Annotated in this window: 59 protein-coding genes (1 of these 59 cut by a window edge); 36 read left to right on the top strand and 23 right to left on the bottom strand. The window is 72.3% G+C overall.

Going from position 1 to position 53,932, the window contains the following annotated elements:
* From ACIGW4_RS32725 to ACIGW4_RS32715, 3 genes are all read left to right on the top strand, one after another.
* Window positions 1-1,057, top strand: partial view of an ABC-F family ATP-binding cassette domain-containing protein gene (locus ACIGW4_RS32725; protein ID WP_123451017.1) — the 3' portion only. 542 nt of this gene lie to the left of the window's left edge; only the last 1,057 of its 1,599 coding nucleotides appear in the window; its start codon lies beyond the left edge, outside the window; it ends in the stop codon at window positions 1,055-1,057.
* Between the two features lie 365 nt (window positions 1,058-1,422).
* Complete coding sequence (locus ACIGW4_RS32720; RefSeq protein ID WP_006123601.1) at window positions 1,423-1,644, top strand: helix-turn-helix domain-containing protein; 222 nt, start codon at window positions 1,423-1,425, stop codon at window positions 1,642-1,644.
* Window positions 1,645-1,777: 133 nt separating this feature from the next.
* A complete protein-coding gene (locus ACIGW4_RS32715; RefSeq protein ID WP_123451015.1) occupies window positions 1,778-2,578 on the top strand; it encodes an enoyl-CoA hydratase/isomerase family protein in 801 nt (266 codons plus the stop codon).
* Window positions 2,579-2,669: 91 nt separating this feature from the next.
* Here the strand turns inward: ACIGW4_RS32715 and ACIGW4_RS32710 are convergent, their stop codons facing one another.
* The gene (locus ACIGW4_RS32710) at window positions 2,670-3,356 is read right to left on the bottom strand and encodes a hypothetical protein (RefSeq protein ID WP_123451013.1); all 687 of its coding nucleotides are present in this window, start codon (window positions 3,354-3,356) and stop codon (window positions 2,670-2,672) included.
* 93 nt (window positions 3,357-3,449) lie between these two features.
* On the opposite strand from ACIGW4_RS32710, the gene ACIGW4_RS32705 reads away from it, so the two are divergent.
* Genes ACIGW4_RS32705 through amaP form a run of 5 tightly spaced genes read left to right on the top strand, consistent with a single transcriptional unit; the run spans window position 3,450 to window position 5,774 of the window.
* The gene (locus ACIGW4_RS32705; protein ID WP_123451011.1) at window positions 3,450-3,926 is read left to right on the top strand and encodes an Asp23/Gls24 family envelope stress response protein; all 477 of its coding nucleotides are present in this window, start codon (window positions 3,450-3,452) and stop codon (window positions 3,924-3,926) included.
* Between the two features lie 41 nt (window positions 3,927-3,967).
* Window positions 3,968-4,159, top strand: coding sequence for a hypothetical protein (locus ACIGW4_RS32700; RefSeq protein WP_398711453.1), 192 nt, complete (start codon window positions 3,968-3,970; stop codon window positions 4,157-4,159).
* Window positions 4,160-4,168: 9 nt separating this feature from the next.
* The gene (locus ACIGW4_RS32695; RefSeq protein WP_260174275.1) at window positions 4,169-4,540 is read left to right on the top strand and encodes an Asp23/Gls24 family envelope stress response protein; all 372 of its coding nucleotides are present in this window, start codon (window positions 4,169-4,171) and stop codon (window positions 4,538-4,540) included.
* On the top strand, window positions 4,537-5,190 hold the full coding sequence (locus ACIGW4_RS32690; protein WP_399584744.1) for a DUF6286 domain-containing protein: 654 nt from the start codon (window positions 4,537-4,539) through the stop codon (window positions 5,188-5,190). The genes ACIGW4_RS32695 and ACIGW4_RS32690 overlap by 4 nt, the downstream gene beginning before the upstream one ends.
* The gene (gene amaP, locus ACIGW4_RS32685; RefSeq protein WP_398711451.1) at window positions 5,187-5,774 is read left to right on the top strand and encodes an alkaline shock response membrane anchor protein AmaP; all 588 of its coding nucleotides are present in this window, start codon (window positions 5,187-5,189) and stop codon (window positions 5,772-5,774) included. The genes ACIGW4_RS32690 and amaP overlap by 4 nt, the downstream gene beginning before the upstream one ends.
* 48 nt (window positions 5,775-5,822) lie before the next feature.
* Here the strand turns inward: amaP and ACIGW4_RS32680 are convergent, their stop codons facing one another.
* The 6 genes from ACIGW4_RS32680 to ACIGW4_RS32655 all read right to left on the bottom strand — a co-directional run bounded on the left by ACIGW4_RS32680 (window position 5,823) and on the right by ACIGW4_RS32655 (window position 11,674).
* Complete coding sequence (locus ACIGW4_RS32680) at window positions 5,823-6,578, bottom strand: SDR family oxidoreductase (protein ID WP_123451001.1); 756 nt, start codon at window positions 6,576-6,578, stop codon at window positions 5,823-5,825.
* Window positions 6,579-6,583: 5 nt separating this feature from the next.
* Window positions 6,584-8,368 carry a glycoside hydrolase family 15 protein gene (locus ACIGW4_RS32675; protein ID WP_399584740.1) on the bottom strand — a complete coding sequence of 595 codons (1,785 nt, stop codon included), beginning with the start codon at window positions 8,366-8,368 and terminating at the stop codon, window positions 6,584-6,586.
* A 53-nt stretch (window positions 8,369-8,421) separates the two neighbouring features.
* Entirely contained in the window at window positions 8,422-9,219 is a 798-nt protein-coding gene (locus ACIGW4_RS32670) for an SURF1 family protein (protein WP_398711448.1), read from the bottom strand.
* An 81-nt stretch (window positions 9,220-9,300) separates the two neighbouring features.
* Complete coding sequence (locus ACIGW4_RS32665) at window positions 9,301-9,534, bottom strand: hypothetical protein (protein ID WP_086830155.1); 234 nt, start codon at window positions 9,532-9,534, stop codon at window positions 9,301-9,303.
* 63 nt (window positions 9,535-9,597) lie between these two features.
* Window positions 9,598-10,572 carry a DEDDh family exonuclease gene (locus ACIGW4_RS32660; protein ID WP_399584736.1) on the bottom strand — a complete coding sequence of 325 codons (975 nt, stop codon included), beginning with the start codon at window positions 10,570-10,572 and terminating at the stop codon, window positions 9,598-9,600.
* 478 nt (window positions 10,573-11,050) lie between these two features.
* Window positions 11,051-11,674 (bottom strand): TetR/AcrR family transcriptional regulator, encoded by a 624-nt coding sequence (locus tag ACIGW4_RS32655; protein ID WP_123450994.1) that lies wholly within the window; start codon window positions 11,672-11,674, stop codon window positions 11,051-11,053.
* 96 nt (window positions 11,675-11,770) lie between these two features.
* Between ACIGW4_RS32655 and ACIGW4_RS32650 the strand changes: the two genes are divergently transcribed.
* The 8 genes from ACIGW4_RS32650 (at window position 11,771) to ACIGW4_RS32615 (ending at window position 19,560) form a co-directional block, all read left to right on the top strand.
* The gene (locus ACIGW4_RS32650) at window positions 11,771-12,568 is read left to right on the top strand and encodes an acetoacetate decarboxylase family protein (protein ID WP_123450992.1); all 798 of its coding nucleotides are present in this window, start codon (window positions 11,771-11,773) and stop codon (window positions 12,566-12,568) included.
* Complete coding sequence (locus tag ACIGW4_RS32645) at window positions 12,568-13,452, top strand: SDR family NAD(P)-dependent oxidoreductase (protein WP_399584733.1); 885 nt, start codon at window positions 12,568-12,570, stop codon at window positions 13,450-13,452. The genes ACIGW4_RS32650 and ACIGW4_RS32645 overlap by 1 nt, the downstream gene beginning before the upstream one ends.
* A gap of 29 nt (window positions 13,453-13,481) precedes the next feature.
* Complete coding sequence (locus tag ACIGW4_RS32640; protein ID WP_398711443.1) at window positions 13,482-14,774, top strand: amidohydrolase family protein; 1,293 nt, start codon at window positions 13,482-13,484, stop codon at window positions 14,772-14,774.
* Entirely contained in the window at window positions 14,771-16,033 is a 1,263-nt protein-coding gene (locus ACIGW4_RS32635) for an amidohydrolase family protein (RefSeq protein WP_398711442.1), read from the top strand. The genes ACIGW4_RS32640 and ACIGW4_RS32635 overlap by 4 nt, the downstream gene beginning before the upstream one ends.
* A gap of 24 nt (window positions 16,034-16,057) precedes the next feature.
* On the top strand, window positions 16,058-16,774 hold the full coding sequence (locus ACIGW4_RS32630) for a VIT family protein (RefSeq protein ID WP_123450986.1): 717 nt from the start codon (window positions 16,058-16,060) through the stop codon (window positions 16,772-16,774).
* Window positions 16,775-16,876: 102 nt separating this feature from the next.
* Window positions 16,877-17,836 carry a sterol desaturase family protein gene (locus ACIGW4_RS32625; protein WP_399584729.1) on the top strand — a complete coding sequence of 320 codons (960 nt, stop codon included), beginning with the start codon at window positions 16,877-16,879 and terminating at the stop codon, window positions 17,834-17,836.
* Window positions 17,833-18,498: a lysoplasmalogenase gene (locus ACIGW4_RS32620; protein WP_359591745.1), complete on the top strand. Its 666-nt coding sequence runs from the start codon at window positions 17,833-17,835 to the stop codon at window positions 18,496-18,498. The genes ACIGW4_RS32625 and ACIGW4_RS32620 overlap by 4 nt, the downstream gene beginning before the upstream one ends.
* An 18-nt stretch (window positions 18,499-18,516) precedes the next feature.
* On the top strand, window positions 18,517-19,560 hold the full coding sequence (locus ACIGW4_RS32615) for a zinc-dependent alcohol dehydrogenase family protein (protein ID WP_123450980.1): 1,044 nt from the start codon (window positions 18,517-18,519) through the stop codon (window positions 19,558-19,560).
* A 169-nt stretch (window positions 19,561-19,729) separates the two neighbouring features.
* Here ACIGW4_RS32615 and ACIGW4_RS32610 read toward each other — a convergent pair whose 3' ends face one another.
* Both ACIGW4_RS32610 and ACIGW4_RS32605 read right to left on the bottom strand, forming a co-directional pair.
* On the bottom strand, window positions 19,730-21,061 hold the full coding sequence (locus ACIGW4_RS32610; RefSeq protein ID WP_399584727.1) for a CoA transferase: 1,332 nt from the start codon (window positions 21,059-21,061) through the stop codon (window positions 19,730-19,732).
* 89 nt (window positions 21,062-21,150) lie between these two features.
* Window positions 21,151-22,683 carry a S8 family serine peptidase gene (locus tag ACIGW4_RS32605; RefSeq protein ID WP_123450976.1) on the bottom strand — a complete coding sequence of 511 codons (1,533 nt, stop codon included), beginning with the start codon at window positions 22,681-22,683 and terminating at the stop codon, window positions 21,151-21,153.
* Between the two features lie 273 nt (window positions 22,684-22,956).
* Between ACIGW4_RS32605 and ACIGW4_RS32600 the strand changes: the two genes are divergently transcribed.
* From ACIGW4_RS32600 to moaA, 3 genes are all read left to right on the top strand, one after another.
* A complete protein-coding gene (locus ACIGW4_RS32600) occupies window positions 22,957-23,328 on the top strand; it encodes a DUF485 domain-containing protein (protein WP_123450974.1) in 372 nt (123 codons plus the stop codon).
* Window positions 23,325-24,950, top strand: coding sequence for a cation acetate symporter (locus ACIGW4_RS32595; RefSeq protein WP_123450972.1), 1,626 nt, complete (start codon window positions 23,325-23,327; stop codon window positions 24,948-24,950). Before ACIGW4_RS32600 ends, ACIGW4_RS32595 begins: the two co-directional genes overlap by 4 nt.
* 151 nt (window positions 24,951-25,101) lie before the next feature.
* The gene (gene moaA / locus ACIGW4_RS32590; RefSeq protein ID WP_123450971.1) at window positions 25,102-26,091 is read left to right on the top strand and encodes a GTP 3',8-cyclase MoaA; all 990 of its coding nucleotides are present in this window, start codon (window positions 25,102-25,104) and stop codon (window positions 26,089-26,091) included.
* Here the strand turns inward: moaA and ACIGW4_RS32585 are convergent.
* Window positions 26,074-26,307, bottom strand: coding sequence for a hypothetical protein (locus ACIGW4_RS32585; protein WP_123450969.1), 234 nt, complete (start codon window positions 26,305-26,307; stop codon window positions 26,074-26,076). The two genes, moaA and ACIGW4_RS32585, sit on opposite strands and share 18 nt — an antisense overlap.
* 134 nt (window positions 26,308-26,441) lie before the next feature.
* Window positions 26,442-26,768, bottom strand: coding sequence for a DUF3099 domain-containing protein (locus ACIGW4_RS32580; protein WP_123450967.1), 327 nt, complete (start codon window positions 26,766-26,768; stop codon window positions 26,442-26,444).
* A gap of 169 nt (window positions 26,769-26,937) precedes the next feature.
* Here ACIGW4_RS32580 and ACIGW4_RS32575 point away from each other — a divergent pair, with 169 nt between their 5' ends.
* Window positions 26,938-27,216: a GlsB/YeaQ/YmgE family stress response membrane protein gene (locus tag ACIGW4_RS32575; protein ID WP_123450965.1), complete on the top strand. Its 279-nt coding sequence runs from the start codon at window positions 26,938-26,940 to the stop codon at window positions 27,214-27,216.
* Between the two features lie 59 nt (window positions 27,217-27,275).
* Here the strand turns inward: ACIGW4_RS32575 and tyrS are convergent, their stop codons facing one another.
* The 3 genes from tyrS to ACIGW4_RS32560 are packed head-to-tail and all read right to left on the bottom strand — an operon-like array spanning window position 27,276 to window position 31,508.
* Complete coding sequence (gene tyrS / locus ACIGW4_RS32570; protein WP_123450963.1) at window positions 27,276-28,541, bottom strand: tyrosine--tRNA ligase; 1,266 nt, start codon at window positions 28,539-28,541, stop codon at window positions 27,276-27,278.
* Window positions 28,542-28,596: 55 nt separating this feature from the next.
* The gene (locus ACIGW4_RS32565) at window positions 28,597-29,988 is read right to left on the bottom strand and encodes a metallopeptidase TldD-related protein (protein WP_123450961.1); all 1,392 of its coding nucleotides are present in this window, start codon (window positions 29,986-29,988) and stop codon (window positions 28,597-28,599) included.
* Window positions 29,985-31,508, bottom strand: coding sequence for a TldD/PmbA family protein (locus ACIGW4_RS32560; RefSeq protein ID WP_359591738.1), 1,524 nt, complete (start codon window positions 31,506-31,508; stop codon window positions 29,985-29,987). Before ACIGW4_RS32560 ends, ACIGW4_RS32565 begins: the two co-directional genes overlap by 4 nt.
* 252 nt (window positions 31,509-31,760) lie before the next feature.
* On the opposite strand from ACIGW4_RS32560, the gene fabG reads away from it, so the two are divergent.
* From fabG to ACIGW4_RS32545, 3 genes are all read left to right on the top strand, one after another.
* Window positions 31,761-32,480: a 3-oxoacyl-[acyl-carrier-protein] reductase gene (gene fabG / locus ACIGW4_RS32555; RefSeq protein ID WP_030691676.1), complete on the top strand. Its 720-nt coding sequence runs from the start codon at window positions 31,761-31,763 to the stop codon at window positions 32,478-32,480.
* Window positions 32,481-32,485: 5 nt separating this feature from the next.
* Window positions 32,486-33,262, top strand: coding sequence for an enoyl-ACP reductase FabI (gene fabI / locus ACIGW4_RS32550; protein WP_030691677.1), 777 nt, complete (start codon window positions 32,486-32,488; stop codon window positions 33,260-33,262).
* A gap of 164 nt (window positions 33,263-33,426) precedes the next feature.
* Entirely contained in the window at window positions 33,427-33,846 is a 420-nt protein-coding gene (locus ACIGW4_RS32545; protein ID WP_359591737.1) for a hypothetical protein, read from the top strand.
* Here ACIGW4_RS32545 and ACIGW4_RS32540 read toward each other — a convergent pair.
* Complete coding sequence (locus tag ACIGW4_RS32540) at window positions 33,782-34,504, bottom strand: FadR/GntR family transcriptional regulator (protein WP_123450955.1); 723 nt, start codon at window positions 34,502-34,504, stop codon at window positions 33,782-33,784. The two genes, ACIGW4_RS32545 and ACIGW4_RS32540, sit on opposite strands and share 65 nt — an antisense overlap.
* A gap of 93 nt (window positions 34,505-34,597) precedes the next feature.
* Between ACIGW4_RS32540 and ACIGW4_RS32535 the strand changes: the two genes are divergently transcribed.
* From ACIGW4_RS32535 to ACIGW4_RS32520, 4 genes are all read left to right on the top strand, one after another.
* Window positions 34,598-35,995: a CynX/NimT family MFS transporter gene (locus ACIGW4_RS32535; protein WP_399584717.1), complete on the top strand. Its 1,398-nt coding sequence runs from the start codon at window positions 34,598-34,600 to the stop codon at window positions 35,993-35,995.
* Between the two features lie 17 nt (window positions 35,996-36,012).
* Window positions 36,013-36,129, top strand: coding sequence for an SGM_5486 family transporter-associated protein (locus ACIGW4_RS32530; RefSeq protein WP_260174269.1), 117 nt, complete (start codon window positions 36,013-36,015; stop codon window positions 36,127-36,129).
* Between the two features lie 207 nt (window positions 36,130-36,336).
* Entirely contained in the window at window positions 36,337-36,540 is a 204-nt protein-coding gene (locus ACIGW4_RS32525; protein ID WP_123450951.1) for a hypothetical protein, read from the top strand.
* 35 nt (window positions 36,541-36,575) lie between these two features.
* Complete coding sequence (locus ACIGW4_RS32520) at window positions 36,576-37,094, top strand: SixA phosphatase family protein (protein WP_398711426.1); 519 nt, start codon at window positions 36,576-36,578, stop codon at window positions 37,092-37,094.
* Between the two features lie 71 nt (window positions 37,095-37,165).
* Here ACIGW4_RS32520 and serB read toward each other — a convergent pair whose 3' ends face one another.
* The gene (serB, locus tag ACIGW4_RS32515; protein WP_123450947.1) at window positions 37,166-38,383 is read right to left on the bottom strand and encodes a phosphoserine phosphatase SerB; all 1,218 of its coding nucleotides are present in this window, start codon (window positions 38,381-38,383) and stop codon (window positions 37,166-37,168) included.
* A 196-nt stretch (window positions 38,384-38,579) separates the two neighbouring features.
* Between serB and ACIGW4_RS32510 the strand changes: the two genes are divergently transcribed.
* Window positions 38,580-41,171, top strand: coding sequence for an FHA domain-containing protein (locus tag ACIGW4_RS32510; protein WP_123450945.1), 2,592 nt, complete (start codon window positions 38,580-38,582; stop codon window positions 41,169-41,171).
* A 58-nt stretch (window positions 41,172-41,229) separates the two neighbouring features.
* Here ACIGW4_RS32510 and ACIGW4_RS32505 read toward each other — a convergent pair whose 3' ends face one another.
* The 3 genes from ACIGW4_RS32505 to ACIGW4_RS32495 all read right to left on the bottom strand — a co-directional run bounded on the left by ACIGW4_RS32505 (window position 41,230) and on the right by ACIGW4_RS32495 (window position 44,111).
* Entirely contained in the window at window positions 41,230-42,039 is an 810-nt protein-coding gene (locus tag ACIGW4_RS32505) for a transglycosylase SLT domain-containing protein (protein WP_399584712.1), read from the bottom strand.
* Window positions 42,040-42,330: 291 nt separating this feature from the next.
* Complete coding sequence (locus ACIGW4_RS32500) at window positions 42,331-43,416, bottom strand: S-adenosylmethionine:tRNA ribosyltransferase-isomerase (RefSeq protein ID WP_399584709.1); 1,086 nt, start codon at window positions 43,414-43,416, stop codon at window positions 42,331-42,333.
* Entirely contained in the window at window positions 43,416-44,111 is a 696-nt protein-coding gene (locus ACIGW4_RS32495) for an SDR family oxidoreductase (RefSeq protein WP_359591755.1), read from the bottom strand. Before ACIGW4_RS32495 ends, ACIGW4_RS32500 begins: the two co-directional genes overlap by 1 nt.
* A gap of 173 nt (window positions 44,112-44,284) precedes the next feature.
* Between ACIGW4_RS32495 and ACIGW4_RS32490 the strand changes: the two genes are divergently transcribed.
* The 3 genes from ACIGW4_RS32490 to ACIGW4_RS32480 all read left to right on the top strand — a co-directional run bounded on the left by ACIGW4_RS32490 (window position 44,285) and on the right by ACIGW4_RS32480 (window position 46,463).
* Window positions 44,285-45,430 carry a GAF domain-containing sensor histidine kinase gene (locus ACIGW4_RS32490; protein ID WP_359591728.1) on the top strand — a complete coding sequence of 382 codons (1,146 nt, stop codon included), beginning with the start codon at window positions 44,285-44,287 and terminating at the stop codon, window positions 45,428-45,430.
* On the top strand, window positions 45,423-46,070 hold the full coding sequence (locus tag ACIGW4_RS32485) for a response regulator transcription factor (protein ID WP_123450937.1): 648 nt from the start codon (window positions 45,423-45,425) through the stop codon (window positions 46,068-46,070). The genes ACIGW4_RS32490 and ACIGW4_RS32485 overlap by 8 nt, the downstream gene beginning before the upstream one ends.
* Before the next feature lie 153 nt (window positions 46,071-46,223).
* Window positions 46,224-46,463, top strand: coding sequence for a chaplin (locus tag ACIGW4_RS32480; protein WP_399584705.1), 240 nt, complete (start codon window positions 46,224-46,226; stop codon window positions 46,461-46,463).
* A gap of 158 nt (window positions 46,464-46,621) precedes the next feature.
* Here the strand turns inward: ACIGW4_RS32480 and ACIGW4_RS32475 are convergent, their stop codons facing one another.
* Entirely contained in the window at window positions 46,622-47,407 is a 786-nt protein-coding gene (locus ACIGW4_RS32475) for a hypothetical protein (RefSeq protein WP_399584702.1), read from the bottom strand.
* 135 nt (window positions 47,408-47,542) lie between these two features.
* On the opposite strand from ACIGW4_RS32475, the gene ACIGW4_RS32470 reads away from it, so the two are divergent.
* The 4 genes from ACIGW4_RS32470 to ACIGW4_RS32455 all read left to right on the top strand — a co-directional run bounded on the left by ACIGW4_RS32470 (window position 47,543) and on the right by ACIGW4_RS32455 (window position 50,768).
* Window positions 47,543-48,340 (top strand): ABC transporter ATP-binding protein, encoded by a 798-nt coding sequence (locus ACIGW4_RS32470; protein ID WP_123450931.1) that lies wholly within the window; start codon window positions 47,543-47,545, stop codon window positions 48,338-48,340.
* 76 nt (window positions 48,341-48,416) lie between these two features.
* On the top strand, window positions 48,417-48,845 hold the full coding sequence (locus ACIGW4_RS32465) for an NfeD family protein (protein WP_398711417.1): 429 nt from the start codon (window positions 48,417-48,419) through the stop codon (window positions 48,843-48,845).
* 118 nt (window positions 48,846-48,963) lie between these two features.
* Complete coding sequence (locus ACIGW4_RS32460; RefSeq protein ID WP_123450927.1) at window positions 48,964-49,902, top strand: SPFH domain-containing protein; 939 nt, start codon at window positions 48,964-48,966, stop codon at window positions 49,900-49,902.
* Window positions 49,903-49,994: 92 nt separating this feature from the next.
* Window positions 49,995-50,768 carry a sulfite exporter TauE/SafE family protein gene (locus ACIGW4_RS32455; RefSeq protein ID WP_398711416.1) on the top strand — a complete coding sequence of 258 codons (774 nt, stop codon included), beginning with the start codon at window positions 49,995-49,997 and terminating at the stop codon, window positions 50,766-50,768.
* Between the two features lie 112 nt (window positions 50,769-50,880).
* Here ACIGW4_RS32455 and ACIGW4_RS32450 read toward each other — a convergent pair whose 3' ends face one another.
* From ACIGW4_RS32450 to ACIGW4_RS32440, 3 genes are all read right to left on the bottom strand, one after another.
* Window positions 50,881-51,387 carry an HNH endonuclease gene (locus ACIGW4_RS32450; protein WP_093876792.1) on the bottom strand — a complete coding sequence of 169 codons (507 nt, stop codon included), beginning with the start codon at window positions 51,385-51,387 and terminating at the stop codon, window positions 50,881-50,883.
* A gap of 163 nt (window positions 51,388-51,550) precedes the next feature.
* On the bottom strand, window positions 51,551-52,087 hold the full coding sequence (locus ACIGW4_RS32445) for a YbhB/YbcL family Raf kinase inhibitor-like protein (protein ID WP_359591726.1): 537 nt from the start codon (window positions 52,085-52,087) through the stop codon (window positions 51,551-51,553).
* Between the two features lie 52 nt (window positions 52,088-52,139).
* The gene (locus ACIGW4_RS32440) at window positions 52,140-52,922 is read right to left on the bottom strand and encodes a sporulation protein (RefSeq protein WP_123450921.1); all 783 of its coding nucleotides are present in this window, start codon (window positions 52,920-52,922) and stop codon (window positions 52,140-52,142) included.
* Between the two features lie 87 nt (window positions 52,923-53,009).
* On the opposite strand from ACIGW4_RS32440, the gene ACIGW4_RS32435 reads away from it, so the two are divergent.
* On the top strand, window positions 53,010-53,672 hold the full coding sequence (locus ACIGW4_RS32435; RefSeq protein ID WP_359591724.1) for a DNA-3-methyladenine glycosylase: 663 nt from the start codon (window positions 53,010-53,012) through the stop codon (window positions 53,670-53,672).
* Window positions 53,673-53,932: the final 260 nt, after the last annotated feature.

The following is a 53,932-nucleotide window of genomic DNA, read 5'->3' as shown; positions in this document are numbered from 1 at the left end:
CCTCGACGAGCCCACCAACCACCTCGACGCCGACTCCATCGTCTGGCTGCGCGACTACCTGAAGACCTACCGCGGCGGCTTCATCGTCATCTCCCACGACGTCGACCTCGTCGAGACCGTGGTGAACAAGGTCTTCTACCTGGACGCCAACCGCTCCACGATCGACGTCTACAACATGGGCTGGAAGCTCTACCAGCAGCAGCGCGAGGCCGACGAGAAGCGCCGCAAGCGCGAGCGCCAGAACGCCGAGAAGAAGGCCGCCGCGCTCAACTCGCAGGCGGACAAGATGCGCGCCAAGGCCACCAAGACCGTCGCCGCGCAGAACATGGCCAAGCGCGCCGAGCGGCTGCTCTCCGGCCTGGAGGCGGTGCGGGTCTCCGACAAGGTCGCCAAGCTCCGCTTCCCCGAGCCGGCGCCCTGCGGCAAGACCCCGCTGACGGCCGAGGGGCTCTCCAAGTCCTACGGCTCGCTGGAGATCTTCACCGACGTGAGCCTCGCGATCGACAAGGGTTCGCGCGTCGTCATCCTCGGCCTCAACGGCGCGGGCAAGACGACCCTGCTGCGCCTCCTCGGCGGCGTCGAGAAGCCCGACACCGGCGAGGTCACCCCGGGCCACGGCCTGAAGCTCGGCTACTACGCCCAGGAGCACGAGACGCTCGACCCCGAGCGGACCGTCCTGGAGAACATGCGCTCGGCTGCGCCCGACCTCGACCTCGTCGAGGTGCGCAAGACGCTCGGCTCCTTCCTCTTCTCCGGCGACGACGTCGACAAGCCGGCCGGCGTCCTCTCCGGCGGCGAGAAGACGCGGCTCGCGCTCGCGACCCTCGTCGTCTCCTCGGCGAACGTGCTGCTCCTCGACGAGCCCACCAACAACCTGGACCCGGCCAGCCGCGAGGAGATCCTCGGCGCGCTGCGCACGTACAAGGGCGCCGTCGTCCTCGTCACCCACGACGAGGGCGCCGTGGAGGCGCTCGACCCGGAGCGGATCATCCTGCTCCCGGACGGCGTCGAGGACCTGTGGGGCGCGGACTACGCGGACCTGGTGGCCCTCGCCTGACCCTCCGGAGGCGGTCCCCGGGCCCCGTCCGGCCCTGGATGATCATCCCGGGCTGGATCATTCGGCTCATGGGTGATCCGTCATCTGAGTGAGGATCTCTCGTACATCCCGGCGCGGTGCTCTGCTGAATCCTTCCGGCAGACCCGCGCCGCACGTGTGTTCCCCTTGCCGTGCTGACCTGGTACTTCCCGTACCGACCGGTTCGAAGGCGCGTTTCCGGCCCCGCGGAATCAGAGCTTCCGTTCGTGATGACGGCGTACTCGTCCACAAACCCGGCGGCACGGACCTTGTCGAATGGGTGGCCAGGACGGACGGGAGGGGTGATCATGAGAAGTCCAGAGCGCACTTCCCATGAGGAGGCACGGGTGGCCGAGACTCTGAAGAAGGGCAGCCGGGTGACCGGCGCCGCGCGCGACAAGCTCGCGGCAGACCTGAAGAAGAAGTACGACTCCGGTGCGAGCATCCGGGCGCTGGCCGAGGAAACCGGCCGCTCCTACGGGTTCGTCCACCGGATGCTGAGCGAGTCCGGAGTCACGCTGCGCGGACGCGGCGGAGCGACACGGGGCAAGAAGGCGGCCTCGGCCTGACATCGGGGCGGCTCGACCGGTCCACCGGGACCCCCCGGTGGGCACCCGGTCGGTCCTGCGGCCGACCGGGTGGTTACTGTGCAGTCACTTAGCATGTCGCATGCAGTGCTGCACCGGAACCGGAGGCGCCCCCATGACTACGCTCGACGACTCTGAGCTCGTGTTCGACAAGGACGGTGTACGGCTCACCGTCGAGGACGCCGTTGCCACGGTGACCCTGACCAATCCGGCGAAGCGCAACGCCCAGTCTCCCGCTCTGTGGCGGGCGTTGACGGAAGCCGGCCGGTCGTTGCCCGGCAGCGTGCGGGTCGTCGTCCTGCGCGGCGAGGGCAAGTCCTTCTCCGCCGGACTCGACCGGCAGGCGTTCACGCCCGAGGGCTTCGACGGCGAGCCGTCCTTCCTCGACCTCGCGCGCGGTTCCGACGAGGAACTCGACGCGGTCATCGCCGAGTACCAGGAGGCGTTCACCTGGTGGCGTCGTAGCGACCTCGTGTCGATCGCGGCCGTCCAGGGCCACGCCATCGGCGCGGGCTTCCAGCTCGCCCTCGCCTGCGACCTGAGGGTCGTCGCCGAGGACGTGCAGTTCGCCATGCGCGAGACCAGCCTGGGCCTCGTCCCGGACCTCACCGGGACGCACCCGCTCGTCTCGCTCGTCGGCTACGCCCGCGCCCTGGAGATCTGCGCCACCGGCCGCTTCGTGCACGCGGAGGAGGCCGAGCGCATCGGTCTCGCCAACCTGTCCGTGCCCGCGGAGGAGCTCGACGCGGCGGTACGGGACCTCAGCGCCGCCCTGCTCGCGGCGCCCCGCGACGCGGTCACCGAGACCAAGGCGCTGCTCCAGGGCGTCTCCGGCCGCTCCTACGAGGAGCAGCGCACCGCCGAGCGCGCCGCCCAGGCCCGCCGCCTGCGCGACCTGGCGGGCCTCGGCGACTGACGCGCGTGGCGGGCGGCCGGCCCGCGCGAAGAGCGCCGGACACGCGCGTCCGGCGCGGCACCGCGCGCTTCGAGCGCGCGGCCGCACGCGTTCAGCGCAGTTCCGAGACCAGCACCGTGACCGCGGTCGCCCCGTCGGCGGCCGCGGTCGCGGCGTTCCGGGCGGCGCGGGCCACGTCCAGCGGGCGGTGACCGGCCGTCACGGCCAGCTCCACCCGCATCCCCTCCGGGCCCCGGTGCACCGGCGGCCCCCAGGTGTCCGTCACGCCCGCCACGCCCTCGACCCGCAGGACCGCCAGGGCCACCGGATCGTCCGTCGCCGGAGCCGGCCGCCCCGGCGGGGGAGCGTCCGGGGCCGCGGCGGGCTCCGTGTCGAGCAGCTCCGTCACCCGCAGGTCCACGGCCGTCACGAGCAGCCCGATCCCGTCCCTCGCCGCCCCGAGCAGGGCCGCCCGCAGCTCCTCGGCCAGCTCCGGCAGCGGACGGCCCGCGACCGCCCCGAAGTCCGCGGTGATCCGCAGCACCCCCGGCCCGAGCGCACCCGGCGGCACCGGGAACGGCTCGGCCCCCGCCGCCCCCTCGTTCTCGGCCTCCAGGTCGGGCCCGACCCGGAGCCCGCCCGGCACCACCCCCCGTACCGCCGCGGCGGCCGGGGCGAGGACGCCCCGCACCGCCCGCTCGGTGATCCACGCGCCGTCCCCCGCCGTCCCGAGCGGCAGCAGCCTGCCCGGCGCGAGCCGTTCCCGTACCGCCGCTGTCCATCCTTCAGCCGTCGTCATTCCCCCAGCCTGCCGCATCCCTGGGGCGAATTCGGGCAAGCGCCCTTAATGTGAGCGAGGAACCCCGAAATATGACAGAAGGGGCTAGATCTCATGACGGACACCACTCACTCCGGAGAACTCGCGACGGACGAGTCGCGCCGCACCTCCGTGACGAAGCGCGGGGGCGGCCTGGCGGGCACCCGGGGCCGGACGACCATCGCCGACGGGGTCGTGGAGAAGATCGCGGGTCTCGCCGCACGTGACGTCGACGGCGTCCACGCCATGGGCAGCGGCCTCTCCCGCACCTTCGGCGCCGTCCGTGACCGGGTCCCCGGCACAGGCGGCGGGAAGTCGAGCGTCACCCGGGGCGTCAAGGCCGAGGTCGGCGAGGTGCAGACCGCGCTCGACCTGGAGATCGTCGTCGACTACGGCGTCTCCATCGCCGACGTCGCCGGCGACGTCAGGGAGAACGTCATCGCCGCCGTGGAGCGGATGACGGGCCTCGAAGTCGTCGAGGTCAACATCGCGGTCAGCGACGTGAAGCTGCCCGAGGACGAGGAAGAGGAGCCGGAGCCCCGGCTTCAGTAGTCGTCGGAACCCCGGCGACAGGGGCCAGGAAGGGACTCGGAATGAGCATGGCGGTGGCCGGCCTGTTGGCCGGCATGGCTCTCGGATTCGCCGGATACTTCGGCGGCTTCGGAGCGTTCGTACTGGTCGCGGCCCTCGGCGCGATCGGCTTCGTGGCCGGGCGGTTCCTCGACGGGGACCTCGAACCCGGAGACTTCTTCCGGGGACGCGACCGCGGCGACCGGCGGCGGTGACCCGAGGTGGTGACGGACCTGGCAGACGATCCGGCACGAGTACGGGACGGAGTGCGGGACCGGGGGGCGACCACCATCGCCGACCGCGTCGTCGCGAAGATCGCCGCCCAGGCGGCGAGGGAGGCCCTCGACTCCGTCCCCCGAGGGGGATCGAAGCCGCACGCCTCGGTCGCCGTCCACCGGGACACCGCCCGTGTCTCGGTGAGCCTCGACCTCGACTACCCCTCCGACATCGGCCGCCAGTGCGGCGCCGTGCGGAACCGGGTACGCACGCGCGTGGAGGAGCTCGTCGGCCTGGAGGTCCATGAGGTGGCCGTCCACGTCGAGCACCTCCACTCCGCGCACACCCGCCACACCTCGTCGAGGGGCCGCCTCGCATGACCACGACCCCGGAACAGAACCCCACGACGAGCCCGGCCCCCCCGGGCGGACCCGCAGGCGGGGCGGCGGCCGTCCAGGCCGGCGCCCCGGTGCCCCGCGCCCGCCGCTTCTGGTCCGCCCGCCGCATCCCGGCCGCCCTCCTCGCGGCCGTCGTCCTCGCCGCCGCCGGGCTGCTCCTCTACGACGTCGCGGCCGTACGGGCCGACCGCTCCGCGATGTCCTGGCGGCGCCGGCTGGCCCACGCCCTCGCGACCCGGCCCCTCGACGACGTGGTGATCGTCGCCGGCGCGTCCGTCGCCGTCCTGCTCGGCGTCTGGCTCCTCGTCCTGGCCCTCACCCCCGGGCTGCGCAACGTCCTGCCGATGCGCCGCGAGCACACCGACGTGCGGGCGGGACTCGACCGCGAGGCCGCCGCCCTCACCCTGCGGGACCGCGTCATGGAGGTCTCCGGGGTCCAGTCCGTCAAGGTGCGCGTCGGCCGCGCCAAGGTCGGCGTCCGGGCGGTGTCCCACTTCCGCGCCCTCGACGAGGTCCGAGCCGACGTGGAGACGGTGCTCGCCACCGGGATCGACGAGCTCGGCCTCGCCCGCCCGCTCGCTCCGACGGTACGGGTGGCCCGGCCGTCCCGGAAGGAAGGGAAGGCCAAGTGACCCGCGTCCTCCGGCGCGTCAACCGCGTCCTGCTCGGTCTCGCCGGGCTCATCCTCGTGGTCGTCGGCGGCGCGGTCCTCGCCGCCGCCGTCGACCTCTCCGTACCGTCCTGGTGGCCCTGGTCGGGCCCCTCCGACGTGCTGCTCTCCACCGCCGACCGGCAGCGCTGGCGGGACGAGAGCTGGTGGTGGCCGGCGGTCATCGCCGCCCTCGGGATCGTCGTCCTGCTGGCCCTGTGGTGGCTGCTCGTCCAGTTCCGGCGGGCCCGGCTGTCCGAGGTCCTCGTGGACACGGGAGACGGCGAGGAGGCGGTCCTGCGCGGCCGGGCCCTGGAGGGCGTCCTGGAGGCGGACGCCGCCTCGCAGGACGGCGTCGCCCGGGCCAAGGTCGCCCTCACGGGCCGCCGCGCCGCCCCCCGGACCCGGATCGCGCTCCTCCTGGAGCCGCACGCCTCCCCGGGCGACACCCTGTCCGCCCTCAGCACCCGGGCCCTCGCCCACGCCCGTACGGCGGCGGGACTGCCCGCCCTGCCCACCGAGGCACGCCTGCGCGCGGTGAAGCACCGCGCCCGCCGGGTCGCCTGAGGGACCGGACGCCGTCGCGCGAGGGGCGGGACCGCCGCCCCGGACCGGTCAGAACCCGGCGCGCGCCCCGCCGTCCACCGGCAGCATCAGCCCCGTCAGGTACGAGGCGGCCGGCGAGAGCAGGAAGGCCGCCGTGCGCCCGAACTCCTCCGGGGTGCCGTAGCGCCGCAGCGGGATCGTGAGCTCGTTCGCCGCGCGGGCCGCGTCCGCGTCGCCGGAGAGCGCGTCCAGGGAGCGGACCCGGTCCGTGTCGATGCGGCTCGGCAGCAGGCCGACGACCCGGATGCCGCGCGGGCCCAGGTCGTTGGCGAGGGACTTGGCGAAGCCGGCCAGCCCCGGGCGCAGCCCGTTGGAGATGGTGAGGCCGGGGATCGGCTCGTGGACGGAGCCGGACAGGACGAAGCCGATGACGCCGCCCTCGGTGAGGGTCTCGGCGGCCGCGCGGGCCAGCCGCACCGCCCCCAGGAAGACCGTGTCGAACGCGGCCGCCCACTCCTCGTCGGTGTTGTCCGCCGCGAAGCCGGGCGCCGGGCCGCCGACGCTGATCAGGATGCCGTCGAAGCCGCCGAAGCGGGCCCGCGCCTCGGCGATCAGCCGGGCCGGGGTCCCCGGGTCGGCGTTGTCGGCGGCGATCCCGGCCGCCCCCTCGCCCAGCTCGGCCACCGCCTCGGCGACCGCCTTCTCCTCGCGCCCGGTGACCAGCACCTTCGCGCCCTCGGCGAGCAGCGCCTCGGCCGAGGCCCGGCCGAGCCCCCGCGTCGCACCGGTCACCACGTACACACGGTCCTTCAGTCCAAGATCCATGCCCCCTATCCTGCCGCGTCCTCGGCGGCCAGGGCGAGAGCCGTCCCCACCAGACCGATGTGACTGAAGGCCTGCGGGAAGTTCCCCAGCTGCCGCCCCGCCACCGGGTCGTACTCCTCCGCCAGGAGCCCCACGTCGTTGGTGAGCGTGAGGAGCCGCTCGAAGAGCGCGCGGGCCTCCTCGACGCGCCCGGTCATCCGCAGCGCGTCCGCCAGCCAGAACGAGCAGACCAGGAAGGTCCCCTCCTGCCCCGGGAGCCCGTCCAGGGCCGTCGAGTCGGGGCTGTACCGGCGCAGGAAGCCGCCGTGCATCAGCTCCTCCCGCACCGCGTCCACCGTCCCCACCACCCGGGGGTCGTCCGGCGGCAGGAAGCCGACCTGGGGGATGAGGAGGGTGGCGGCGTCCAGCTCGGACGAGCCGTACGCCTGGGTGAAGGTGTTCCGCACGGGGTCGTACGCCCGCGCGCACACCTGGGCGTGGATCTCGTCCCGCATCGCCCGCCACCGCCCCGCGTCCCCCGGCAGCGTGGGGTCGGCCTCCAGGGTGCGGACCGCCCGGTCGGCGGCGACCCAGGCCATCACCTTCGAGTGGGTGAAGTGGCGGCGCGGCCCGCGGACCTCCCACAGGCCCTCGTCGGGCTCCCGCCAGGTGGACTCCAGGAAGCCGAGCAGGCTCAGCTGGAGGTTCCAGGCGTGCCGCTCCGCCGGGATCCCGGCCTCACGTGCGCGGTAGAGGGAGTCCATGACCTCGCCGTACACGTCCAGCTGGAACTGGTCCACCGCCGCGTTCCCGGTCCGTACCGGCGCCGAGTCGGCGTAGCCGCGCAGCCACGGCAGGCTGGTCTCCGGCAGTCGGCGCTCCCCGGCCGGCCCGTACATGATCTGCAGGTCGGCGGGGTCGCCCGCGACCGAGCGCAGCAGCCAGTCCCGCCAGGCGGCCGCCTCCTCCTCGTACCCGGCGGCGAGCAGCGCGCCGAGGGTGAGGGAGGAGTCGCGCAGCCAGCAGGCGCGGTAGTCCCAGTTCCGCACGCCGCCGATCTCCTCCGGCAGGGAGGTGGTGGGGGCGGCCATGATCCCGCCGGTGGGGGCGTACGTGAGCGCCTTGAGGGTGATCAGGGACCGCAGCACCGACGACCGGTACGGGCCCTCGTAGGTGCAGCGGGCCGCCCACTTCCGCCAGTCCGCGAGGCACTGCTCCAGGGCCTCGAAGGGGTCGACGAGGTCCGGGCGCGGCTCGTGCGAGGGGTGCCAGGTCAGGACGAAGGCGACCTTCTCGCCGACGGCGACGGTGAAGGAGGACTGGGTGGAGAACTGCTGGCCCCAGGTCTTCACGTGCGGCTCGCTGCGCAGCCAGACCGAGTCCGGGCCGGCGATCGCGACCCGGTGGCCGTCGACCCTGCGCACCCACGGCACGATCGAGCCGTAGTCGAAGCGGAGCCGCAGCACGGAGGCCATCTCGACGCTGCCGCTGACGCCCTCCACGATCCGCATCAGGTCGGGGGACGCGTCCCGCTGCGGCATGAAGTCGACGACCTTGACGGTGCCCGTCCGGGTCTCCCAGTAGGTCTCCAGGACGAGGGTGTCCTCGGCGTAGCGGCGGGTGGTGCATCTGGTGGCGCCCTTGGGCGCGACGGTCCAGTGGCCGTTGTTCTCGTCGCCGAGGATGGCGGCGAAGCAGGCGGCGGAGTCGAAGCGGGGCAGACACAGCCAGTCGACCGACCCGTCGCGGCCGACGAGTGCGGCGGTCTGGAGATCCCCGATGAGGGCGTAGTCGTCGATACGTTGCGTCACGCTTCGGCCTGTTCCCGGAAGCGGCGACGGTCAACCAGCCGGACGGAGCCGCCCTACGCCTCCACCGGCTCCCGCTCCGGCGATCCGGGGACGTCGGAGGCTTCCCCGGCCTCCCGGTCGCGCTTCTCCCGGCGCACCAGGATCACCCAGCCGACGGGCACCCCGGCGGCGAAGAGCCACCACTGCACGGCGTACGCCATGTGGGGACCGATCGACTCGTGGTCCGGCTCGGCGATCGTCTCGGGGGTGCCGCCGGCCGGCTCGGGCGCGGTCAGCTCCAGATAGCCGCCGAGCACCTCGCGGCCCATGAGCTCGGCCTGCTGCCGGCTGCTGATGAGCATGACCTGGCGGTCCGGCAGGCCCTTCAGGTCCTTGATGCCGCTGGCACCCGTCGTCTCGTCCGCCTTGAGCCGGCCCGTGACGGTGACCTCGCCCCTGGGGGCGGGCGGCACCGGCGGGTAGGAGTGCTGGTCGGCGGCGGCCGGGACCCAGCCGCGGTTGACCAGGACGACCCGGCCGTCGCGGAGGACCAGCGGGGTCAGCACGTGCACGCCCACCTGGTCGTCGGAGGAGGTGCGGCGGCGGACGACCACCTCGTGGGCGGTGTCGAAGGTGCCGGTGGCGGTGACCGTCCGCCAGTAGTCGGCGCGCGGGACGGTGTGACCGGGGGAGGTGAGCTCCTCGACGGGGACCGGCTTCGCCTTGAGGTTGTCCGCGATCAGGGTGTTCTGGGCGACCCGGTGCTCGTGCCGGTGGAACTGCCAGAATCCCAGCTGGATCATCGTGGGGATGAGGGCGAGGGCGCCGAGGGTGAGGATCACCCACTGCCGGGACAACAGGAAGCGGTACACCCCACGACCGTACAGCGGGGGCCGAGGGGTGGACGCACGGGGGGTTCGGGTCGGGCGGCCCGACCGCCCGGGATCGTTTCCTCACACCCTGTCGACGATGCCCGCCTTTCCCTCCGCGCGGGCGCAGTGGCCGCCGCAGTACCAGCTGCCCTCGACCTCGACGCCCTGTCCGATGATCTGGACCCGGCAGTGCTCACAGATGGGCGCCATGCGGTGGATGGCGCAGGCGAAGCAGTCGAAGACATGAACCGCGCCCTGTGCATGAACCTCGAAGGACATGCCGTAATCGTTTCCGCAGACCTCACAACGTGCCATGCGCCACAGGGTGGAGCGCCCGGCGGGCGCGCGCGGTGCGGCGCGCCCGTGGAGCCGGGGGCGTCACCCGTCTGCCGGGGTCACGTCCCGCAGCAGCTGGGTGTAGGCGGCCTCGTCGACGACCGGGGTGCCGAACGAGCGGGCCTTGAGGGTCTTGGAGGTGGCGGAGTCCGGATCGTTGGTGACCAGGAGGCTGGTCAGCCGGGAGACGCTGGTGGCGACGTGGAGGCCGGCTTCCACGGTGCGGTCCTCCAGGAGCTCGCGGTCGATGGAGGTGTCCCCGGAGAACGCCACCCGCATGCCCTGCTTGAGCGGCTTGTCCGACTCGTACCGTCCGGGGTTGGGGTACGGGCACGCCGGACGCTTCCGCGAGGGTCGCCAGCCGCCCGCCCGGTAGGAGGGCGGATGGCCCGCCCGGGGCTGCGCCGGCGTCGAGGCCCACTCGGTGAGCGGCCGGCACTCCAGCAGCGGCAGCCGTACGTTCCGCTCGGCCGCCGCGTGCAGGCTCGGCCGGAACGCCTCGGCGAGCACCCGCGCGTCGTCGAGCGCGTTGTGCGCGCGCTGCTGCACGACACCGAAGTGCGCCGCGAGCGACTCCAGCTTGTGGTTGGGCAGCGGCAGCGACAGCTCCTTGGCGAGCGCGATCGTGCACAGCCGCTGGCGCACCGGCGCGGCGGACTGCGCGCGCGCGTACTCCCGGGCGATCATCTGCCAGTCGAACATCGCGTTGTGCGCGACGAGCACCCGCCCGTCGAGCCGTGCCGCGAACTCCGCCGCGATCTCCGTGAAGAGCGGCGCGCCCTCCAGGACGTCGCTGGTCAGGCCGTGGATCCAGACGGGGCCGGGGTCCCGCTCGGGGTTGACCAGGGTGTACCAGTGGTCCTCGACGTTCCCCCGGGCGTCCAGCCGGTAGACGGCAGCCGACACTATCCGGTCGTCGCGGGCGAGTCCGGTGGTCTCCACGTCGACCACCGCGTACCCCTGCGGGTAGGCGGCCGGCCACGTCGCTGCTGTCGTACGGTCGTCAAGCACGGTCATTGAGAATACGGGCCTCCACGGACACCCGGGTCCCCGGTTCCGGATTCCATGGCGGTGATCCGCCACCGATCCGGCCGGGATCCGGCACCGCCCCCTCGCGTGCGGGGCCGATCGGCCGAGCGCGGCGACCAGGTCGCCGGCCGCCGCCGAGGGCGCCGCAGGCCCCGCGGGGTCCGCGTGGAAGCGGGGCGCGGTCGTGGGCCGGCGCGGCACCTCCGCCCCCAGGGGCGCGCCCGCCCCGGCGGTGAGTGTGGCAGGCAGGGGCGACCGGGCGCACGCGTGGGCGACCCGGCCGCGCGGGAAGGAGACCCGACGGTCGCCCGGCGGACGGCGGATGCCCGGTCGCCCGGCGCGGCCGGCGGCGGACCGGGGCCCGCGCCGGCCCGTGCCCCGCCGAGCACCTCGGCGGGCCGGGGCGACGCCTGCGCGGCGGACCGGAGCCGGAGCGGGTGGCCCGGTGGCGGAGGCGGCGGTCCCCTCAGCGCAGCAGCCCCGCCACCAGCGCGCGCACCGCCACCAGGAACACGGCCTCCGTGTCGACCGGGGCGGCGAGGGCGCGGGCGAGTTCCGGGTCGGGGGCGGGGAGGCCGGTCGGCTCCGTGACCCAGAGGTCCGTCTCGGCCGGCGGCTGGGCGGGCGCGCGTTCCCGGTTGCGCTCGACGAGGACGTGACCGACGACCTGGAACTGGACCGCGTGGACCAGGGCGGCCGCGCGGGCGCCGCGCAGCCCCGCCGCGTGGGCCTCGTGGACCAGGGCGCGCTGGGCCGGCAGGAACATGCGTTCCGTCAGGCCGCGTTCGTGGACCATCGCCACCAGGTGCGGGCGTTCGCGCAGGGCGCGGCGCAGCGCGCGGGCGACCGAGACGATCCGCTCGGCCGGGGTGGCGCCCCGGGGGCGGATCGTGCCGAGGTCGGCGACTGTACGGGCGACGAGGGCGTCGAGGAGCGACTCGCGGTTGCCGACGTGCCAGTAGATCGAGGTGACGGCGGTGCCGAGCTCGGCGGCCAGCCGACGCATCGTCAGCGCGTCCGGGCCGTGCTCCCTCACCAGGGCGGCCGCCGTGTCCAGGACCTCGTCGCGGGACAGCGCGGAGCGTGCCATCGGATCCCCCAACTCCTCTGCGTGCAGACCTCTTTACCCTTCGTCGCCAGCCGTGTAACTGTGTTACAGGCCGACGATCCCGAAGGGTGGTACGTCATGGCACGAGTACGGTACGGGGCGCGCAGCGACGCGGAGGCGGCGGCGGCCCGCGAGCGGTCCGCCAGGCTCCCCGACATCTGGTCCACCGGCGTGGTCGCCGTCTGGGAGACCGACCCGGACGTCGTGGCGGCGGTCCTGCCGCCCCCGCTGAAACCCACCGCGCGTCCCCTCGTGCGCGTCAACATCAGCAAGGTCGACCTGCCCGGCTATCCGCTGGGCGCCGGCTCGGTGGCCGTCGCCGCCGCCCACGGCGACCGGGAGGGCTGGTACCCGCTGGTCATGCCGATGACCCACGAACGGGCCCTGATCGGCGGGCGCGAGGTGTTCGGCGAGCCGAAGAAGCTGGGCGAGGTGACCGTCGAGCGGGACGGGCTCGTCGTGCGCGCCTCCCTCGCCCGGCACGGCATCGCCTTCGTGGAGGTGCGCGGCGCGGTCTCCGGCCCGCTGCCGCTGCCGGAGCCCGTCGAGAAGACCGACTTCTACTTCAAGTTCCTGCCGGGCGTGGAGGGGACCGGCTTCGACGCCGACCCCGTCCTCGTCCACTGCGTCCGCAACGAGAAGGTGCGGAAGCTGGAGCGGATCACGGGCGACGTGGTCCTGCGCGAGTCCATGTACGACCCGGTCGCCGACCTCCCGGTGCGCCGGCTCGTCGAGATCACGATCGGCGAGAAGACCACCGACCAGAAGGGCACGGTCGCCGAGCGCGTCTCCGCCCGGGACCTGCTGCCCTTCGTCCACCAGCGGTACGACGACCCGCTCCAGATCCTCGACGGACCCCCGGAAGGAAGCGCCTGATGGAACTGCGCGAGGGGCAGGTGGCCGTCGTCACGGGCGCGGCGAGCGGCATCGGGCTCGCGATGGCCCGCCGCTTCGCCGCCGAGGGCCTCGCCGTCGTCCTCGGGGACGTGGAGCGGGGCGCGCTCGCGGAGGCCGCCGACGAGCTGATGGAGAGCGGGGCGCAGGTCCTCGCCCGGACGGTCGACGTCTCGGACCCCGACGAGGTGCGGGCGTTCGCCGACGCCGCGTACGACACCTTCGGCGCCGTCCACGTCCTCTGCAACAACGCGGGCGTCGGCTCCGGCGCCGAGGGCCCCATGTGGGAGCACGAGCCCAACGACTGGAAGTGGGCCTTCTCCGTCAACGTCTGGGGCGTCTTCCACGGCATCCAGGCCTTCGTCCCCCGCATGCTCGCGGGCGGCGAACCCGGTCACGTGGTGAACACCTCCTCGGGCGACGGCGGCATCGCCCCGCTGCCCACCGCCTCCGTGTACGCGGTCACCAAGGCGGCCGTCGTCACCATGACGGAGTCGCTGTACGCGCACCTGAGGGCCGAGCACGCGCGCGTGGGCGCCTCCGTGCTCTTCCCGGGCCCGCACATGCTGCGCACCGGACTGTGGGAGTCGCACCGCAACCGGCCCGAGCGGTACGCCAAGCAGCGGCCCCGGAAGACCCCGTACCGCAGCCTCGACCAGTGGGAGGCGGCGATGAAGGAGGCCGGGCACGAGGTGGCCTTCACGCCGGTGGAGGAGGTCGCCGAGCACGTCGTCGACGGCATCCGCGCCGACCGCTTCTGGATGCTGCCGGCGAGCGAGCACAGCGACCGCCAGATCAGGGCGCGTTCGCAGTCCATGCTCGACCGCGCCAACCCGTCGTACCTGGAGAGTTTCATCCTCGACTGAGGGGCTTCGCCGACCGAGGGGCTTTCGCCATGAGCAACGAGCGCCATGAGGACCCGTACCTGATCATCTCCTCCGACTGTCACGCCGGGCTGCCCACCGAGGAGTACCGGCCCTATCTCGACCCCCGCTTCCACCGGGACTTCGACGACTTCCTGGCGGGGCGCGAGGCCCGCCGCGAGGCCATGACCCGGCTCGGGGTGCGCAACGAGGCCTTCGCCGACAAGTGGTTCCACGACAACGAGGAAGGCCTGCGCGGCGGCTGGGACCCCGCGCAGCGCATCAAGGAGCTCGACGGCGACGGGGTGGCCGCCGAGGTCGTCTTCCCCGACGCGGACGCCGTCGACAGCCGGACCGCCGCGCCCTTCGGCGTCGGCCTCGGCCTCTCCGGCGACCAGGACCCGGAGCTCGGCATGGCGGGCGCGAAGGCGCACAACCGCTGGCTCGCCGAGTTCGTCTCCGCGAATCCGGCCCGGCACTGCGGGGTCGCCCTCCTCCCGGTCACCGCCGACGTCCGCGAGGTCGTCGCCGAGATCCACCGCGCCAAGGAGTCCGGGCTCGGCGCGCTCATGATCCCCTCCATGTGGGTGGACAAGGCCCCGTACCACGACCGGCGTTACGACCCGGTGTGGGCGGCGGCCGCCGAGACCGGCATGCCGGTCGTCACCCACTCCGGGGCGGCACCGCGCGAGGAGTACGGGGACCACCTCGGGATCTACGTCTCCGAGGTCACCTGGTGGCCGGCCAGGCCGCTGTGGTTCCTGCTCTGGTCGGGCGCCTTCGAGCGCCACCCCGGACTGCGGTTCGGGGTCGCCGAGTCCGGCTGCTGGTGGCTGCCGAACCTGCTCTGGTTCATGGACCGGCTCTACCTGGGCGCGCACGGCGGCAAGAAGCTGTCCCCGTTCGCGGAGCTGAAGCGGCCGCCGAGCGAGTACCTGGACCGGCAGGTCTTCGTCTGCGCCACCAACACCAAGCGGCGCGAGCTCGCGCAGCGGTACGAGATCGGCGTCGACAACATCCTGTGGGGCTCGGACTTCCCGCACCCGGAGGGCACCTGGCCGGACACGCGCGCGTGGCTGCGGAGGACCTTCCACGACATCCCGGTCGGGGAGACGCGGCGGATGCTGGGCCTCGCCGCCGCGGAGGTCTTCGGATTCGACGTCCGAGCACTGGATCCGATAGCCCGTCGCATCGGCCCCACCCCCGCCGACCTCGGCCAGCCCGCCGACCAGGCCGCCGTCGAGGCCTCCTGGGCCCGCTCCCGCGAGGTCGGCCGGCACTGGCTCACCGACCACGAGTTCCCGGTCCTGGGGGTGAACCCGTGACCGACCGCCACCCCGTGACCGACCGCTCCACCGCCACCGACCGCTACACCGTGATCTCCGCCGACTGCCACGCCGGCGCCGACCTCCTCGACTACAGGCCGTACCTGGAGAAGAAGCACCACGACGACTTCGACGCCTGGGCGGCGACCTACGTCAACCCGTACGAGGACCTCCTCGCCGACACCGCCGACCGCAACTGGAACTCGCAGCGCCGGCTGCGCGAACTGGAGGCGGACGGCATCGTCGCCGAGGTCGTCTTCCCCAACACCATCCCGCCGTTCTTCCCCAAGGCCTCCCTGATGGCCCAGCCGCCCACCCGCGCCGAGTACGAGCGGCGCTGGGCCGGGCTCCAGGCACACAACCGCTGGCTGGCCGACTTCTGCGCCGACGCCCCGGGGCGCAGGGCGGGCGTGGCGCAGATCCTCCTCAACGACGTGGACGCGGCGGTCGCGGAGATCCGCCGCGCCCGCGAGGCCGGGCTGACCGGCGGCATCCTGCTGCCCGGCGTCCCGCCGGGCTCGCCCGTCCCCGAGCTGTACTCCGAGGCGTACGACCCGATCTGGGCGGTCTGCGCCGAGCTCGACGTCCCGGTCAACCACCACGGCGGCTCCGCCTCACCACCCCTGGGCGACGAACCGGCCGCCCGCGCGGTGTTCATGGTGGAGACCACCTGGTTCTCCCACCGGGCCCTGTGGCACCTGATCTTCGGCGGCGCGTTCCGGCGCCACCCGGGGCTCAAGCTGGTCCTGACCGAGCAGGGCTCGGGCTGGATCCCGGGCGTGCTCGACATGCTGGACTACTACCACCGGCGTCTGGTGTCGGCCGCGACGAAGGCCGCCACCGCCGAGTCCAGGTTCGGCGCCGGCCTCGCCGAGTCCATGGGCAGGGGCCCCAAGGAGGTCTGGCGGGACAACTGCTTCGTCGGCGCGAGCTTCATGCGCCCCCACGAGGTGCCGCTGCGCGACCGGATCGGCCTCGACAAGATCATGTGGGGCAGCGACTACCCGCACGACGAGGGCACCACCCCGTACTCCCGCGAAGGCCTCCGCATCGCCTACGCGGGACTGCCCCGGGAGGAGGTCGCCGCCATGGCCGGCGGGAACGCCGCCCGCGTCTACGGCTTCGACCTCGCCCTCCTCGACCGCCTCGCCGCCGTCCACGGCCCGACCGTGGAGGAGATCGCCCAGCCGCTGAAGGAGGTTCCCGAGGGCGCCACCAGCCCGGCCTTCGCGCCGGGCGGGTCGGTCCGCGTGTGGTGAGGCGGCGGGTGCGACCCTCCTGGAGTGACTGAAGCCCCCGTACACGACGACGAGGCCCACGGCGGCGGTCTCGGCACCCGTCTCAACTGGCTCCGGGCGGCCGTGCTCGGAGCCAACGACGGCGTCGTCTCCACCGCCGGTCTCGTCGTCGGCGTCGCCGGCGCCACCGAGTCCCGGGCCGCCCTGCTCACGGCGGGACTCTCGGGGCTGCTCGCCGGCTCCATGTCGATGGCGGCGGGGGAGTACGTCTCGGTCTCCAGCCAGCGCGACTCCGAGAAGGCCGCGCTCGCCCAGGAGAAGCGCGAACTGCGCGAACAGCCGGAGGCCGAACTCGCCGAACTGACCGGCCTGCTCGCCGCCCGGGGCCTCTCCCCGGAGGTGGCCCGCGAGGCCGCCGAACAGCTCACCGCCCGCGACGCCCTGCGCGCCCACGCGCGCGTGGAGCTCGGCATCGACCCCGACGACCTCACCAACCCCTGGCACGCCGCCGGCGCCAGCTTCCTCGCCTTCACCGTCGGCGCCCTGCTCCCGCTCCTCGCGATCGTCCTCCCGCCGGCCTCCGCCCGCCTCTGGATCACGGTCCTCTCCGTCCTCGCCGCCCTCGTCCTCACCGGCTGGTGGAGCGCCCGCCTCGGCGACGCCCCCACGGGCCCCGCGATCCTGCGCAACACGGCGGGCGGCGCCCTCGCGATGGCGGTCACCTACGGGGCCGGGTCCCTGCTCGGAGCGGCGGGCGTCTGAGCCGCTTGTCGGAAGGTGCCAAAGCTTGCTGACAAGTCGTCTCGCATACTTGTCGGTAACGACGTCTAGCCGCCCCAGGCCGCCGCCCCTACCGTCGACGCCATGCCGAACCTGCCCGACGTCGTGCTCTGGTCCATACCGGCCTTCGTCCTGCTCACCGTCCTGGAGATGGTCAGCCACCGGATCCACCCCGACGAGGACGCCGCCGGGTACGAGGCCAAGGACGCCGCCACCAGCATCGGCATGGGCCTGGGAAGCCTCTTCTTCGACGCGCTGTGGAAGATCCCCGTCGTCGCGGTCTACACCGCCGTGTACGAACTGACCCCGCTCCGCGTCCCCGTCCTCTGGTGGACGATCCCGCTCATGCTGCTCGCGCAGGACTTCCTGTACTACTGGCAGCACCGCGGACACCACGTCGTCCGCATCCTCTGGGCCTGCCACGTCGTCCACCACAGCAGCCGGAAGTTCAACCTCTCCACCGCCCTGCGCCAGCCCTGGACCGGCGTCACCGGCTGGCCCTTCTACCTGCCGATGATCGCCCTCGGCGTCCACCCGGCGGCCGTCGCCTTCTGCTACTCGGTCAACCTCGTCTACCAGTTCTGGATCCACACCGAGCGCATCGACAGGCTGCCCCGCCCCTTCGAGTACGTCCTCAACACCCCCTCGCACCACCGCGTCCACCACGCCTCCCAGGGCGGCTACCTGGACCGGAACTTCGGCGGCGTCCTCATCGTCTGGGACCGGATGTTCGGCTCCTGGGCCGGTGAGACGGAGCGGCCCGTCTACGGCCTCACCAAGAACATCGAGACCTACAACCCGCTGCGCGTCGCCACCCACGAGTACGCCGCCATCGCCCGTGACCTGCGCGCCGCGCACGACTGGCGCGAGCGAGCCGGACGGGTCTTCCGCGGCCCGGGCTGGCAACCGACTCCGGCCACCGGCCCGCATCCGGCCACCGGTCCGCTCCCCACCACCGGTGCGCTCCCCGCCGCCGCGGCGGGGCCCGCACCGGACGCCGTGCCCGTCCCGCAGGCCGGCGCCGCGCCCGAGGCCGTCGCGTGAGCACCGCCCCCGCGGCCGCCCGCGCCGTCCCGACCGCCGCCTCCCGCGCGCTCCTCGTCGCCTTCGGGCTCGCGGCCGCCGTCGACCTGGTCTCCCTCCTCGCCGGCGCCGACCTCGGCCACCGGATCGCCAAACCGCTCCTGATGCCCCTGCTCGCCGCGTACGCCGTCACCCTCGGCGCCCCCAAGCCGCTCACCGCCGCGCTCCTCCTCGGCTGGGGCGGCGACGTCCTCCTGCTCTCCGACGCCGACCCGTCCTTCCTCCTCGGCATGGGCTCCTTCGCCGCCGGACACGTCTGCTACCTGGTCCTCTTCGGACGGAGGCGTACGTCCCCGATCCTCGGCGCCCTGTACGCGGCCGCGCTCGCCGGCACCGTCGTGCTCCTCTGGCCCGACCTCCCCGCCGAGCTGAGGATCCCCGTCGCCGGCTACTCGCTGCTCCTCGCCGCGATGGCGTACCGTGCCAGCGGCCTCGGGCTCCTCGCCGGCCTCGGCGGCGCCCTGTTCCTGCTGTCCGACACCCTCATCGCCACCGGCGTCGCCGACTGGCCCCAGCTGCCGGCGCCCGACTTCTGGGTCATGCTGACCTATGTCGCGGCGCAGTACCTGCTGACGGCGGGAGCGCTCCGCGCGATGTACGGTGAACGTCGTACAACCGTCTGACAGCAAGGACCACCCCCCATGCGCGCCACCACCATCCACGCCCCCTTCGACATGCGCGTGGAGGACGTGCCCGACCCGGTGGTGCAGGAGCCCACGGACGTCGTCCTGCGGGTCCTGCGCGCCTGCATCTGCGGCAGCGACCTGTGGGCCTACCGCGGCGAGGCCGCCCGGCAGCCCGGCCAGCGCATCGGCCACGAGTTCCTCGGCATCGTCGAGGCGGCCGGCTCCGAGGTCACCGGCTTCGCCGCCGGCGACCTCGTCGTCGCCCCCTTCGTCTGGTCCGACGGCAGCTGCGAGTACTGCGCCGAGGGCCTCCAGACCTCCTGCCCGCGCGGCGGCTTCTGGGGCTCGGTCGGTTCCGACGGCGGCCAGGGCGAGGCCGTCCGCGTCCCCTTCGCCGACGGCACCCTCGTCAAGCTCCCCGCCGAAGCCGCCTCCGACGACCGGCTCCTGACCGCGCTGCTCGCGCTCTCCGACGTCCTGGGCACCGGCCACCACGCCGCCCTCGGCGCGGGGGTCACGAAGGGCTCCACGGTCGCCGTCGTCGGTGACGGGGCCGTCGGTCTGTGCGGCGTCCTCGCCGCGAAGCGGCTCGGCGCCGAGCGGATCATCGCGCTCGGCCGGCACACCGCCCGCACCGACATCGCCCGCGCCTTCGGCGCCACCGACGTCGTCGCCGAGCGCGGCGAGGCGGCCGAGGCCGCCGTGCGCGAGCTCACCGGCGGGCAGGGCGCCCACGGCGTCATCGAGGCCGTGGGCACCGAGCAGTCCATGCGCACGGCCGTCGCGATCGCCCGCGACGGCGGCTCCATCGGCTACGTCGGCGTCCCGCACGGCAGCGGCACCGGCCTCGACCTGTCCGTCATGTTCGACCGCAACATCGCGCTGCGCGGCGGCGTCGCCCCGGTCCGCGCGTACATCCCGGAGCTCCTCCCGGACGTCCTGGCCGGCACCATCGACCCGTCCCCGGTCTTCGACCTGACGGTCGGCCTGGACGGCGTCCCGGCCGGCTACAAGGCGATGGACGAGCGCACGGCCCTGAAGGTCCTGATCAAGCCGTAGTCCGCGAGGGCGGCGGCCCGCCGGGCCGACGGCGCGGAGCCGGGCCCGCGGGCGGGGCCGCACCGTGGCGCTGCGCCGCACCGTGGCGCTGCGCCGCACCGTGGCGCTGCGCCGCACCGTGGCGCTGCGCCGGGCCCGGGGCCCACCGGACCCGGGCCCGTTGGGCCCCTCAGACCGTCGGCCACTCCGGCGCGTCCGCCCCCGCGAGCCCCGGCGGCCGGGACCAGTGCGCGGGTCCGCCCTCGTACGCGACCGGGGACAGCGCGTGCCGGAGGCGGCCCAGCGGCCCCTCCGACTCCGCCAGGTACCGCTCCGGCGAGTACCGCGGCAGCGAACCCGTCAGCCAGTGCCCGGTCTGCGCCAGCGCGAGCCGGACGAGCCGGCTCCCGCCCTCCGCCCGCTGCTCGGTCAGCGACCGCAGCACCGCCGCCGCGAGCAGATACCCCGTGCCGTGGTCCAGCGCCTGAGCCGGCAGCGCGCCCGGCTCCTCGGCCGACCCCTCCACGGCGGCGATCCCCGTCGCCACCTGCACCAGGGAGTCGAAGCCGCGCCGCCCGCCCCACGGCCCGTAGTCGCCCCAGGCGGAGAGGCGGGCGGTCACCAGGCCCGGCCGCTCCAGGCCGAACCGGTCGAGCGCGCCGGGCCGGTAGCCGGTGACCAGCACATCGGCGGAGTCGAGGAGTTCGTCGAACGTGCGCCGGTCCGACGGCCGGTCCAGGTCCAGCGCGGTCGTCCGCTTGCCGAAGCCCGTGTCCGCGTGCTGGTCCGGCAGTTCGGGGTTGCCCGGCGGGTCGATCCGCAGCACGTCCGCGCCGAGCAGCGCCAGCGTCCGGGTCGCGACGGGTCCGGCGATCACCCGGGTGAGGTCGAGGACCCGCAGCGGGCGCCCGCTCCCGGCCCGCGGCGCGGCCTCGTCGAGCCGCTCGCGGGTCAGCAGCGGCCGCGCCGCCACCTCCCGGCCCTGCTCGCTCGCCGCCCACTCCCCGGGCGTGCGCAGGGCGACGGCCAGGCCCCCGGCCGCGTACACCGCCGTCTCGACCTCGACGGCCTTCCGCTCGCCGATCGCCGCCGCGACGGCCTCGACCGAACCGGAACCGGCACCGGAGTCGGAGCCGGAGTCCGGCACCCCCAGCGCCGCCAGCAACGCCGCCCTGTGGTGCGGGTAGTTGGCGTGCGTGCGGACCCAGCCGTCGGCCGCCCGCCAGAACCGTGACAGCGGCGCGAAGTTCACCGGCGCCCGTCCGTCGACCCGCAGGTGACGCTCGCTCACGAAGGCGGTGGCGACGGCCCCGTCGTCGACCCGTACCGGCCCCGGCAGCCCGGCGTGCTCCACCGCGGCGAGCGAGCAGGCCGCGACCGCCGCGCGCGCCAGGTCCATCACCGGCAGCCGCGCGGGCAGCAGCCCGGAGACACCGCCGTACTCCACGCGGTCGACGAGGGCGGGATCGCCACCCAGGGCCGACCACAGCAACTCCGTACCCGTACGCACTGTGTTGTCCATGATCGCAGTGTGGCACTCAGTGCCACCCCGCGGACACGGAGAGGGCCCCGGTGTGGCACACCACACCGGGGCCCCCGCACGGGTACCGCTTACTTCACGGCGGCCAGCGCGTCGATCAGACCGGCTCCGTAGAAGCCGTTCTTGTTCTTGCCGCCCTCGCAGACGGCGTCGATCTTGCCGTCGCCCTCGATGTCGTACGGGTTGGTGCACGCGCGCTCGTCGGCCTGCGCGTACAGCAGGGCCTTCAGCGCCGCCGGGCTGGCGTGCGGGTGCGTCGACTTCAGCAGCGCGAGCACACCGGCGGCGTGCGGGGACGCCATCGACGTACCGGCCTTGTAGTTGTAGCCGCCGTCGACCGTGGTCGACAGGATGCGGCCGTTGACCGCCGGGGCGTCCGGCGTCTGGTACTCGGTGCGGTCACCGCCGGGGGCGGCGACGTCGATCACGCCGAGACCGTAGTTGGAGTAGGACGCCTTGAGGTCCTTGGCGCCGGTCGCGGAGACCGTCACGACGCCCGGCAGCATGGCCGGGTAGTCGAAGCACTCCTTCGGGTCGATGTCCCGGGTGACCGCCGTGGTGTCGTTCGGGCTGGACGTGTCGGTGATCTTGTCGGCCGCCAGGTCGAACTTGGAGTTGCCGGCCGCGGCGACGTTGACCGTGCCCTTCTTCTCCGCGTAGCGGGTGGCCCGGGTGACCGCCTCGATGAGGGCCTTCTGGTCCTCGTCGTTCTTGCAGGCGAACATCCACGGGTCGGTGTAGTAGCTGTTGTTCGTGACGTCGACGCCGTGCTCGGCCGCCCACACGAAGCCGCAGACCACGGCCTCGGTGTAGAAGAAGCCGTCCGGGGTGGACACCTTGATGCCGGCGAGCTTGACGCCCGGCGCCACGCCGGTGATGCCGATGCCGTTCTTGGCGGCGCCGATGGTGCCCGCGACGTGCGTGCCGTGGTCGCTCTCGCCCTTGTTCGGACGCCACGAGCCGGGGGTGGTGTCCGGCTTGCCGGACACGCAGTTGGCGGACGCGGCGGCGTCGAAGTTCGGCGCCAGGTCCGGGTGGGTGTCGTCGACGCCCGTGTCGATGACGCCGACGGTGACCCTGCTGCTGCCGAGCGTCTTCTCGTGGGCCTTGTCGGCCTTGATCGCCGGGAGGTCCCACTGCAGGGGCTCGAACGGGTCCTGGCCGTCCGTGGCGGCGGCCGCGGCGGCCTTGGCCTCGGCCGGGGACAGGGCCTGCGCGCCCTCGTCGACGGAGTCGTCGGACTGGACGGAGAGCGGAGCGGTGCGGGTCGCGCCGGCCGACACGACGCCGCGCGCCTGGCGGATCGTCTTCGCGAACTCGGGGTTCTGCGAGTGGACGACGATGACGCCTATCTGGTCGTACGAGACGACCACCTCGCCGCCCGCGGCGGCGATCGCCTTCTTCACCGAGGCGCCGGTCCAGCGACCGCCCTCGATGTTGACGACGTACGAGAGCTTCGGGCCGTTCGTGGCCACGGTGGCCGGAGCGTCGCTCAGTTCCGCGGCGGAGGCGGCGCCGGGGGCGAGGAAGCCGAGCGAGGCCGTGAGCGCGAGACCTACCGGCAGAGCGAGAGCTCGGCCGCGCCTCGATCCCAGATGAGCCATGGGTTCTCCACATCATCCGTATGTACTGTCCACGCGCGGGTTTGCGCATGGGCAGGTGCATGACGAGTGAAGCTATCGCTGATCTTCCCGAACCTTCAATGAGTTGAGAAGACTTCATGAAGATCTGTTCAAGAAAATCCTGCTGGTGAACCGCTTCGCTTCCTGATCCGTGCCGTTGGGCAGGGGAGGGGCTCCGCTCGGAGCCCCGCTTTCCGCACCCCTGGTGAGGCCCCCTTGACCATGCCGCCCGCCCCCGCGTCACGAGGAGATTCCGTGGCTACCGAAGCACCGCCGCCCAGAAACGGCACGGAGACCCACCACGATCCCGCCTCGCCCACGACGGAGCAGTTCGTCGAGGTGCAGGAAGGCGCGGAGTTCGGCGAACTGCGCCGGACGTACCGCTCCTTCGCCTTCCCCCTCACCCTGGCCTTCATCGCCTGGTACCTGCTGTACGTGCTGCTCTCCAACTACGCGGGCGGCTTCATGGGGACCAAGCTGTTCGGCAACGTCAACGTGGCGCTCGTCCTCGGCCTCGGCCAGTTCGCCACCACGTTCCTCATCGCCTGGCTCTACTCCCGGCACGCGGCGAACCGCCTCGACCCCAAGGCCGAGGCCATCAAGCACCGCATGGAGGCCGACGCATGAGCACCCCCGTCCTGCTCGCGGCGGGCAACGCCACCACCGAGCACCGGCCCCTGATCATCGCCCTGTTCGGCGCCTTCGTCGTCGCCACCCTCGTCATCACCGTCTGGGCCGGCCGCCAGACCCGCAGCGCCGCCGACTTCTACGCCGGCGGACGCCAGTTCACCGGCTTCCAGAACGGCCTCGCGATCTCCGGCGACTACATGTCCGCCGCGTCCTTCCTCGGCATCGCCGGAGCCATCGCCCTCTTCGGCTACGACGGCTTCCTCTACTCGATCGGCTTCCTCGTCGCCTGGCTCGTCGCCCTGCTCCTGGTCGCCGAGCCGCTGCGCAACTCCGGCCGGTTCACCATGGGCGACGTCCTCGCCTACCGGATGCGCCAGCGGCCCGTCCGCACCGCCGCCGGCACCTCGACCATCGTCGTCTCGATCTTCTACCTGCTCGCCCAGATGGCGGGCGCGGGCGTCCTCGTCTCGCTCCTGCTCGGCATCACCAGCGACGGCGGCAAGGTCGCGATCGTCGCCCTGGTCGGCCTCCTGATGATCGTGTACGTGACGATCGGCGGCATGAAGGGCACCACCTGGGTGCAGATGGTCAAGGCGGTCCTGCTCATCGCGGGCACCCTCCTGATCACCTTCCTCATCCTCCTCAAGTTCCACTTCAACATCTCGGAGCTGCTCGGCGCGGCCGCCACCAACAGCGGCAAGGGCGACGCCTTCCTGGAGCCCGGCCTCAAGTACGGCGCCACCGCCACCTCCAAGCTGGACTTCCTCTCGCTCGGCATCGCGCTCGTCCTGGGCACGGCCGGCCTGCCCCACATCCTGATCCGCTTCTACACGGTGCCGACCGCCAAGGCCGCCCGTAAGTCCGTCAACTGGGCCATCGGCATCATCGGCGCCTTCTACCTGATGACGATCGTCCTCGGCTTCGGCGCCGCCGCCCTCCTCAAGAACAGCGACATCGTCGCCTCCAACAAGGCCGGCAACACGGCGGCCCCGCTCGCCGCCCTGGAGATCGGCGGCGGCGCCGACTCCACCGGCGGCGCGATCCTCCTCGCCGTCATCTCCGCCGTCGCCTTCGCGACCATCCTCGCCGTCGTCGCCGGACTGACCCTGGCCTCCTCCTCGTCCTTCGCGCACGACATCTACGCCAACGTCATCCGGCGCGGGAAGGCCACCGAGCAGGAGGAGGTGCGGGCCGCCCGCTGGGCGACCGTCCTCATCGGCGTCGTCTCCATCGCGCTCGGCGCCCTCGCCCGCGACCTCAACGTCGCCGGCCTGGTCGCCCTCGCCTTCGCGGTCGCCGCCTCGGCCAACCTGCCGACGATCCTCTACTCGCTCTTCTGGAAGCGGTTCACCACCCGGGGCGCCCTGTGGTCGATCTACGGCGGCCTGGTCTCCGCCGTCGTCCTCGTGATCTTCTCGCCGGTCGTCTCCGGCAAGCCCACGTCGATGTTCAAGACGGTGGACTTCTACTGGTTCCCGCTGGAGAACCCCGGCCTCGTCTCCATCCCGCTCGGCTTCCTGCTCGGCTGGCTCGGCTCGGTCCTCTCCAAGGAGGAGCCGGACAAGGGCAAGTACGCGGAACTGGAGGTCAAGTCCCTCACCGGGATCGGAGCGCACTGAACCGTATACGTTCCGCGACCGTCCGACGGCCGCGTCGTAGAGTTCTACGACGCGGCCGCGCCGGTCCTCGTGACAATCTGCCCTGCTCGTTGTCGGCGCGCTCGCGTAGGCTCGAAGAACACGCATCCGGAATACGGGGAGGGGGCCCACAGTGCTCATCGACACCTACGGCCGTGTGGCCACTGACCTGCGCGTCTCGCTCACGGACCGGTGCAACCTGCGCTGTACGTACTGCATGCCGGAAGAGGGCCTCCAGTGGCTCGCCAAGCCGGACCTCCTCACCGACGACGAGATCGTCCGGCTGATCCGCATCGCGGTCACCGACCTCGGCGTCACCGAGGTCCGCTTCACCGGCGGCGAACCGCTGCTCCGCCCCGGCCTCGTCGGGATCGTCGAGCGCTGCGCCGCCCTGGAGCCCCGCCCCCGGATGTCCCTGACCACCAACGGCATCGGACTCAAGCGCACCGCCGCCGCCCTCAGGTCGGCCGGCCTCGACCGGGTCAACGTCTCCCTCGACACCCTGCGCCCCGACGTCTTCAAGACCCTCACCCGGCGCGACCGCCACCAGGACGTCCTCGACGGCATGGCCGCCGCCCGTGACGCCGGCCTCACCCCGGTCAAGGTCAACGCCGTCCTGATGCCCGGACTCAACGCCGACGAGGCCCCCGACCTGCTGGCCTGGGCGATCGAGGAGGAGTACGAGCTCCGCTTCATCGAGCAGATGCCCCTGGACGCCCAGCACGGCTGGAAGCGCGACGGCATGATCACCGCCGGGGACATCCTGGAGTCGCTGCGCACCCGCTTCGAGCTCACCCCCGAGGGCGCGGACGAGCGCGGCTCGGCCCCCGCCGAGCGCTGGGTGGTCGACGGGGGACCGCACACGGTCGGCGTCATCGCCTCCGTCACCCGCCCGTTCTGCCGGGCCTGCGACCGCACCCGCCTCACCGCCGACGGCCAGGTGCGCACCTGTCTCTTCGCGACCGAGGAGACGGACCTGCGGGCCGCGCTCCGCTCGGACGCCCCGGACGAGACGGTCGCGGAGATCTGGAAGAAGGCCATGTGGGGCAAGAAGGCGGGCTCGGGCCTCGACGACCCGAGCTTCCTCCAGCCCGAGCGCCCGATGTCAGCTATCGGCGGCTGACTCCCACTCGGCGAGGGGCACGACGTCCTTCAGGAAGCCCCGTACCCCCAGGAACCGGGAGAGGTGCTCGCGGTGCTCCTCGCACGCGAGCCAGGTCTTGCGGCGCTCGGGCGCGTGCAGCTTGGGGTTGTTCCACGCGAGGACCCAGACGGCGTCGGCGCGGCACCCCTTGGCGGAACAGATCGGCTTCTCTTCGCTCACTGGACCATTGATCATCCGATCATTGTCCAGCAACAGCGATGCCGGGCAGCCACGGGGGGAGCTGCCCGGCATCGGTCCGTCGCTCCGACGGGGGATGCGGAGCGCGTAGGCAGTATGTCACGGCACCTGGGGTGCGGTGCACCGGATCGTCATGATTGATCTGAGGTTTTCTTGAGGTTCGGGGCGTCGAGCGCGGGACGCACCGGAGGGGGGACGAAGGTGGAGGGAAGGGACGGAGCCCTCTCGCGTCCCGCGTTGGCGATCACCACGGCGATGTAGGGGAGCAGCAGGCCCAGGCCCAGCGCCACGAAGGCCACGTGCCGCTCGACGTTCCACAGCACCGTCGCGGCGATCACGGAGAGCGTCCGCACCGTCATCGAGATGACATAGCGCCGCTGTCGCCCCCGCACGTCGTCGGCGAGCCCCTGCCGGGCCCCCGTGATCCGGAAGACCTCGGTCCCGCCATGCTTCAGCATCGCCGTTCACCGCCCACAGGTCGTGCCGGACCCTCCCCGGTCCGGACCTGATTCCACGGTACGCCCGCCCTCCGCGACCCACGAGACCGGGGCACGTATGGCGCTGTCCGACATGCGCCGTACGGCCGAGGGGCCGAGACTGGGCCCACATGCGTACAAGGAGGCGACGATGAGTTGGTTGTGGGCGATCATCGTGGGATTCGTCCTCGGTCTGATCGCGAAGGCGATCCTTCCCGGGAAGCAGCAGATCCCGCTGTGGCTGACGACCGTGTTCGGCATTCTCGGCAGCGTGCTCGGAAACGCGGTCGCGACCTGGATCGGAGTCAATGACACCAAGGGCATCGACTGGACCCGGCACCTGCTCCAGCTGCTCGGCGCCGTCCTCGTGGTCGGCGTGGGCGACATGCTGTGGGCCTCGATCAAGGGCAACAGACGACAGCGCGCCTGAGAACGAGAAGGGGCCCGGTACGGCGCACGGCGCGCGTACCGGGCCCACTCGTGGTCCCGCTAGCCGGCGAACTCGATCGCCGCCAGGTTCTTCTTGCCGCGCCGCAGCACCAGCCACCGGCCGTGCAGCAGCTCCTCCGCCGACACCTCGGCGTCCTCGGCGGTCACCTTCACGTTGTTCACGTAGGCCCCGCCCTCCTTCACCGTGCGCCGCGCCGCCGACTTGCTCGCCACGAGACCGACCTCGGCGAACAGGTCCACGACCTGGCCGAGCGTGCTCACGCGCGCGTGCGGCAGCTCGGACAGCGCGGCGGCGAGCGTCGGCTCGTCCAGCTCGGCCAGGTCGCCCTGCCCGAACAGCGCCTTGGAGGCGCCGATGACGGCCGCGCACTGCTCGGCGCCGTGCACCAGCGTGGTGAGCTCCTCGGCCAGCGCCCGCTGCGCGGCACGCGCCTGCGGCCGCTCGGCGGTCTGCGCCTCCAGCTCCTCCAGCTCCTCACGGGACTTGAAGGACAGGATCCGCATGTACGTCGAGATGTCCCGGTCGTCCACGTTCAGCCAGAACTGGTAGAACGCGTACGGCGTCGTCATCTCCGGGTCCAGCCAGACGGCCCCGCTCTCGGTCTTGCCGAACTTGGTGCCGTCCGCCTTCACCATCAGCGGGGTCGCGAGCGCGTGCACCTCGGCGCCCGGCTCCAGGCGGTGGATCAGGTCGAGGCCGGCCACCAGGTTGCCCCACTGGTCCGAGCCGCCCTGCTGGAGCGTGCAGCCGTAGCGGCGGTACAGCTCCAGGAAGTCCATGCCCTGCAGCAGCTGGTAGCTGAACTCGGTGTAGCTGATGCCCTGCTCGGACTCCAGGCGCCGGGCGACGGAGTCCTTGGTCAGCATCTTGTTGACCCGGAAGTGCTTGCCGATGTCCCGCAGGAACTCGATCGCCGACATCCCGGCGGTCCAGTCCAGGTTGTTCACCATGACCGCCGCGTTCTCCCCCTCGAAGGAGAGGAAGGGCTCGATCTGCGAACGCAGCCGGTTCACCCAGTTCGCGACCGTCTCCGGGTCGTTCAGGGTGCGCTCGGCCGTCGGACGCGGGTCACCGATCTGCCCGGTGGCCCCGCCGACCAGCGCCAGCGGCCGGTGCCCGGCCTGCTGGAGCCGGCGGACGGTGAGGACCTGGACCAGGTGGCCGACGTGGAGACTGGCCGCGGTCGGGTCGAAACCGCAATAGAACGTGACGGGACCGTCCGCGAGAGCCTTGCGCAGTGCGTCCTCATCGGTGGACTGGGCGAACAGCCCGCGCCACTTCAGCTCGTCGACGATGTCCGTCACGATCGTCCGTCTCCTCAGAAAGTCGTCAGTGCTACGTCGGCCCAGTCTAGGCGGGTCAGACCCCCTTGCTGACCGAGCTCATGTTGAAGTCCGGCACCCGCAGGGCGGGCATCGCGGCCCGGGTGAACCAGTCGCTCCACTCGCGCGGCAGCGTCTTCTCCGTACGACCCGCCTCCGTGGCCCGCGACAGCAGGTCCACCGGCGACTCGTTGAACCGGAAGTTGTTCACCTCGCCGACCACCTCGCCGTTCTCGACGAGGTAGACGCCGTCCCGGGTCAGTCCGGTCAGCAGCAGCGTCGCCGGGTCGACCTCGCGGATGTACCAGAGGCAGGTCAGCAGCAGTCCGCGCTCGGTGGAGGCGACCATCTCCTCCAGGGAGCGCTCGCCGCCGCCGTCCAGGATCAGGTTCCCCGCTCCCGGCGCCACGGGCAAGCGAGTAAGCCCCGCCGTGTGCCGGGTGGTGATCAGATGCGCCAGGGCGCCGGCCTTCACCCAGTCCACCGGCGCGACCGGCAGACCGTTGTCGAAGACGGAGGAGTCGTCGCCGGAGGAGTGCGCGATCACGAACGGCGAGGACTCCAGGCCCGGCTCGTTCGGGTCGCTGCGCAGCGTCAGCGGCAGCGGAGAGAGCGTCTCGCCGAGCCGGGTGCCGCCGCCGGGCTTGGAGAAGACCGTACGGCCCTCCACCGCGTCCCGGGCCGCCGAGGACCACAGCTGGTAGATCATCAGGTCGGCCACGGCCGTCGGCGGCAGCAGCGTCTCGTACCGCCCGGCGGGCAGCTCGATCCGCCGCTCCGCCCAGCCGAGCCGGGTCGCCAGCTCGGCGTCGAGCGCGGCCGGGTCGACGTCCTTGAAGTCCCGGGTCGCGCGCCCGGCCCAGGCGGAGCGCGAGCGGTCGGGGGACTTGGCGTTCAGCTCCAGGGTCCCGTTGGGCTGGTCGTGGCGCAGCCGCAGCCCCGTGGACGTGCCCAGGTAGGTGGAGGTCAGCTCGTGGTTGGCGAAGCCGTACAGCTCACGTCCACCGGCACGCGCGCGTGCGAAGGCCTCGCCGAGCGCCGGGGCGAAGTCGGTGAAGACGGCGGAGGAGGTCTCCGCCGGGGCGTCCGTGAAGTCGGGCGAGGCGGGCACGCCCTCCACCAGCGGCTGGGCGTCCTCGGCGGGCCCGGCGGCGCGCGCGGCGGCCTCGGCGGCCCGGACCAGGGGCTCCAGGTCGTCGACGGTCACGGCGGACCGCGAGACGACGCCGGAGGCGGTGCCCTGGGCGCCGTCGACGGTCGCGATCACGGTGAGCGTCCGGCCCCGGGTCACCCCGTTCGTGGTGAGCGCGTTCCCGGCCCAGCGCAGATTGGCCGAGGACTCCTCGTCGGCGATGACGACACACCCGTCCGCGCGGGACAGCTCCAGGGCCCGCTCGACGATCTCGTACGGCTTGCTGACGCGGCTCATCGACCGGCCTCCTGCGTCGTGTTGAGGATGTTGACACCCCGGAACAGGGCGGACGGGCAGCCGTGCGACACCGCCGCGACCTGGCCCGGCTGGGCCTTGCCGCAGTTGAAGGCACCACCCAGGACGTACGTCTGCGGGCCGCCGACCTGCTCCATCGAGCCCCAGAAGTCGGTGGTCGTCGCCTGGTACGCCACGTCCCGCAGCTGCCCGGCGAGCCGGCCGTTCTCGATGCGGAAGAAGCGCTGGCCGGTGAACTGGAAGTTGTAGCGCTGCATGTCGATCGACCACGACCGGTCGCCGACCACGTAGATGCCGCGCTCCACGCCCCCGATCAGGTCCTCCGTCGACAGACCGCCCGGGTCCGGCTGGAGCGAGACGTTCGCCATCCGCTGCACCGGGACGTGCGCGGGGGAGTCGGCGAAGGCGCAGCCGTTCGACCGGCCGAGGCCCGTGAGCTTCGCGATCCGCCGGTCCAGCTGGTAGCCGACGAGCGTGCCGTCCTTCACCAGGTCCCAGGACTGCGCCTCGACGCCCTCGTCGTCGAAGCCGACCGTGGCGAGACCGTGCTCGGCGGTCCGGTCACCCGTCACGTTCATGACCGAGGAGCCGTACGCCAGCTTGCCCAGCTGGTCGAAGGTGGCGAACGAGGTGCCCGCGTAGGCCGCCTCGTAGCCCAGCGCCCGGTCCAGCTCGGTGGCGTGCCCGATGGACTCGTGGATCGTCAGCCACAGGTTCGACGGGTCGACGACCAGGTCGTACCGGCCCGCCTCCACGCTCGGCGCCCGCATCTTCTCGGCGAGCAGCCCCGGGATCTCGTCGAGCTCCTTGTCCCAGTCCCAGCCGGTCCCCGTCAGGTACTCCCAGCCCCGCCCGACCGGCGGCGCGATCGTCCGCATCGAGTCGAACTCGCCGGTCGTCCCGTCCACGGCGACCGCCGTGAGCTGCGGGTGCAGCCGGACGCGCTGCTGGGTGGTCACGGTGCCGGCCGTGTCCGCGTAGAACTTGTTCTCGTGGACGGTCAGCAGCGAGGCGTCCACGTGCGCCACGCCCTCCGCCCGGAGCAGCCGCGCGCTCCAGTCGGCGAGCAGGGCGCTCTTCTCCTCGGCGGGCACGGAGAAGGGGTCGATCTCGTACGAGGAGACCCACGTCCTCTCGGCGTGCACCGGCTCCTCGGCCAGCTCCACGCGCTCGTCCGAGCCCGCCGCCGCGATCACCTTCGCCGACAGCTTGGCCATGGCGACCGCCTGCGAGGCGACCCGCGCGGCCCCGTCCATCGTCAGGTCGACGCCGGACGCGAAGCCCCAGGCCCCGCCGTGCACCACCCGCACCGCGTACCCCAGGTCCGTGGTGTCCGAGGACCCGGACGGTTTGGCGTCGCGCAGCCGCCACGAGGCGCTGCGCACCCGCTCCAGACGGAAGTCCGCGTGCTCGGCACCCAGCGCGCGCGCTCGGGCGAGCGCCGCGTCTGCGAGCGCCCGCAACGGCAGCGCGACGAACGAAGGGTCGATCTGATGGACCACGAGCGGCCTCGCTCTCGGTGATCGGAAGACGTCGGTTGAACTGTCCGGGAAGTCAATCACGGGACGGGCGGCCGAGTCCGCGCATTGGATCGGAGGGCGCCTCCGGCGCACCCGGGAGCCGGTCCGTACCGGCCCCGAGCTGTAGGGACCCGACAGTGACGCCCGTACGCCACTGTGGGAGGTCGATTCCTCATGTCGGGAGCGATACCGATAGGTTTTCGGCTACCAGACCGCTATCGAAAGGGTGATCCGTTGAGCCGCTCGGTTCTCGTCACCGGAGGAAACCGGGGCATCGGCCTCGCCATCGCCCGCGCGTTCGCCGAGGCCGGCGACAAGGTCGCGATCACGTACCGCTCCGGCGAGCCCCCGGCCGCCCTGGTCGAGCTCGGCTGCCTTCCCGTGAAGTGCGACATCACCGACGCGGAGCAGGTGGAGACGGCCTACAAGGAGATCGAGGAGAAGCACGGTCCGGTGGAGGTCCTCGTGGCCAACGCCGGCGTGACGAAGGACCAGCTCCTCATGCGCATGACCGAGGAGGACTTCACGTCCGTCCTCGACACCAACCTCACCGGCACCTTCCGGGTCGTCAAGCGCGCCAACCGCGGGATGCTGCGGGCCAAGAAGGGCCGCGTCGTCCTGATCTCCTCGGTGGTCGGTCTGCTGGGCTCCGCGGGCCAGGCCAACTACGCCGCCTCCAAGGCCGGCCTGGTCGGCTTCGCCCGCTCCCTCGCGCGTGAGCTCGGCTCGCGCAACATCACCTTCAACGTCGTCGCCCCCGGCTTCGTCGACACCGACATGACCGCGGTGCTCACCGACGAGCAGCGCGCGGGCATCGTGTCCCAGGTGCCGCTGGGCCGTTACGCGCAGCCGGAGGAGATCGCCGCCGCGGTGAAGTTCCTCGCCTCCGACGACGCCTCGTACATCACTGGAGCCGTCATCCCGGTTGACGGCGGATTGGGCATGGGTCACTGATCACCATGAGCGGAATTCTCGAGGGCAAGCGCATCCTCATCACCGGTGTGCTGATGGAGTCCTCCATCGCCTTCCACGCCGCGAAGCTGGCCCAGGAGCAGGGTGCGGAGATCATCCTCACCGCCTGGCCGCGGCCGACGCTGACCGAGCGCATCGCCAAGAAGCTCCCCAAGCCCGAGAACGTCAAGGTCCTGGAGCTCGACGTCTCGAACGACGAGCACCTCGCCCGCCTGGAGGGCCAGGTCCGCGAGCACCTGGGCGACCGGCTCGACGGCATCGTGCACTCCATCGGCTTCGCGCCGCAGGACGCGCTCGGCGGCAACTTCCTGAACACGCCGTTCGAGTCCGTGGCCACCGCCATGCACGTCTCCGCCTTCTCCCTGAAGTCGCTGACCATGGCGCTGCTGCCGCTGATGTCCGAGGGCGGTTCGGTCGTCGGCCTCACCTTCGACGCCAAGTTCGCCTGGCCGCAGTACGACTGGATGGGCCCGGCCAAGGCCGCCCTGGAGGCCACCAGCCGCTACATGGCGCGCGACCTCGGCAAGCAGAACATCCGCTGCAACCTGATCTCGGCGGGCCCGCTCGGCTCCATGGCCGCGAAGTCCATCCCGGGCTTCGGCGAGCTGGCCTCCGTGTGGGACAGCCGTTCCCCGCTGGAGTGGGAGCTCTCGGACCCGGAGCCGGCCGGCCGCGGCATCGTCGCGCTGCTCTCGGACTGGTTCCCGAAGACCACGGGCGAGATCATCCACGTCGACGGCGGTCTGCACGCCATCGGCGCGTAACCGCTCCGTACCCCCGTGCGACGGCGAGGGCCGTGTGTCCGCCGAGTGGCGGACACACGGCCCTCGCCGTTCCGCAACTCCTGCACGGGTCGAAAATCAGCCCGAACCACCCCAGACTGAGGCAGAGCGTGATGTTCTGCTGCTGACGGGGAGGAGGTACGGGCATGCGCGCGATACGTCACGGCTTCGGGGCGTTCGCCTCCGTCGCCGTCCTGATCACCGGTACAGCCGTGGCCACCGAGCTGCGGGACGCTCCCGCCCCCACCGAGGAGCTCTCCGCCACCGCCCCCGCGACCGGGTCGCCGGAGGACTTCGGAGCCTCCTGCCGCACCGTCGTCGAGGGCTCCCGCGTCACCGCCCACTGCAGCAACCCGTACCCCCGCACCGACCGGGTCCGCCTCCACGTCGAGTGCGACCGCTGGTGGGACGTCGACAGCGACAGCGCCCCCGTGGAGGTCGGCCCCGCCGACTACGCCCGGGTCACCGGCCGCTGCTGGAAGGAGGTCCGGTCCGCCTGGGTCACGCACCAGCCCGCGGATCCGGCTCCCGCTCCGGGGCAGCCCCTTCCGGTACGGGGCTCCTGAGGCACATGAAGGGGTAGCCGGCCGCCTCCGTGCCGGCCCGCTCGGCATCGCCCTCGCGGATCGCGTCCACCAGGCGCGCGTGGTCCATGTGGTTCTCCGGCCGCAGCACCTGCCCCACGTCGTCGCGCAGCCAGTCCCGCAGCAGATCGCCCAGGTCCGCGTAGAGCTCCGTCAGCACCTCGTTGCCCGAGGCGGCGACGACCGCGTGGTGGAAGGCCGCGTCGGCCGTCACGAACCGCTCCGCGTCCCCCGACTCCCACGCCTCCTCCCGGCGCCCGAGCAGGGCGTCCAGCTGCTTCAGGTCCCGCTCCGTGCGCCGCCCGGCCGCGAACCGCGCCGCGGCGGACTCCAGCGTGGAGCGCAGCTCGGCGACGTGCCGGGGGTCGGAGCCGGCGAAGCGCCGGTGCATGACGCCCGCCAGCTCGCTGGTGGCGACGACGTACGTCCCCGAGCCCTGGCGGATGTCGAGCAGGCCGTTGTGCGCGAGCGCGCGGACCGCCTCGCGCACCGTGTTGCGGGCCACGCCCAGCTGCTCGACCAGTTCGGGTTCGGTCGGGATGCGTGAACCCACCGGCCACTCGCCCGAGGTGATCTGGTTCCGCAGCTCGGCGATCACCTGGTCGGAGAGACCGGTGCGCCGGGGGTGACCGAGGGCCATGGGGCGCCTTCCCTTTCGATACGGGATTGGTTTGCGATGCGAGATTCGTTCGAGATTGGACAACCAATCATCCCATGATTCTATGATGGCTTCATGCCTGACGAGCCGAAGACCCTCGACCCCGCCGCACCACCGGCCGGAACCACCACCGCGACCGCGTCCTCCGGAGCGCCCGCCACCGTCGGCGGTTCTCCCGCACCGGGCCCGGCGCGCGGCCGGCTCCTCGGCCTCGTCGCCGTCGGACTCGTCCTGGCCGCCCTCAACCTGCGCCCCGCCATCACCAGCCTCGGCGCCCTCCTCGAGGAGGTCAGCGAAGACCTCCACATGAGCGGAAGCGTCGCCGGCGTCCTCACCTCCGTCCCCCCGCTCTGCTTCGCGGTCTTCGGCATCACCGCACCCCGCCTCGCCCGCCGCTTCGGCCCCGCCGCCGTCGTCTGCGCGGGCATGGCCGCGATCTTCACCGGCCTCGTCCTGCGGCCCTTCGCGACCGGCACCGCCGCCTTCCTCGCCACCAGCGCCCTCGCCCTCATGGGCATCGCCGTCAGCAACGTCCTCATGCCCGTCATCGTCAAGCGGTACTTCCCCGACCGCGTCGGCAGCATGACCGGTCTCTACTCCATGGCGCTCGCCCTCGGCACCTCCATCGCCGCGGCCGCGACCGTGCCCATGACCGACGCCCTCGGCGGCGACTGGCGCCTCGGCCTCGGCGTCTGGGCGGCCCTCGCCGCACTCGCCGTCCTGCCCTGGCTCCCGCTCCTGCGCGACCGGGACGCCGACCCGGCGCGCCCGGCGGCCACGACGTCCGCCGCGAACACCGGCCCCGAGGCGTCCCGGCGGACCGGGGGAGCGCCCTCGCAGGCCCGGGGGGCGTCCCCGCGGACCGGGGAAGCGTCCCCGCAGGCCGCCCCCGCGCCGCGCATCACCCGCAGCCGCACCGCCTGGGCGCTCGCCGTCTTCTTCGGCCTCCAGGCCACCGGCGCCTACATCACCATGGGCTGGATGCCGCAGATCTTCCGCGACGCCGGCGTCCCCGCCACCACCGCGGGCGTGCTCCTCGCCGTCACCATGGTCATGGGCGTCCCGCTCGCCTTCGTCATCCCCCGCCTCGCGACCCGGATGAAGAACCAGGGCCCGATCGTCGTCGCGCTCGGCCTGTGCGGACTCACCGGCTACACCGGGCTCTTCCTCGCCCCCTCCGGCGGAGCCTGGATCTGGGCCGTCCTCCTCGGCGTCTCCAACTGCTCCTTCCCGCTCGCCCTCACGATGATCGGCATGCGCTCGCGCACCGGCGCCGGCGTCGTCCGCCTCTCCGCCTTCGCGCAGAGCGTCGGCTACCTCATCTCGATCCCCGGCCCCCTCCTCGTCGGCGTGCTCTACCAGCACAGCGGCGGCTGGGGACTGCCCATCGTCCTCATGGGCGGGCTCATGGTGCCGCAGATGATCGTCGGAACACTGGCGGGCAGGGACCGGACGGTCGAGGACGAATGCTGAGATGCGAGACTGTTCCCATGCCAGTCCTCGAACCCAACCCCCCGAACGGCCAGAAGAAGCTGCTCCTCGTGCTCGGCGCGATGCTCGGCATCACGGTCGTCATCGCCGTCATCGCCTCCTTCGCCTCCCCGTGAGGCGGGGGTTCGCCTCCCCGTGAGGCGGGATCCCTCCCCACGAGCCCATGAGGTGGGCCTCCTCCCCGTGGGGTGGGGATAGCCCCCGCATCCCCTAGGGGGCGGGTCTCAGGGTGAAGTGGGTGGATCACCGGATGGGCCGGAGGACGCGCGATCCGTACGTTGGTGACAACGGCGAAAGCGCGGAACTCACCCACGGAGGCGGCCATGTCGGCCCCCACGCACCCCGGCATCCGGACCACGACCACCGGCGTCGACACCCGGCTGCCCTGGTGGGCCCTCGTCCTCCCGGCAGCGGCCTTCCTCGCCCTCCTGGTCCTCATGACCGGGTCGGACGGGGCCCAGGCGACCCCGGGTGAGCTCGCGGGCGGCCGCGTCCTGGAGCACCTCTGGCAAACACTCGCTCTCTGAGTCGGAGTGGCCTGTTTCATGCGAAGCTGTGGACCATGAGCGTCGATACACCCCGCAGCATCGTGCTCCTCCGGCACGCGAAGGCAGACTGGAACGACGGACCGGACCACGAGCGTCCCCTCGCGGAACGAGGTCGCAAGGACGCCCCGGTGGCCGGCAGGCGGCTCGCCGACAGCGGCATCGCCTTCGACCTGGCCCTCTGCTCGACCGCCGTCCGCACCCGCGAGACCTGGAAGCTGGCCGTCCACGAACTGCCCGCGCGCCCCAGGACGGTGTACGAGGAGCGGATCTACGAGGCATCCCTCGGCGAGCTCATCGCCGTGGTCAACGAGACACCGGACACCGTGGACAACCTCCTGCTCGTCGGCCACAACCCGGGCATGCACGCGCTCGCCGACGCCCTGGCGGGCGAGTCCGAGGGCGACCTGCTGCCCCGGATGAACCGCAGCGGCTTCCCGACCGCCGCCTTCGCCGTCGTCACCTTCGAGGGCTCCTGGAAGTCCGTGGAGCACGGCGTCGGACGGCTCGTCGACTTCTGGGCCCCGCACGCCTGATCACGTACCCCCGTACGAGGGAGGGCCCGGGCGTCGTCCGACACCCGGGCCCTCCTCCGTACCGCCACCGCTCAGTGCGGCAGGTCGTCCTCGCCGAAGTCCGCCGCCTCGACCTCCTCGCGCGTGATGCCGAGCAGGTACAGCACGGTGTCCAGGAACGGCACGTTCACCGCCGTGTGGGCCGCCCGACGCACCACCGGCTTCGCGTTGAACGCCACCCCGAGCCCGGCCGCGTTCAGCATGTCCAGGTCGTTGGCCCCGTCGCCGATCGCCACGGTCTGCGCCAGCGGCACCCCCGCCTCCGAGGCGAACCGGCGCAGCAGCCGCGCCTTGCCCGCCCGGTCGACGATCTCGCCGGTCACCCGGCCGGTGAGCTTCCCGTCCACGATCTCCAGCGTGTTGGCGGAGGCGAAGTCGAGACCGAGCCGCTCCTTCAGGTCGTCGGTGACCTGCGTGAAACCGCCGGAGACGACGCCCACCTGGTAGCCGAGCCGCTTGAGCGTACGGATCAGGGTCCGGGCGCCCGGAGTCAGCCGCACCTCGGCGCGGACCTTGTCGACCACCGAGGCGTCGAGACCGGCGAGCAGCTCCACGCGCGCGTGGAGCGACTGCTCGAAGTCCAGCTCGCCGCGCATCGCCGCCGCCGTCACCTCGGCGACCTTGTCCTCGCAGCCCGCGTGCGCGGCGAAGAGCTCGATCACCTCGTCCTGGATCAGGGTCGAGTCGACGTCCATGACCACGAGCCGCTGGGCCCGCCGGTGCAGACCGGCGGAGACGACGGCCACGTCGACCCCGATGCCGTGCGCCTCGACGGCCAGCGCGGTCCGCAGCGGCTCGGTCCCGCAGCCCGAGACGGCGAACTCGACCGCCGTCACCGGGTACTTCGCGAGGCGGAAGATGCGGTCGATGTTGCCGCCGGTCTCCGCGATCCTGGCCGCTATGGCCGCCGTCTGCTCGGCGGTGAGCGGGTTGCCGAGGACGGTGACGTGCGAGCGGCCCTCGCCACGGGGACGGTTGTCGCCCGTGCCGGAGATGATCTCGGCCTGGAGCTTCAGCGACTCGGCCCAGCTGTGGATGGTGGCCCGGAGCTCGCCCTGCGAGGCGACGGTCGGCTCGGTGACGAGCGCGCACAGGACGAGGCGGCCCCGGGAGACCACCTGTTCGATGTCCACGACGTCGACGGAGTAGGCGGCGAGGGTGTCGAAGAGTCCCGCGGTGATCCCGGGACGGTCCTTCCCGAAGATCTTGACGAGAAGGGTGGGAACGTCTGAGGTCTGCGATGCGCTCATGGTGGTTCCACCGTATCGGGCACCGTGTGTCACCCGACCCCCCGTCCCGCCCTGCGGACACCCGACTGGTCCAGGAGTCGCCCGAAGGTCTTCACGCGGCCCGACTTTCCGAGACGGGACCGGGCCTGAAATAGTTCCCCAGGATGATTCGCCATCCCTGGACTCCCGACGACGGGGGTACATCGGGGGACAAGTAGTGGGGCATGGAGTGCCAGAACTCGTACTGGAATTGAACGGCAGGACCTGGACGCTCGATCCGTCCCGGTCGTACACCCTGGGCAGGGACCCTCAGGGTGACCTGGTGATCGACGACGCCAGGGTCTCGTGGCGCCACGCCACCATCAGCTGGGGCGGCCGGAGCTGGGTCATCGAGGACCACGGCTCCACGAACGGCACCTTCCTCCAGGGCCAGAGGATCCACCAGGTGGAGATCGGCCCCGGGTCGGCCGTCCACCTGGGCAACGCGACCGACGGCCCGCGGCTGAATCTCGCCGCCGCCGGCGCGGCCGCCGCGCCCCAGCAGGCGCCGCAGCAGCAGGTGCCCCAGCAGCAGGCCCCGGCGCACCAGGCTCCCGCGCACCAGGGTGCCGGTGCCGCCGCGGCCCAGGCCGACTGGGCCACGCACCAGGCGCCTCCGCCGCACCAGGCGCCGCAGCAGCAGGGCTGGCAGCAGCCGCCGGTCCACCAGCAGCCGCCGGCCCACCAGCAGGTCCCGCACCAGCAGGGACCCGCCCAGGGGCACCCCGGCGGCGCCGCGGGGGCGCCGTCGCCCTACGGCGACCGCAGCCCGACCACCTTCTACCAGCTGGACCTCGGCCGCGTGATGCGCATCGGCCGTGCCCTCGAGAACGAACTGGTCGTCTCCGACCTCCAGGTCTCGCGGCACCACGCCGAGTTCCACGCGACGCCCGACGGCCGCTTCGAGATCCGCGACCTCGGCTCGCACAACGGCACGTACGTCAACGGTCAGCCGATCCCCAAGGGCGGCACGGCCCTCCTCGGCCCGCAGGACATCGTCGGCGTCGGCCACTCGACCTTCCGCATCGTCGGCGGCCAGCTGGAAGAGTTCGTCGACACCGGCTCGGTCTCCTTCTCGGCCCGCCACCTCACGGTCACGGTCGACGGCGGCAAGCAGATCCTCAAGGACGTCACCTTCGGCGTCCCGGAGAAGTCGCTGATCGGCGTCATCGGCCCCTCCGGCTCCGGCAAGTCCACCCTGCTCAAGGCGCTGACCGGCTACCGCCCGGCCAACGAGGGCGACGTCCTCTACGACAACCGGAGCCTCTACAAGCAGTTCGCCGAGCTGCGCCAGCGCATCGGTCTGGTCCCGCAGGACGACATCCTGCACAAGGAGCTGACCGTCCAGAAGGCGCTGCGCTACGCGGCCAAGCTCCGCTTCCCCGGCGACACCGCCGCGACCGAGCGCGAGGCCCGCATCGACGAGGTGCTGCGCGAGCTCAAGCTCGACATCCACAAGGAGAAGAAGGTCACCTCCCTCTCCGGTGGCCAGCGCAAGCGCGTCTCCGTCGCCCTGGAGCTCCTCACCAAGCCCTCGCTGATCTTCCTGGACGAGCCGACCTCCGGCCTCGACCCGGGCATGGACCGCGACGTCATGCAGCTGCTGCGCGGCCTCGCGGACGACGGCCGCACGGTCCTCGTCGTCACCCACTCGGTGGCCGAGCTGGGCCTCTGCGACAAGCTGCTCGTGATGGCGCCCGGCGGCTCCGTGGCGTACTTCGGCCCGCCGGAGGAGGCGCTGAACTTCTTCGGCTACTCCACCTGGGCCGACGTCTTCTCCGCCTTCGAGAACTACCGCGACTACGACTGGGCGGGCCGCTGGAAGGGCTCGCAGCACTACCAGATGTACGCCGCGGACATCGACGCCGTCGCCGCGCAGCCCGTCCAGATGCCGCCGCAGGCCATGGCCAGGCCGCCGAAGCCGCAGGGCTGGGGCTCCCAGCTGTGGACCCTGATCCGCCGCTACGTGTCGGTGATCGCCTCCGACAAGGGCTTCATGGCCCTGATGGTGATCCTGCCCGCCGTCCTCGGCGCGGTCTCCGTCGTCATCCCGGCCGACTTCGGCCTGGGCCGGCCCAAGCCGCCGTCCCGCTTCAACGGCGACGCCGGCACGATCATGCTGATCCTCGCGGTCGGCATGTGCTTCTCCGGCGCGGCCAACTCCGTACGAGAGCTGATCAAGGAACGGGTCATCTACGAACGGGAGCGCGCCGTCGGCCTCTCCCGCTCCGCGTACCTCATGTCCAAGGTCATCGTCCTCGGCCTGATCACCGCCTTCCAGGGCGTGATCATCTGCGGCATCGGCTTCTCCACCCGTGAGCTGCCCGAAGAGGGCCTGTTCATGCCGCCGGCCGTCGAGCTCTGCGTCCAGGTCATCGCGCTCGGCCTGACCTCGATGATGGTCGGCCTGGTCATCTCCGCGCTGGTGAAGACCGCCGAGAAGACCATGCCGCTGCTCGTCATGTTCGCGATCGTCCAGGTCGTGTTCACCGGCATCCTCTTCCAGGTGTACGGCTCGCCCGGCCTGGAGCAGTTCGCCTGGCTCATGCCCTCCCGCTGGGGCATCGCCGGCGCCGGCACCACCCTCGACCTGGCGCACCTCATGCCGCCGTGGGACCACAAGGACCCCACGAACACCGACCCGCTGTGGGAGCACACGGTCGGCCAGTGGAGCCTCGACCTCGGCATCCAGCTGCTCATGGCCACGGTCTGCTGCGTCCTCGTGGCGCGGCTGCTGCGCCGCCACGAGCCCGAGGTCATGCGCAAGTAACGCTCGCCCCACCACGCCGAAGGGCGGCACCCCGGAGGGGGTGCCGCCCTTTCGCGCGTCAGTACGCGCTGTTGACGTTGTCGATCGAGCCGTAGCGGTCGGCCGCGTAGTTGGCGGCGGCGACGATGTTGGCGACCGGGTCGTACTGGTCGAACTTGGTGCCGGGGATGTGGTACGCCTTGAAGGTCGGGTAGATCACCTGGAGCAGGCCCTTGGACGGGACGCCGTTGATGGCGTTGATGTCCCAGTTGTTGATGGCGTACGGGTTGCCGCTGGACTCGCGCATGATGTTCCGGTGCAGGCCGTTGTAGGTGCCCGGGATGTTGTGCTTGTCCATGATGTAGAGCGCCTCGCGGATCCAGCCGTCGAGGTTGTTCGCGAAGACCGGCTTGCGGGCGACGGAACGGTTGGCGGCCGCCTTCTCCGTGGCGCGCTTCTTCGCGGCGGCCTTCGCCTTGGCCTCGGCCTTCGCCTTCGCGGCGGCCTTCGCCTTGACCTCCGCCTTGGCCTTCGCGGTGGCCTTCGCCAGGGCGTCGGCCTTGGCCTTCGCGGCCTTCGCCTGGGCGTCGAGCTTCGCCTTGGCGGCGGCCTTCGCCTTCGCCTCGGCCTCCTCCTTGGCCTTCAGACCGATGGTGGTCTGCTGCTCGCTGATGCTGGCGGCCAGCGCCTTGGCCTGCGGGCTGTTCGCGTTGTACGACCAGGCCACCTGCTGGGTGCCGGACAGAGCCTGCGGCTCGGTCTCGGTGCCGCCGTGGTGAGGCACGAGGGAGAGGGTGAGCGCTGCGGCGCCCAGAGCGGCGACGCCGGCGATCGTGGCCTTGTGGGTCTTCTTCAGACCACGACTGTGGCCAGGGGTGTTCGCAGACATGCAGGACTACCTCTTCGAATCGCTGGGGGTCGTCGCTCGGCCGGGGCGGCGCTGCGCCTGCTCGGCGGCGACGGGGGCAATTCTTAGCGGCAGCAAAATGCCGTGGCAAAGGTGTGACGTACGATCCCGGGTAGTGGATCAGGGCCCCGCGCAGGGGCCGCGCGATGCCCCCTGTGGCCCGTTTTCTCCGTCCATATCGGACAGGGTGGGTCCACTAGGGGGCTTCGTAAGTGATGTACGTCCTATGCGCGGCCTCACATCGGGCACGTAACGAACTCACCAAGAGTTGCTTCAGCAATGCGCACGGTGAGGCTTCTCCTCCGGGAGGAGGAGATGGAGGTCGCCGAACTCGTGCCAGAGGTAGCGCTCCCTCACCGCGGCGGCGTACGCGCTCCGCAGCGCGGGCCTCCCGGCGACCGCCTCCAGCATCAGCAGATGCGAGGCCTCCGGCTCGTGCAGCCCGGTGAGCAGCCCGTCCACCACCCGTACCCCGCGCGCGGGCGTCACCACCAGATCGGTCCACCCCGCGACGGCCCGCACGGGCCCGCCGCCCCCGGCACCCGCGGCCGACTCCAGCGCCCGCACCACCGTCGTACCGACGGCGACGACCCGGCCGCCCCCGGCGCGGGCCGCGTTCACCAGGGCCGCCGTCGCCGCCGGGACCTCGAAGCGCTCCGGGTAGGGCGGCTCGTGCGCCTCCGCCGACGCCACCCCCGTATGAAGACAGAGCGGGGCGATCCGTACGCCCCGGTCGACCAGCTCCGCCACCAGCCGGGCCGTGAAGGGCCGCCCCGCGCTCGGCATCTCCGCCGAACCCGACCCGTCGGGGGAGGGCCGCGCGAAGACCGTCCGGTACGCCGACAGGGGCTGGTCCCGGTCCGTGTACCCGTACCGGATGGGCCGCCCGTACCGCCCGAGCAGCCCCGGCACCTCCACGCTCACCCGCGCCCACCACAGCCGCCCGCCCCCGGGCACCAGCGGCTCCGCCAGCACGAGCCGCGCCCCTCCCGGCAGCCGTACGACCGCGCCCGCGGGACCGCCCCCACGCGGGCGCGTGCTGCCCGAGGGCTCCGGCGCCCGCAGCTCCACGGCCCAGCGCCCGTCGTCCCCCCGGGTCGAGAAGTGCACCACCACCGGCTCCCCGCCCGGCTCGGGGCCGAGGCGCCCGTCCACGGCCGCCGCCAGCGTCGTCGAGGTGTTGACGACGAGGACGTCCCCGGCCCGCAGCAGCGCGGGCAGCTCCCTGAAGGAGTGGTGCGACACCGCCGTGCCCCGCGACACGAGCAGCCGCACGTCGTCCCGGCCGCGCCCGGACCCCCGCTGCTCGGCCGGCACCCGCGCCGACAGCTCCGCCGGCACCCTCACGGCCAGTGCCATCACGCCTCCAGGAAGGCCGGCGCGGAATACCGGCCGCTCGCCGGCCGTTCGTCCAGCAGCCGCAGGAAGACGGGGGCGACGTCGGCCGGAGCGGGAGTCCCGGACAGGTCCTCGCCCGGCTCCGCGGCGGCCAGCATGTCCGTCCGCATCCCGCCCGGATCCACCCACCAGACCCGCAGCCCCGGCTCCTCCACCGCCAGCACCGCCGACAGCTGGTCGAGCGCCGCCTTCGTCGCCCCGTACGCCCCCCAGGTCCGGTACGCCTCCGCGGCCGCGTCCGAACTCAGATTGACCACCGCGCCGGCGGGCGCCGTGCGCAGCAGCGGCAGCGCCTCCTGCAGCAGCCCCAGCGGGGCCACCACGTTGACCTCCAGGGCGGCCCGGAAACCGTCCAGCGGGTGCCGGTCGAGCGGCACCAGCGGTTCCGCGCCCAGGACCCCCGCGTTGTTCACGAGCAGATCGAGCCCGCCGAGCCCCTCCGCCGCCGCCACGAGCTCCCGCCGATGCGCCGCGTCCGTCACGTCCCCCGCCAGTGCCACCACCCGCGCCCCGCGCGCGCGTGCCGCCGCCGCGCTCTCCTCCAGCACCTCAGCCGTACGGGCGTCCAGCACCAGGTCCCAGCCCCGCCCGGCGAGAGCCTCGGCCAGCGCCCTCCCCAAACCCCTCGACGCCCCCGTGACGATCGCGACAGCCATGACGTCCATCCCCTCTCTCCTTCGGACGGCTCCACCCTCCGGCCGCGGCCCCGCCCACCGCCTCGTCCCCGGGCCCGGACCGCCGAGGGCACTTCGACCTAGGCCTCCGGACCTGCTCCGCCCTCGTCCCCGGACGGATACGGACCGTCACACCCCGCCGGTACGGTGAACACATGAGCCATCGACCGAGCTCCGGCCTGGCCGCCGTGAGCACCGCCCTCCTGGCGATGAGCCGCCATCTGGAGGTCCGCGACGTCCTCAAGACGATCGTGGCCTCCGCGCGCGAGCTGCTCGACGCCGAGTACGCGGCCCTGGGCGTCCCCGACGACCACGGCGGCTTCGCCCAGTTCGTGGTCGACGGCGTCAGCGACGAGCAGTGGAGGGCGATCGGCCCGCTGCCCCGCCAGCACGGCATCCTGGCCTCGATGCTCCACAAGGCCGAGCCCGAGCGGCTCGCCGACGTCCGCACGGACCCCCGCTTCGAGGGCTGGCCGGATGCCCACCCCGAGATGTCCGACTTCCTCGGCCTGCCCGTCCGCGACGGCGACGAGATCCTCGGCGCCCTCTTCCTCGCCAACAAGCGCTGCCCGAAGCCCGGCGGCGGCTGCGGCTTCACCGCCGAGGACGAGGCGCTCCTCTCGATCCTCGCCCAGCACGCGGCCATCGCCCTCACCAACGCCCGGCTGTACGAGCGCAGCCGCGAGCTCACCATCGCCGAGGAGCGCTCCCGCCTCGCCCACGAGCTGCACGACGCCGTCAGCCAGAAGCTCTTCTCGCTCCGCCTGACCGCCCAGGCCGCCGCCGCCCTCGTCGACCGCGACCCGGTCCGCGCCAAGGACGAGCTCCAGCAGGTCGCCGCGCTCGCCGCCGAGGCCGCCGACGAGCTGCGCGCCGCCGTCGTCGAGCTCAGGCCCGCCGCCCTCGACGAGGACGGCCTCGTCCACACGCTCCGCACCCAGATCCAGGTCCTGGACCGCGCCCACTCCGCCCGGGTGACCTTCGAGAGCCCGGGGACCCGGGCCCTGCCCGCCGCCCAGGAGGAGGCCGTCCTCCGGGTCGCGCAGGAGGCCCTGCACAACGCCCTGCGGCACGCGGACGCGGAGCTCGTCTCGGTCTCCCTCACCCGCAGCGGACAGGGCGCGCGGCTCACCGTCACCGACGACGGCAAGGGCTTCGACCCGCGCGCGGTCCGCCGCGCCGGCCGCCACCTCGGCCTGGTCTCCATGCGGGACCGCGCGAGCGGCGTCGGCGGCAGACTCACGGTGACCTCGGCCCCGGGCGAGGGCACCACGATCGAGATGGAGGTCCCCGGTGGCTGACAAGCCGATCCGCGTGCTCCTGGTCGACGACCACCAGGTCGTCCGCCGGGGCCTGCGCACCTTCCTGGAGGTGCAGGACGACATAGAGGTCGTGGGGGAGGCCTCCGACGGGGCGGAGGGCGTCGCCAGGACGGAGGAGCTGCGCCCGGACGTGGTCCTCATGGACGTGAAGATGCCGGGCACGGACGGCATCGAGGCGCTCAAGCGGCTCCGTGAGCTGGCCAACCCCGCCAGGGTCCTGATCGTCACCAGCTTCACCGAGCAGCGGACGGTCGTCCCCGCGCTCCGCGCCGGCGCCCGCGGATACGTCTACAAGGACATCGACCCCGACGCCCTGGCCGGCGCGATCCGCTCCGTCCACGCCGGGCACGTCCTGCTCCAGCCCGAGGTGGCCGGCGCGCTCCTCGCCCAGGACGACTCCCACGGCGGGGGCACGGGGCGGGGCTCCACCCTCACGGAGCGGGAGCGCGAGGTCCTCGGCCTGATCGCGGACGGCCGCTCCAACCGGGAGATCGCCCGCGCCCTCGTCCTCTCCGAGAAGACGGTCAAGACCCACGTCTCGAACATCCTGATGAAGCTCGACCTCGCGGACCGCACCCAGGCGGCGCTGTGGGCGGTACGGCACGGCCTCACCGGCTGACGCGCCCCCTGTACGCGCCGGGCGCACGACCGTTCAGTACTTCATACCGTCGTGTGGATGTCCCCCGTTCGGCGCAACCCGACGGGGGGTGCGGCGTTCTCCATGGCGTGCTGCGGCGGACCGGCCGCAGCGATGACCAGGAGGATGTACCCAGTGAAGAACCTCAAGAAGGCCGCCGCCCTCACCCTGATCGCCGGTGGCATCGTCGCCGCGGGCGCGGGCGTCGCCTCCGCGAACACGGACGCCGACGGGCAGGCCCTCCACTCGCCGGGCGTCGGCTCCGGCAACCTGGTGCAGGTCCCGGTCCACGTCCCCGTGAACGTCTCCGGCAACACGGTCAACGTGATCGGCCTGCTCAACCCGGCCTTCGGCAACGGCGCCGTCAACGGCTGACCCTCATCCGACGTCGGTCCCGTGTGGGCATACGTTCCGCAAGGGCGGAACGGGTGGGCACACGGGACCCACCGGCGCCCAGCCGCCCGACCCACCTCAGGCCCCACGGCCCGCCACATCGGGCCCCGCCGGCCGGCCCCGGAGCCGAAGCGCGAGCTTCAGAACCCCCGCTCCCGCTCCTCCACGTACGCGTTGTACGCCGCGACCTGCGCCCGCCGAGCCACCCGCTCCACCGGCCGCAGCGCATCGCCCCGCGCCGCCATCTCCGACGCGCTCACCGCACCCCCGTGACCGTGGTCGTACGCCAGGTCCACGAGCAGACCGACCCGCTGCGCCAGCTCCAGGACCCGCACCGCACGCGGCGGATAACCCGGGGCCAGCACCTCGCGGCCCACCTCCGCCCGCGCCCGGTACGCCTCGCGCGCCGCGTCCGCCGCGGGCCCCGAGGCCGCCACGTCGAGCCGGGTCAGCACCGCCGTCGCGTCCCGCAGCGCCTCGGCCAGCTCCCGCTCGGCCTCGCCGAGCGAGGGCACGTCGGCGGGCGGGGCCTCCCGCACGGCCATGCAGTGCCAGACCACCGAGACGTGCACGTCACCCGCGGGACCGGCCTCGGTGACCTCCGGCACGAGACCGTACGGCGCGCCGAAACCCACCACTGCCTCCTCCGCCTCCAACGCGCGCGCGTTGAAGTCCGGCGGACCGCTCAGCCCCAGCGGATGCCCCGGCGCCGGCAGCGCCACCCGCCACCCGGTCACCCCGAGCCGCCGCAGCCGGCCCAGCGCGAGCGTCAGCCCCACCGGCCCCGCCTCACCGGGCAGCCCCTCCACGCGGTGCACCGCGTCCTCCCCGACAATCGCCAGCGCCGCCTCGTCCGGCGACACCGCCCCGGCCAGCAGGGCATTGCCCCAGGCGGCCAGACGTCCTGAGCGTGGTTCCGAAAGCATCCCCCCAGACTAAGGACTGAAAGGAAGCCCTACGGACCGGTCCGCTCCGTCGATAACGTAGGTTTTCCCCTGGACGCCGCGCCCATCGGCGCAAGGCGACGACAAGACTCGACCGCAAGGGGAGACAACGCGCTCATGAGCGATGTACTGGAGCTGGTGGACGTATCCGTGGTCCGCGACGGACGGGCTCTGGTGGACGATGTCTCCTGGTCGGTCAAGGAGGGCGAGCGCTGGGTGATCCTCGGACCCAACGGCGCCGGCAAGACCACCCTTCTGAACATCGCCTCCAGCTACCTCTTCCCCACCAAGGGCACCACCCGCATCCTGGGCGAGCAGCTCGGCGGCGTCGGCACCGACGTCTTCGAGCTCCGCCCCCGCATCGGCATGGCCGGCATCGCGATGGCGGAGAAGCTCCCCAAGCGCCAGACCGTCCTGCAGACCGTCCTCACCGCCGCGTACGGCATGACCGCCACCTGGAACGAGGACTACGACCCGGTCGACGAGGAGCGCGCCAAGGCCTTCCTCGACCGGCTCGGGATGAACGACTACCTGGACCGGAAGTTCGGAACCCTCTCCGAGGGCGAGCGCAAGCGCACCCTCATCGCCCGCGCGATGATGACCGACCCGGAGCTCCTCCTCCTCGACGAGCCCGCCGCCGGCCTCGACCTCGGCGGCCGCGAGGACCTGGTCCGCCGCCTGGGCCGCCTCGCCCGCGACCCGTACGCCCCCTCCATGATCATGGTCACCCACCACGTCGAGGAGATCGCCCCCGGCTTCACCCACGTCCTGATGATCCGTCAGGGCAAGGTCCTCGCCGCCGGCCCCGTGGAGATGGAGCTCACCTCCCGCAACCTCTCCCACTGCTTCGGCCTGCCGCTCGTCGTCGAGCGCGTCGGCGACCGATGGACCGCCCACGGCCTGCCCCTGAAGTGACCGGCCGGGGCACCGGCGACCCGCACAGCCGCCCGCGCCCTGTCCCGGAAGGACCCCACCGCCCTACCATGACCACGTGGACATCGACGCGTGGGTCTGGTGGCTGATCGGCGCGGTGGGGCTCGGCATTCCGCTGGTCCTGACCGCGATGCCGGAGTTCGGCATGTTCTCCGTCGGCGCGGTCGCCGGGGCGGTGACCGCGGCCCTCGGCTTCGGCGTCGTCGCCCAGGTGCTCGTCTTCGTCGTCGTCTCCGTGGCGCTCGTCGCGGTGGTGCGTCCGATCGCCACCCGCCACCGCGACGGCAGACCCGAACTCGCCACCGGTGTCGACGCCCTGAAAGGGCGTCAGGCCGTCGTGCTGGAACGGGTCGACGGCAGCGGAGGCCGCATCAAGCTCGCCGGCGAGGTCTGGTCCGCCCGCACCCTCGACACCGGCCAGACCTTCGAGCCCGGCGAACAGGTCGACGTCGTGGACATCGACGGAGCGACCGCCGTGGTCATGTGACGTGAGGTCATGTGACGTCACATGACCGAACCTCGCCCATGACGCTCCGCCATCTGGGAAACTCGATCATCAGAAGAAACCCGGCAGACAACCGGCAGCGAAGGGCACGGGGAACACGATGTCAGCAGTCATCATCGTCCTGATCATTCTGGTGGTGCTCGTCTTCATCGCCCTGATCAAGACGATCCAGGTCATCCCGCAGGCGAGCGCGGCGATCGTGGAGCGCTTCGGCCGCTACACCCGCACGCTCAACGCCGGTCTGAACATCGTCGTCCCGTTCATCGACTCGATCCGCAACCGGATCGACCTCCGCGAACAGGTCGTCCCGTTCCCGCCGCAGCCGGTGATCACCCAGGACAACCTGGTCGTCAACATCGACACCGTCATCTACTACCAGGTGACCGACGCCCGGGCCGCCACCTACGAGGTCGCCAGCTACATCCAGGCGATCGAGCAGCTCACCGTCACCACCCTGCGCAACATCATCGGCGGCATGGACCTGGAGCGGACCCTCACCTCCCGCGAGGAGATCAACGCGGCCCTGCGCGGCGTCCTCGACGAGGCCACCGGCAAGTGGGGCATCCGCGTCAACCGCGTCGAGCTCAAGGCCATCGAGCCGCCGACCTCCATCCAGGACTCGATGGAGAAGCAGATGCGCGCCGAGCGCGACAAGCGCGCCGCGATCCTCACCGCCGAGGGCACCCGCCAGTCCGCCATCCTCACCGCCGAGGGCGAGAAGCAGTCCGCGATCCTGCGCGCCGAGGGCGAGGCCAAGGCCGCCGCCCTCAAGGCCGAGGGCGAGGCGCAGGCCGTCCGCACCGTCTTCGAGGCGATCCACGCGGGAGACCCGGACCAGAAGCTCCTCTCGTACCAGTACCTCCAGATGCTCCCGAAGATCGCCGAGGGCGACGCCAACAAGCTCTGGATCGTGCCCAGCGAGATCGGCGACGCCCTCAAGGGCCTCTCCGGAGCCTTCGGCAACGTGGGCGGCGGCACCCCCGGCTTCAACGTCAAGGACATTCCGTCCGCACGACGAGACGAACCGACAGTTGACTGACACGTACACGTAATCCTCGTGCATGATCGGTGTGAGCCCCTCGACCTCGACGACCTCGGGGCGGGGAGGCGACTCACTGACCCTGTAAGGAGATGGCGTTGTCCATCTGGGAAGCCCTGGCGGTCTTCGCCGCCGGCATCGGCGCCGGCACCATCAACACCATCGTCGGATCGGGAACGCTCATCACGTTCCCGGTCCTCCTCGCGACCGGACTCCCCCCGATCACCGCGAACGTCTCCAACGCCCTCGGCCTCGTCCCCGGCTCCATCAGCGGGGCCATCGGCTACCGCCGCGAACTCAAGGGCCAGAAGGCCCGCGTCCTGCGCCTCGGCGCCGCCGCCCTCCTCGGCGGACTCATCGGCGCCGTCCTGCTCCTGGCCCTGCCGTCCCAGGCCTTCGACGCGATCGTCCCCGTCCTCATCGGCCTCGCGCTCCTCCTGGTCCTCTTCCAGCCCCGTATCGCCGCCGCCGTGAAGCGGCGCCGGGAGCAGACCGGCACCGAGGCGCACCCCGACGGCGGCCCCGCCCTCCTCGTCGGCCTCTTCCTCGCCAGCATGTACGGCGGATACTTCGGCGCCGCCCAAGGAGTCCTCTACCTCTCCCTCATGGGCCTGCTGCTCCACGACGACCTGCAGCGCATCAACGCCGTCAAGAACATCCTCGGCGCCCTGGTCAACGGAGTCGCCGCCGTCTTCTTCCTCTTCGTCGCCGACTTCGACTGGACGGCCGTCCTGCTCATCGCCGTCGGCTCCACCCTCGGCGGCCAGCTCGGCGCCAAGGTCGGCCGCAGACTGCCCCCCACGGTCCTGCGCGGAGTGATCATCGCCGTCGGCATCGTGGCCATCCTCCAACTGACCCTCGGCTAGCCACGACCGGCCACGACGACGGAAGGGCCCGCCTCCCCACCGGGGGAGACGGGCCCTTCCGCACGTCCGCGCCTCATGTACGCAGCCTCATGTACGCCCGCGGATCACGCCCCTACGCCGCCGAGTCGGCCAGCCACGCCGGCAGCGCCGACCGCTCGCTCGCCCGCATCGCGAGCAGCATCGCGTCCGCCGGAGTCGGCTCGAACGGCTGGTGCAGCAGCGGCATCCCCGCCTGCTCCGGCGTCCGGTCCGCCTTGCGGTGGTTGTCCTCGGCACAGGAGGCGACCGTGTTCAGCCAACTGTCCCCACCACCCTGCGCCCGCGGCACGACGTGGTCCACCGTCGTCGCCCGCCGCCCGCAGTACGCGCACCGGTGCTGGTCCCGGACCAGCACCCCCCGCCTCGACCACGGGGCCTGTCTTCGGAACGGCACCCGTACGTACCGGCAGAGCCTGATCACCCGCGGGACCGGCAGGTCGACGGCGGCACCTCGCACCCTCAGCTCGGGATGGGCCTGCTCGACGACGGCCTTGTCCTGCAGGACGAGAACCACCGCACGGTTGAGTGTGACCGTCGAAAGCGGCTCGAAGCTCGCGTTCAGTACCAGCGTGTCCCGCATGTTGCCCACCTCCCGTGTGCCGGCCCCAGCCCCCCACGGGGCTCCGAGCCTGGATCAACGATGGCCGGGCCGGCCGGGTCGGACAACGCAATTTCCTGCGCAACAAAAGATGCCCGCTTCTGATCTCTCCAAGACCAGAAGCGGGCAAACAACAAACGAACGATCAGACCGCCGCAGGAGCCGCGTACTCACCGATCAACTGGGCACGGCCGAGCGTGTGGAACCGCAGGTTGAACCCGACGGCCGCCGGCGAGGTGTCGGCGTCCGTACCGAGCTTCTCCTTGTCCACCGCGTACACCGTGAAGACGTACCGGTGCGACTCGCCCGCCGGGGGAGCGGCACCGCCGAAGTCCTTCGAGCCGTAGTCGTTCCGCGCGTGCACGGCACCGGCCGGCAGCCCCTCGAACGACCCCGACCCGGCACCGGCCGGCAGCTCCGTCACCGACACCGGGATGTCGAACAGCACCCAGTGCCAGAACCCGCTGCCCGTCGGGGCGTCCGGGTCGAAGCAGGTGACCGCGAAGCTCTTCGTCTCCGCCGGGAACCCCTCCCACCTCAGGTGCGGCGAGGTGTTCCCCTCCGCGTACACCTGAGCGTCCTTCAGCACCCCGCCCGGCGCGACGTCGTCGCTCACCACGGTGAACGACGCCACCGGCGGATGGAAGTCATGGGGGAGCGGCGCCCTCTTGCCCTCGGACACGTCGAGTACCTCCGAATCGTCCGTCAACGCTGACGGTCCCGAGCCTAGAGCCCTAGAGCCAGTTGCGACGGCCGCCGACCTCGGCGAGCCACTGGTTGAGGTAAGCCGCCCAGTCGGTCGTGTGGAAGTCGTGCAGCCCCACCTTGAACGCACGGAAGGAGTCGCTGCCCTCGGTGAAGAGACCCGGCTTCTTGTCCATCTCCAGGACGACGTCCATCTCGCGCTCGTCCGCGACGAAGCTGACCTCGACCTGGTTCAGCCCCCGGTACTGCTGCGGCGCGAAGAACTCGATCTCCTGGTAGAAGGGCAGCCTCTGGCGCGTCCCCCGGATGTGCCCGCGCTCCATGTCCGCGCTCTTGAAACGGAAGCCCAGCTGGATGAAGGCGTCCAGGATCGCCTGCTGCGCCGGCAGCGGGTGCACGTTGATCGGGTCCAGGTCGCCGGAGTCCACGGCCCGCGCGATCTCCAGCTCCGTCGTCACCCCGATGTTCATCCCCCGCAGCTGCTGCCCGGCGACGGCGGTGACCGGCGTCTCCCACGGGATCTCCAGACCGAACGGCACGACGTGCACGGCGCCGGCCTTGACCTCGAAGGCACCACCGAGCCGCACCTTCACGAACTCGATGTCCTGCTTGTGCTCCTGGTCACCGCCCTCGACCTCGACACGCGCCTGCAGCCCGACGGAGAGCCCCTCGATCTGCTGGTCGACGCTGCCGCCCTGGATCCGCACCTCGCCCTGCACGACCCCACCCGGGACGACGTTCTCCTCCGTGAGCACCGTCTCCACGGTGGCCCCGCCGGCACCCAGGCTCGCGAGCAGCTTCTTGAATCCCATGACTTCCACTCCTTCTCGGTCCTGACCCCTACATACGCGCGACGACCGTAGCCGGTTCCCCTCCGGTCCCCGGTACGCTCGGACGGCATGAGCGAGAGCCCCGACCGTACGCCGCTCCCGCGGACCTTCTTCGACCGCCCCGTACTGGAAGTGGCCCCCGACCTCCTGGGCCGCACCCTCGTCCGCAACACCGACGAGGGCCGGATGGAACTGCGCCTCACGGAGGTGGAGGCGTACGCCGGCGCCATCGACCCCGGCTCGCACGCCTTCCGGGGCCGCACCGCACGCAACGCCGTCATGTTCGGACCGCCCGGCCACGCGTACGTCTACTTCACCTACGGCATGTGGCACTGCCTCAACCTGGTGTGCGGCCCCGAGGGCCACGCGAGCGGTGTCCTGCTCCGCGCGGGTGAAATCGTCGAGGGCGCCGACCAGGCCCGCCCCCGCCGCCGCTCGGCCCGCTCCGACCACGAGCTCGCCAAGGGGCCGGCCCGCCTGGCCACGGCCCTCGACGTCGCCCTCTCCCTGAACGGCACGGACACCTGCGCGGGCCAGGACGGCCCGCTCGCCCTCCTCACCGGCACGCCCCCGTCCCCGGACCGCATCCGCAGCGGCCCCCGCACGGGAGTCGGCGGCGAGGGCGCCCCGCACCCCTGGCGCTTCTGGATCACGGAGGACCCGACGGTCAGCCCGTACCGGCCCCACACCCCTCGCAAGCGGAGGCTTGACTCGTCGAGGGCGACCGACTAACGTGGCCCGAGCCGTTGGAACCCGGCCTGCTTGTTCAAGCACCCCGGGGAGCGGCCACTCACTACTCAAGATGATCACCCCGATCGGGGTTCATTTCGGCATTCCGAAATTCGTTTCGAATGGCTCGATTATGAACGTCCCGGGAAATCAGCTAAAGTAGTGAGCACGCCGGAAGGGCCCGGAGCGAAAGCGAACGGGACCGGAAAGCACCGAGGAAATCGGATCGGAAAGATCTGATAGAGTCGGAAACGAAGGAAGCG

It is taken from the genome of Streptomyces sp. NPDC053513 (genome assembly GCF_044544765.1).
Lineage (GTDB): Bacteria > Actinomycetota > Actinomycetes > Streptomycetales > Streptomycetaceae > Streptomyces > Streptomyces litmocidini.
This window is presented reverse-complemented; position numbering and strand designations above follow the sequence as displayed.

Bases quoted from the DNA above. Each gene is read 5' to 3' on its own strand.
- ACIGW4_RS32665 (WP_086830155.1), bottom strand. From the start codon at position 9,534: ATGGCACGTTGTGAGGTCTGCGGAAACGATTACGGCATGTCCTTCGAG.
- ACIGW4_RS32690 (WP_399584744.1), top strand. From the start codon at position 4,537: ATGACCACGACCCCGGAACAGAACCCCACGACGAGCCCGGCCCCCCCG.
- ACIGW4_RS32655 (WP_123450994.1), bottom strand. From the start codon at position 11,674: ATGGCACGCTCCGCGCTGTCCCGCGACGAGGTCCTGGACACGGCGGCC.
- ACIGW4_RS32605 (WP_123450976.1), bottom strand. From the start codon at position 22,683: ATGGCTCATCTGGGATCGAGGCGCGGCCGAGCTCTCGCTCTGCCGGTA.
- ACIGW4_RS32565 (WP_123450961.1), bottom strand. From the start codon at position 29,988: ATGAGCCGCGTCAGCAAGCCGTACGAGATCGTCGAGCGGGCCCTGGAG.
- ACIGW4_RS32545 (WP_359591737.1), top strand. From the start codon at position 33,427: ATGCGCGCGATACGTCACGGCTTCGGGGCGTTCGCCTCCGTCGCCGTC.
- ACIGW4_RS32640 (WP_398711443.1), top strand. From the start codon at position 13,482: ATGAGCAACGAGCGCCATGAGGACCCGTACCTGATCATCTCCTCCGAC.
- ACIGW4_RS32500 (WP_399584709.1), bottom strand. From the start codon at position 43,416: ATGGCACTGGCCGTGAGGGTGCCGGCGGAGCTGTCGGCGCGGGTGCCG.
- ACIGW4_RS32475 (WP_399584702.1), bottom strand. From the start codon at position 47,407: ATGCTTTCGGAACCACGCTCAGGACGTCTGGCCGCCTGGGGCAATGCC.
- ACIGW4_RS32455 (WP_398711416.1), top strand. From the start codon at position 49,995: ATGGCGTTGTCCATCTGGGAAGCCCTGGCGGTCTTCGCCGCCGGCATC.
- ACIGW4_RS32610 (WP_399584727.1), bottom strand. From the start codon at position 21,061: ATGGACAACACAGTGCGTACGGGTACGGAGTTGCTGTGGTCGGCCCTG.
- ACIGW4_RS32580 (WP_123450967.1), bottom strand. From the start codon at position 26,768: ATGCTGAAGCATGGCGGGACCGAGGTCTTCCGGATCACGGGGGCCCGG.
- fabI (WP_030691677.1), top strand. From the start codon at position 32,486: ATGAGCGGAATTCTCGAGGGCAAGCGCATCCTCATCACCGGTGTGCTG.
- ACIGW4_RS32625 (WP_399584729.1), top strand. From the start codon at position 16,877: ATGCCGAACCTGCCCGACGTCGTGCTCTGGTCCATACCGGCCTTCGTC.
- ACIGW4_RS32450 (WP_093876792.1), bottom strand. From the start codon at position 51,387: ATGCGGGACACGCTGGTACTGAACGCGAGCTTCGAGCCGCTTTCGACG.
- ACIGW4_RS32460 (WP_123450927.1), top strand. From the start codon at position 48,964: ATGTCAGCAGTCATCATCGTCCTGATCATTCTGGTGGTGCTCGTCTTC.
- ACIGW4_RS32715 (WP_123451015.1), top strand. From the start codon at position 1,778: ATGACTACGCTCGACGACTCTGAGCTCGTGTTCGACAAGGACGGTGTA.
- ACIGW4_RS32520 (WP_398711426.1), top strand. From the start codon at position 36,576: ATGAGCGTCGATACACCCCGCAGCATCGTGCTCCTCCGGCACGCGAAG.
- serB (WP_123450947.1), bottom strand. From the start codon at position 38,383: ATGAGCGCATCGCAGACCTCAGACGTTCCCACCCTTCTCGTCAAGATC.
- ACIGW4_RS32595 (WP_123450972.1), top strand. From the start codon at position 23,325: ATGAGCACCCCCGTCCTGCTCGCGGCGGGCAACGCCACCACCGAGCAC.
- ACIGW4_RS32440 (WP_123450921.1), bottom strand. From the start codon at position 52,922: ATGGGATTCAAGAAGCTGCTCGCGAGCCTGGGTGCCGGCGGGGCCACC.
- ACIGW4_RS32530 (WP_260174269.1), top strand. From the start codon at position 36,013: ATGCCAGTCCTCGAACCCAACCCCCCGAACGGCCAGAAGAAGCTGCTC.
- ACIGW4_RS32645 (WP_399584733.1), top strand. From the start codon at position 12,568: ATGGAACTGCGCGAGGGGCAGGTGGCCGTCGTCACGGGCGCGGCGAGC.
- ACIGW4_RS32435 (WP_359591724.1), top strand. From the start codon at position 53,010: ATGAGCGAGAGCCCCGACCGTACGCCGCTCCCGCGGACCTTCTTCGAC.
- ACIGW4_RS32650 (WP_123450992.1), top strand. From the start codon at position 11,771: ATGGCACGAGTACGGTACGGGGCGCGCAGCGACGCGGAGGCGGCGGCG.
- ACIGW4_RS32680 (WP_123451001.1), bottom strand. From the start codon at position 6,578: ATGGATCTTGGACTGAAGGACCGTGTGTACGTGGTGACCGGTGCGACG.
- ACIGW4_RS32505 (WP_399584712.1), bottom strand. From the start codon at position 42,039: ATGTCTGCGAACACCCCTGGCCACAGTCGTGGTCTGAAGAAGACCCAC.
- ACIGW4_RS32585 (WP_123450969.1), bottom strand. From the start codon at position 26,307: ATGATCAATGGTCCAGTGAGCGAAGAGAAGCCGATCTGTTCCGCCAAG.
- ACIGW4_RS32540 (WP_123450955.1), bottom strand. From the start codon at position 34,504: ATGGCCCTCGGTCACCCCCGGCGCACCGGTCTCTCCGACCAGGTGATC.
- ACIGW4_RS32525 (WP_123450951.1), top strand. From the start codon at position 36,337: ATGTCGGCCCCCACGCACCCCGGCATCCGGACCACGACCACCGGCGTC.
- ACIGW4_RS32535 (WP_399584717.1), top strand. From the start codon at position 34,598: ATGCCTGACGAGCCGAAGACCCTCGACCCCGCCGCACCACCGGCCGGA.
- ACIGW4_RS32710 (WP_123451013.1), bottom strand. From the start codon at position 3,356: ATGACGACGGCTGAAGGATGGACAGCGGCGGTACGGGAACGGCTCGCG.
- ACIGW4_RS32700 (WP_398711453.1), top strand. From the start codon at position 3,968: ATGAGCATGGCGGTGGCCGGCCTGTTGGCCGGCATGGCTCTCGGATTC.
- ACIGW4_RS32705 (WP_123451011.1), top strand. From the start codon at position 3,450: ATGACGGACACCACTCACTCCGGAGAACTCGCGACGGACGAGTCGCGC.
- ACIGW4_RS32575 (WP_123450965.1), top strand. From the start codon at position 26,938: ATGAGTTGGTTGTGGGCGATCATCGTGGGATTCGTCCTCGGTCTGATC.
- ACIGW4_RS32615 (WP_123450980.1), top strand. From the start codon at position 18,517: ATGCGCGCCACCACCATCCACGCCCCCTTCGACATGCGCGTGGAGGAC.
- ACIGW4_RS32495 (WP_359591755.1), bottom strand. From the start codon at position 44,111: ATGGCTGTCGCGATCGTCACGGGGGCGTCGAGGGGTTTGGGGAGGGCG.
- ACIGW4_RS32660 (WP_399584736.1), bottom strand. From the start codon at position 10,572: ATGACCGTGCTTGACGACCGTACGACAGCAGCGACGTGGCCGGCCGCC.
- ACIGW4_RS32490 (WP_359591728.1), top strand. From the start codon at position 44,285: ATGAGCCATCGACCGAGCTCCGGCCTGGCCGCCGTGAGCACCGCCCTC.
- ACIGW4_RS32470 (WP_123450931.1), top strand. From the start codon at position 47,543: ATGAGCGATGTACTGGAGCTGGTGGACGTATCCGTGGTCCGCGACGGA.